Below are 55,161 nucleotides of genomic sequence, written 5' to 3'. Positions count from 1 at the left end.
ATCAATTCTCCGGCGGCCAGCGCCAGCGCATCTGCATCGCGCGCGCGCTCGCACTCGAGCCGCGCCTGATCGTCTGCGACGAGCCGGTGTCCGCGCTCGACGTCTCGATCCAGGCGCAGGTGATCAATCTGCTGATCGACCTTCAGCGTCAGCACGGCTTCTCCTATCTCTTCATCGCGCACGATCTCGCCGTGGTCGCTCATATCAGCCATCGCGTCGCCGTGATGTATCTCGGCCGCATCGTCGAGATAGCAGGCAAGGACGAGCTGTTTCGCAATCCCAGGCATCCCTACACGCAAGCGCTGCTCGCCTCGGTGCCGGTTGCCAACCCGCTGGCGAAGAAGCTCGCGCCGCTGGTCGACGGGGATGTGCCGAGCCCGGTCAATCCGCCGCCCGGATGCGCGTTTCACACCCGCTGCCGATATGCGATGGAGCGATGCGGGGTTGAGCGGCCCGCACTGCTGGATGCGGGCAACGGGCATCAGGTGGCGTGTCTGCTCAATGAGGGCACGGGGCGGAGCAACATAGTCCCGTAGGGTGGGTTACGTCAGCGGACCGCGCTTCGCACGGCCGCGGGCTCGCTACGATTGCGGAGCGTGCTGATCACCGGCCAGGCCGCCAAGGCAGCGGCCAGATGCTTGAGCGTGTGGCCCGAGACGACGTGCCCTGTGGCTTCGAAAATGAGCGCGTCACCGAGTTCGAAAAGCTTCGCCAGCACATAAAAGAAGATCACGCCACCGAGCGGCACGCCGAGCGCGCCAGGCCGCGGCCGCGTCAACGCCAGTCCCACGGCAAGTGCCATGCCGCCGAACTGCACGACCACCCATGGCGTGAGATTCTCGCGCGCCACCCAGGCAGCTAACAGGCCGGCCATCATCATCAGGACCAGCACCGCCTCGCCGGCACGCACGCTGATGCGTTCACTGGCTGCGATGCCCAGAAAGCCCGCGAACGCCACCGCCATACCGAGACGATCGGCCACGAGGCGTTGCGGCATGTCGGGGTCCAGGTGATAGAAGCCAGATCCCAGGCAGGTGAGGATCAGGCCGACGAAAAGCCAACTTGCACCCACAGGCGCATCATGGCGGGCGCGCAGCCGCTCCGAACCCCAGACGCCCATCGCGAGAAAGGCGAGATTGCTCAGCACATCGCCGGCGTTGGGCACACCGAGCCAGGTGCGACTGTCGACGAAGTGCGGGACGTGCCAAGCGGCGGCGGGCAGCGCGGGAGCGAGGAGTGCCGACAGCGTCAGAACGCTGAGGGCCCCAATCAGGTATCTCTCGCGGAGTTGTGGGGCGGCGAACGAGAAGCGTCGGGATACCGACGGGAGCGTCGGATTGGTCGCTTGGGCGGGATCATTTGGGCGCAACATGCCGGCTCCAAAATTGAACAATGTTCAATATGTGTAGCCCGAAAATGAAAGACGTTCAAATTGAATTTCCCCCTTGCGCCAGTACGCAATTAAGCAACTGAAATAATAGGGAATTTTTACCGCACGCGAGGTGCCGTAGGGCGGCAAAGCGGAGCCTGCCGACGATGCCGCTCCACCACTTTTTAACATCGATGGCGGGCACGGCACTTTGCGCCTTTGCCCCGTTCGTTGCGCTAACCTGCCCCGATCTCGGCGACGATCCTGCCCGTCGTCACCTGCTCGCCTTCGGCGACGTCGATCGCCGCCACCACGCCGTCGACGCCGGCCTTGTGGACGTGCTCCATCTTCATCGCTTCCAGCGTCAGCACCGGTTGGCCGGCTTTGACACGGTCACCCGGCTTGACCAGCACGGCGACGACGCGTCCGTTCATGGCGGCGCGCACCTTGCCGTCACCGCCGTTGGCTCAGGCGCAGGTGGTGAACCTGCTTTGCGATCTCCAGGCCCAGCTCTCGCTCACCTTGCTGTTCATCAGCCACGATCTGCGCGTCGTCAGGCAGATCAGCAATGTCGTCGCCGTGATGTATCTCGGCCGCATCGTCGAGGTCGGCAGCGCCGACGATCTGTTCGCGCGACCGGAGCATCCCTACACCCAGGCGCTGGTGTCCGCCTCGCCGGCACCGGGCCGCCGCAGCGCAGGCCGCATCGTGCTCGCGGGCGATCCGCCGAACCCAGCCGCGCGACCGCAAGGCTGCACCTTCCATCCGCGCTGCCCGCGCGCGATCGCGCGCTGTGCGCGCGAGGTGCCGGCGCTCGCGGCTGTCGGTGGCAACAGGCAGGTCGCCTGCCATCTCGTCACGGGCGCCGAGACACGGGACGCGGCGTGATGGGACGCTACTTCGCCATTCGCATTGGACGCGCGGCGCTCACGATCGTGCTCGTCGTCACCTTCGCCTTCGTCGTGCTGCGGCTGTCAGGCGACCCTGCGCTGATGATTTTGGGACCGGAGGCGCCGCCCGAGGTGCTCGCGGCGTTCCGCAAGGCCTGGGGCCTCGATGATCCCATCTGGTTTCAGTATCTCGATTATTTCGGCGCCATCGCAAAGGGCGAGCTCGGCCGCTCCATGCGCGACGGACGGCCCGCGATCGAGCTGGTGCTGGAGCGGATTCCGGCGACGCTGGCGCTGACCTTACCGGCCTTCGCCTTCAAGGTCGCGCTCGGCGTTCCCGCCGGCATCTACGCCGCGCTGCACCGGGGCTCCGCAATCGACCGCGCCGTGATGATGACGGCGGTGGCCGGCTTCACCGTGCCGAGCTTCGTGCTGGCGCTGCTGCTGGTGCTCGTGTTCGCCGTGCAGCTCGGCTGGCTGCCCTCGGGAGGGCAGGACAGCTGGCGCCACGCGATCCTTCCCATTGCGACGCTGAGCCTCGGCGGCGCGGCCGTGCTGGCGCGATTCACCCGCAGCGCGATGCTGGAGGTGCTGGGCCAGCCCTATATCCGCACCGCATCCGCAAAGGGCGTGCCGTGGCGCAGGGTGGTGACATCGCATGCGCTGCCGAATGCGGCGATCCCGACCGTCACCATTCTCGGCTTCATGGTGGGCACGCTGATCGCAGGCGCGGTCGTGGTCGAGAGCGTGTTTGCCTGGCCGGGAGTAGGGCGGCTTCTCGTCGTCGCGGTTGCCAATCGTGACCTCGCCGTCGTGCAATGCATCCTGCTGCTGGTCGCCATGACCATGGTCACGTCCAACCTCATTGTCGACTTCCTCTACGGTTTCCTCGACCCGCGGTTGCGCGCCAAAGGAGCGCACGCATGACCGACGCCACGCTGAAGGACACCAAAGCGTTTTCAAGCGAAGTGGTCTCCGGTTCGCGTAAAGAAAACGCGTTAAAACTGGAATCTAGCGTCCGCCGCCGCATCAGCCTGCCGGCGATCCCGGTCTCGGTCGCGCTCGCGGTCGCCTGGATCGTCGCGATGCTGGTCATTGCAGCCTTCGCCGACAAGATCGCGCCTTACGGCTTCACCCAGCTCGATCTGCGCAACCGGCTCGCCGCGCCCGGCAATGCCGCGCATTGGCTCGGCACAGATGAGCTCGGCCGGGACGTGCTGTCGCGGCTGCTCGTCTCCATCCGCATCTCGCTGCTGATTGCCTTCGGCGCGACCGCCATCTCGGCGGTGGTCGGCACCACGCTCGGCTTCCTCGCCGCGCATTTCCGCGGGGCCGTGGAGCAGCTCGTGCTGATGCTGACCGACTTCCAGGCCAGCATGCCGTTCCTGATCATGGCGCTCGCGGTGCTCGCCTTCTTCGGCAATTCGCTGCCGCTGCTGATTGGCCTGATGGGCATGTTCGGCTGGGAGCGCTACGCCCGCATCGCCCGCGGCCTTGCCATCTCCGCCAATGCGCAAGGCTACGCCGCGGCGGTCCGCCAGTTGGGGGCGACGCCGCCCCGGATTTACCTCCGGCACATCCTGCCCAACATCGCCTCGACCCTGATCGTCTCGACCACGCTTGTCTTCCCCGAGGTGATCCTGATGGAGTCAGGCCTGTCCTTCCTCGGCCTCGGCGTGCAGCCGCCGATGACCAGCCTCGGCAACATGGTCGGCTACGGCCGCGAATACCTGACGCGGGCCCCCTGGATCATGCTGGCGCCGGCCGCCACCATCGTCGTGACCACGCTGGCAGTTTCGGTGATCGGCGACTGGCTGCGCGACCGGCTCGATCCGACGTTGCAATAACGGATGCGCCTCGGGATCATCCGCCGTCATTCCGGGGCGCGCCGAAGGCGCGAGCCCGGAATCCATTGTCCCGCGGGTGCTGCCGCCCGATGGATTCCGGGTTCGATGCTGCGCATCGCCCCGGAATGACGGAGAGAGGTAGGCTAGGCGCCGAAAACCCCGCGCCGGGAGCAGGGGAGCCCTGTCCGCCCCAAGTTCCCGTTGCGCGCGTTCCCCGCGTGCGCTATCCGGCCACAAAGGCCTGAGGCGGCACCAGATTTTCCCGCCCGGCCGGTCAAACCGAGGACGGAAACCGCCATGCCAGCCTATCGCTCCCGCACCACCACCCACGGCCGCAACATGGCGGGTGCCCGCGGCCTCTGGCGCGCGACCGGCATGAAGGACGCCGATTTCGGCAAGCCGATCATCGCGGTCGTCAATTCCTTCACCCAGTTCGTGCCCGGTCATGTCCATCTCAAGGACCTCGGCCAGCTGGTCGCCCGCGAGATCGAGCAGGCCGGTGGCGTCGCCAAGGAATTCAACACCATCGCGGTCGACGACGGCATCGCGATGGGCCATGACGGCATGCTCTACAGCCTGCCGTCGCGTGAGCTGATCGCCGACAGCGTCGAGTACATGGCCAACGCGCACTGCGCCGACGGCCTCGTCTGCATCTCCAATTGCGACAAGATCACCCCCGGCATGCTGATGGCCGCGCTGCGGCTCAACATCCCCGTCGTGTTCGTCTCGGGCGGCCCGATGGAGGCCGGCAAGGTCAAGCTGCAGGGCAAGACCAAGGCCGTCGACCTCATCGACGCCATGGTCGCCGCAGCCGATTCCAAGGTCAGCGACGACGACGTCAAGGTGATCGAGCGCTCGGCGTGCCCGACCTGCGGCTCCTGCTCGGGCATGTTCACCGCCAACTCGATGAACTGCCTGACCGAGGCGCTGGGCCTCGCGCTGCCCGGCAATGGCACGGTGGTGGCAACCCATGCCGACCGCAAGCGCCTGTTCGTCGAGGCCGGCCACACCATCGTCGATCTCGTCCGCCGCTATTACGAGCAGGACGACGCATCCGTGCTGCCGCGCAACGTCGCAAACTTCAAGGCGTTCGAGAACGCGATGACGCTCGACATCGCCATGGGCGGCTCGACCAACACCGTGCTGCATCTGCTCGCCGCCGCCCATGAAGGGCAGGTGGAATTCACCATGAAGGACATCGACCGGCTTTCCCGCCGCGTGCCCGTGCTGTGCAAGGTCGCGCCGTCGGTCGCCGACGTGCATGTCGAGGACGTGCATCGTGCCGGCGGAATCATGGGCATTCTGGGCGAGCTCGACCGCGCCGGCCTGATCGACACCTCGGTCTCGACCGTGCACGCGCCGACCATGAACGACGCTCTGGAACGCTGGGACATCAAGCGCTCCAAGAGCGAAGCGGTCCGCACCTTCTTCCGCGCTTCGCCCGGCGGCATCCCGACCCAGGTCGCCTTCAGCCAGGAGCGCCGCTACGACGAGCTCGATGCCGACCGCGAGAAGGGCGTGGTGCGCGACCTCGAGCACGCCTTCAGCAAGGACGGGGGCCTTGCCGTGCTCTACGGCAACCTCGCGCAGGACGGCTGCATCGTGAAGACCGCCGGCGTCGATGCTTCCATCCTGAAATTCTCGGGCCCCGCGCGCGTGTTCGAAAGCCAGGATGCGGCCGTCGAAGGCATCCTGGGCGGCAAGGTCGTCGCCGGCGAGATCGTGGTCATCATCTACGAAGGTCCGCGCGGCGGCCCCGGCATGCAGGAGATGCTCTATCCCACGAGCTACCTGAAATCGATGGGCCTCGGCAAAGCCTGCGCGCTCGTCACCGACGGCCGCTTCTCCGGCGGCTCCTCCGGCCTGTCGATCGGCCATCTGTCGCCGGAAGCCGCCGAAGGCGGCAACATCGGCCTGGTGCGCACCGGCGACCGCATCGCCATCGACATCCCGAACCGCAGCATCAGCTTAGAGGTCTCCGACGAGGAGCTCGCCAAGCGCCGCGCCGCGGAAGAGGCGAAGGGCGATGCCGCTTGGCAGCCGGCTGCGCGCAAGCGCAACGTCTCGACCGCGCTGCAGGCCTACGCTGCGCTCACCACCAGCGCCGCGCGCGGCGCCGTGCGCGAGGTCAAGCGGCGATCGAAATAGCGCCTCGACACGCCTCAGGCGGGAGTCGATTTCTCCGAAGCGCTCGCGGTCCCCCCGCGAGCGCGCAGATGCGCTTTGCAGGACAGACAAATGAAGCCGGGACGGGTGGTAAAGAAACGGCCCCCGCCTCCTGGGGTGTGGGCTATTGGGGGGTGGAGGCGAGAGCCGCTTTGCGAAGTGGGCACCCGACGTGCGGGCTCGCCCGCCAGGCCCTGTGAATTTAGTGTATTTGTGCCCACTTTGCTATTTAATTTTTATTTATTTTCGTTGTTTTTTTATTTAATCGTGCAATCCTAAGAAAAATAGCCGAAATCCATTTTTCCGAATCCGGCCAGGCGGTCGCCGAATCCTCCGCAACAGTCCGGATGCCATTAGCGGAGTAAGCCATGAGTCAATCTCCATCGCTCGTGCCGCACATGACCACAGACCGGGACGTCTATCTCGTGCTCGATGATTTCGGCCGGCGGCTCGGCCGCGCCTGGTGTGAAACTGCCGAGGAGGACGCCAATCGGGCGACCCTGCTCAGACATCTCGTCGAGGGGCAATATCTCCATCCGGCACGTGTCGTGGCCTTCAATACCGCGGAAGGATGGTCACGAGATGCCACCGCAGAAATAGCGGACGAGCTGCGCCGCCGCTTTGTCGAATTCGAGGAGACAGATCCCTCGCTGCTGGAGTTTTTGGAAAGAGCGGCGAGGCGCTGAAGCGCGAGCTTGACGGAGGCGGATGAGGGCCTTTCGCGTTAATGCGCGTGGTCAATGAGTTCTTACCGGGTGGCCGCGATCGGCCATTCGCATTAAGGATGCCCCGACGAAGTTCGGCAGCCCTGGATTTTGCGGCGTATACTGCCCTGCGACCTTCGCAAATCCATTTTTGGGCAACTGGGGCACCACCGCAATGTCTCGTACTCTCGCTGTTGTTTTCTCGACCGCCGTCGCCGCGATTTCCATGACGGGCGCAGCCTCCGCCGGCTGCTACAATTGCTACGCACCGCCGCCGTGCCAGACCTGCTATCAGCAGCAATACGTGCAGCCGCAATACCGCACCGTCGACGAGACCGTGATGGTCTCCCCGGGCTCCGTCGTCGCGCACCGCTCGCCCGCGCAGTACCGCACCGTGATGGTGCCTCAGACCGTGATGGTCGCGCCGCCGAGCGTCCAGTACGAGCGCATCCCCCCGCAATACGCCACGCGCCAGCGCGTCCAGATGGTCTCGCCGGGCTATTCCTATTACGCCCCGGTGCAGATGGGATGCGCGTCCTGCGGGTACTGAGCTAGAGGCAGTCACGAAGAACATTTGCGCGGCGCTCCTCACGGGGCGCCGCTTTCTTTTGCGCGGTGTAAAGGGAGCGGATCTTTGAACCGGTGAGCCCTTGTTGCCGAGCTACATGTATCAGAAGGCGGCAGTGTTTTGCGCGAGCTTGAGGCGTCGTCCGAGAGCTTCTATCAGGTCAGCGTCAGTACCATATGGACCGTATCAGATTCGCGGCGTTCTGCGCGTTCGAACTCAAATCTGCCAAGAAGACTGAGCATCGCAGCGTTGTCCGGCAGCACCTCCGCGGTCAGTTTCTTCAGCCTGGCTTCGCGGGCAAGGCTGATCAGGTGACGCAGCAGCAGTCCGCCGATGCCGCGTCCTTGCCAGGCGTCGATCACCATGAAGGCCGTCTCGGCGCAGCCCGGCCCGGCTGCGACATATCGCGCACCGCCCACGATGGTGCTCCGACCTGCATTCGCCACGCACGCGACCAGCGCCACATGGTCCTTGAAATCGACCTCGACGAAAAAGGCGCGTTCCTTCTCGGAGAAATGACGCTTTAGCATGAAGAAGCGGCGCTGGAGGGACTGTGTGCCCACCTCGCCAAGCGCGGCCAGCATGGCGGCCTGGTCATCTGGCCGGAGAGCACGGATCTCCACGGCCGTACCGTCGCGGAGCTGTTCGTTTCGCGCGTAATTTGCTGCATCCGACATGCGTTCGCGTCGCAATTGTTGAGCCGCTACGTGACAACGGCACCCGTCCGATCAGGCCGCTTTCAGTCCTTTGCCGGTTGATTTGGATCAAGCCTGCAGTCCCAGTCCGGCCGCTAGGCTTTCCGCATGGAGCCAATCAGCCGGGCGCAGGCCGCAGACCTTGAAGACACTTCGCCAACTTTTTTCCACCAGCGACGTCGTTCAGCTCGTGATCCGGCTCGGCTTGCTTGCGCTGCTGATCCTGTGGACGCTCCTGATCATCCGTCCCTTCGTGCCGATCCTGACCTGGAGCGCGGTACTTGCCGTGGCATTCTATCCGGTCTTCAGCTGGCTCGCGAAATGTCTGGGCGGCCGCCCGCGGACAGCGGCGGTGCTCCTTACCTTCACCATGCTCGGCATCGTCATCGGTCCGGCGGCCTGGCTCGGCCTCAGTGCGGTTGAAGGGGTCAGGGAGCTTGCAGGGCAACTCGGTAGTGGCGATCTCGCGCTGCAGGCGGCGCCGGAGCGGATCAGGGACTGGCCGCTGGTCGGGCCGCAGCTCTACGATCTCTGGAATCAGGCCTACACCAACATCCGCGCGGCCGTGCGCGAGGTTGCGCCATATCTGAAGCCGATTGCCGGCATGATGCTGTCATTCGCAGGCAGCGCCGGCCTTGGCACCCTGCAGTTCCTGATGTCGGTGCTGGTCGCCGGATTTCTCTTTCCATATGGTCCGCAGCTCGTCAGCGCGATCCGCGGTTTCCTGTTCCGAATCGTGCCGGAACAGAGCGAACATTTCCTCGAGCTGGCGGCTGGGACCATCCGGGCGGTGTCGCAAGGCGTCATCGGCGTCGCCATTATCCAGGCGCTGCTCGCCGGCATCGGATTCAAGCTGGCGGTCATCCCAAGCGCGGGGCTGCTCGCCGTCATTGTTCTGCTGCTGTCGATCGTGCAGCTCGGTGCAGGGATCGTCCTCATTCCGGTCGTCATCTGGATCTGGATGGACAAGGACGTCACCACGGCGCTGCTCCTGACTGTGTTTCTCGTCATCGTCGGTCTTCTCGACAACATCCTGAAGCCGCTGGTCATGGGACGGGGCCTCTCCACGCCGGCGCTCGTCATCCTGATCGGAGTGATCGGTGGCACGCTCGCGCATGGGATCATCGGTCTGTTCATCGGACCGATCATTCTTTCGGTCGCCTGGGAACTCACAGCGGCCTGGATCAGCATCGACCGGGCCGTGCGGCCTGCGCAGCTTGTCGCTGACCGTTGACTTAAATCAACGCCTCAGCGATGGCGGCGCCTCTTGAATGCCTTGCACGACGACGCAGCGTCCTCTTTTTGGACATCAAGCGCCAGCGCGGCGATCATTGGCAACTGAACCTGCCCGCAGGGTAATTCCTACTATCGCTATTGATGAACGCAGAAGCGCAAGTGAGGTCGGTTATGGCCGGAACGAACAAGCTCTCGGTCGAGAAAGCTCTCGAAAAATTGCGCCAAGATGATCGGATCAAATCGAGCGGAGAGCAGCGTGACGAAAAGAGTGAAGACCTGCGTCGAGAGATCAAGCGCATGAGGGCGCAGCGATCGCGGCTTGATCGCGCGCCCTCCAAGTAAAGCGTAGCTGTGTCCAGGCGTGACCATCTAAGTGCGCACGGATCGAGCCGGCCAAGGCTGGAGTAAAGCGATGTGGGTGCTGATGTATGTCTTTTCCTACTCGATCAGTCCTGCCGCGACGAACGACAAGGCGGAATGGCGACTCCTTCCGACTGTCGTCTTCCAGGAGTTTTCCAACGAAGAGCGGTGCCGGAAGGCCAAAGCCACGCTTGAAGGAAGCTTGAGCGGGGCGGGCGCCAAGCTTCGAAGCGGCTTGGAGGATCTCAAGAGCCTGGGTAAAGCAGATCCAGCTCAGATCATCATCGCCTACAACGTCGAATGCCTGCCGAAGTAGGCCCTAGCCCGGGTGCCCGCATCTGTGGACGCGAATCGGCAATCGGCATGAGACCGCCGGCATCGTACCGATCGGTCCAAATTGGGTCCAAGTTCGCGTTGCGCTCAGTCCAAAGCTAAGCTAACTCCCTGGGATTGTTACGAGGGAAGGGTGGCCGAGTGGTTTAAGGCACCGGTCTTGAAATTCTGGAATCGGGGTGCCGGCCTGTACCGGCTTGCCCCGTTTCCTGCCGAAATAACCGGAAATTTGTCGAGTCCGGCAGCTTGTCGTCCCTGTCATTCCCGCGTCGTCCCGACCAGTTGGGTAGCAAAACCGGTAGCAGAGCGCAGGCCGCGCGTGACGTCTCGTGTAGACCGCGCGCGCGAAGCGGGACTGCCTGTGAATAGCGGGAAGAGCCAGCACAATCCTGAGCTACCGTCGTGTCCGCCATGTCAGCGTGGGTGTCTTGTTGCAGTCATGGTTTTGAGATGGCCTACTTGAGCGCCCAACAAAGGGCAGAGCGCGAAAAGCATTGGTATTCGGAGCTTGGCGGACTGCTGGCAACTGCACCCGACCTATCCGTTGCCCAGTTGGCTCCGGCGGCGCTGACGTGGGTCGGCCGGGTGAATGCCCTTCTTCTCGAAATGGGAGAAACCTTGCTCGCAGCTGAGTTCAAATTTGCGTTCGACCGACGCTTGGGCACTCAGTTGGATTCTCCTGTTTCGATGGCTGAAAAGATGCGCACTCCCATGTATCTTGCCCTAGGCATCGCGGAAAGAACCGCGCCAGTGACATCTCGGGGCGCCTACATTCCCGTAGGCTCTGCCCACGACGCGCTGATAGCTATTTCGGCGGTACTTGGAAACGCAGCAAAGGACGTCTTCATTATCGACCCGTACATGTCACAGGTGGTTCTTAACGATTTTGCATTGTCCCTCGGTGAAGGCGTCAGTTTGCGCCTGATGTCTGGCCATAAGAAGACCTTTCCCGATCTCGAGCCGGCACTACGAGCTTGGCGACAGCAACGCACGACGCGTCCTGTCGAAGTGCGCATCGCTCAGCAAGCCACGCTGCATGACCGGGTTATCATTATCGACGGAAACGCTTGGTCATTGTCACAGTCATTTAATGCCTTGGCGAAGCGGTCTCCAGCAACGCTGCAGCCGTTCGATCCTGAAATTGGATTTTTAAAGTGCGCGTATTATGAGGATGTTTATACGGCGGCGAAGGTGATGTAGAAGGCAGACTGGCCGGCGTGATCGGGCGAACGCCATCCACACCCACTACGCGCAGTCGCTCGCGCGGGTTCCGACCCACCAGTAATCGACAATTTGACTCTGGAGCGCGGCTTGTCTCGATAGAGGCATGCCCGAACCATATACACACGTTCGCCTGATCTGCTGCGATGACGGCGGCCTAAACCACCGCTACGAGATCCGCGTCTCTACTTTCGTGCAGTTCGATGAGAACCCAGGCCGGCGCTCGATCACCGGTCACCCGAGCAAGAAGGAAGCGGAAGAGATCGCGAAGGAAATCGCGCGCAGCGAGCGTAAACGGACAGGCGCTCCCGTTTGGAAGTGATCGCCAATGTAAAATGAAAGGCCGCCTCAGGGGGCGGCCTACACTCAAGTTTCTTGGTACTCTCGTATTCCGTGGATCAGATAGAAGCGGCCCGCCATCGCAGATACAACGACTAGGCGGTCATGCGCACGTGCAGCGCAAACGCCTCTTCGTTCTGCTTGCGGTCTTGCTCAGACCGCCTCTTGAGCTCGGCAAGCCGCTTAGCATGACGCGACTGGATCGGAGTCGCGGCAAAACCCTTGGCTGTCGCACGCTTTGCGCCAAGTTTGGTAATTGCTATGATCTGCTCACGAGTCATGGTCGACTCCTACCTGCTCCCAGTAAACGTCATGTTTACACACCTACCGTCCAGTTCAAAGCGGGATTTAGGTCCTGCTGTACAGCCAGTAACTAATTCCCTCTAGATCTTGAAATTTTGTTTCGATAGAAAAACCGTTATCTGTCAATATGTTAGTTATCAACTCGTACTTTTCAAGGGCCGGGGCAGGCAAGTTCCGATAGTAAGTTTCCATGGTAATTTTATCGTCAGGACAAGCTTGGGCCAGCCTGGAAACACATTCCAAAAGCAAAATTCGAATGTTTTCGCGTTCGTAGGGCGGGATACATTCAAGCACCACTTCACGGGAGAAATCGAGCCCCGTGACCTTCCATTCTTTCTCAATATGGCGGCGACGAATCCCGAATCGCAGATCTGAAGCGCCGTCGATCGAAGGGCCTAACGTGACTGAGAAGAGGATTACTTCCTCCAGCTCAAGGTCGTATCCCAACGCGAACTCAACTACATGTGTTCCAAAGTTGTCGACGAAAACGTCGGATAATTCGAAATCCAAATCATAGACATAGGCCATGCGAGCGTTTCCCCGCCAACCCTAATAGTTGGATTGAATGGCTCGCGCTAGGCTCTCCGCATCCCGCATCGCCCGGCGCTATGGCCCGCCCGCGTGAACCGGTGGCCCCCGGAATGGTTCGCCCCTCCAGAGCAAAAGACGGCCCCAGCCAACTGGCGGCGGGCTGGGGCCGTTGGAAACACTCCGACACGACGGGGGGCTGTCGCCGGAGAATAGGGAAACCTGCCCACTTGCCGGATGTTCCCAACTCGCAAAACACCCCCGAAACGCCTATCTTTTCTCACATGCGTATGGCGTACGAGCTCTGCTTGGCCACCGCCGGCAAGCAGGTCCCATCTGGGCCGGACTGGATCCATGAAGTGAAACATGACGGCTACCGGATGCTGGTCATCCGAAAGAACGAGCGCGTGCGATTGCTCTCGCGGAACGGGACCGACTGGACAAAGCGATACCCCTGGATCGCAGAGGCAGCGCTGAAGAACCGACAGAAGCAGTTTGTGATCGATGGGGAGGCCGTTATCCTCGGCGTGGACGGCATCTCCGATTTTAACGCACTGCACTCCCGCAAGCACGACCACGAGGTGCAGCTTTACGCCTTTGACGTGCTCGCCATGGGCGGGGATGACCTCCGGCAGCTCCCGCTGCACCTACGCAAGGCCAATTTGGAGCGGCTGTTGGCGCGCCGACCTGACGGCATCACCGTGGCACCATTTGAGCGCGGCGAGATCGGACCTGATCTCTACCGTGCTGCCTGCCGCATGGGGCTAGAGGGGCTAGTCTCGAAGCACCGCGAGCGGCCATACCGGGGCGGGCGTCAAAAGCACTGGATCAAAGTCAAGAACCGGAGCCATCCCGCGATGAGACGGGAGCTATAACGCCGACTAAACCCAAGATCATCGACGCAGTCTCCGTTCAATTTCACCGGCTGCCCAGGTCGCAACGATGATCGCGAACCGGAAGCGAGCACGACCAGCGTAGTACCGAACTAAATCCACCATTTTCCACCTGCTTGATTGGGTCACCTGGCCGTTATCTACACGTCCAGAAATCCAAAATTTGGAGAAGTCGTCCGATACGCCGGCGGCCGCGCAAGAGCCGCCCGAGTCGCAGAAGGGTCAAAGATAAATCCGTGTCAATCCACCGGTAATGCGGCTTGCTCTCGCGCTACGGTTGCGATTGGATCGCTTTGGAGGAGTACATGACCAAAGCACCATACGAGGGCGCGATTGAGGAAACCGCGAAGGCGGCCGGGCAAGCCCTGGACATCGTCAAGGGCGGCTCTCAGGCCATTGCCGACATCTACGGGTTAATCATTGGAGATCAGCTCCACGCGGCGCGGCATCGGCGCCTGGATGCGATTACCCGGCGAACCCGAGAAATACTGAAAGAGAGAGACGCGAAGTCGACCGAAGTACCTGAGCAAATCGCAATCCCGCTACTCGAGGCGGCTCAAGCAGAGTCTCGCTCGGAGATGCAGGAGCTGTGGTCGCGGCTTTTAGCCAATGCAATTGATTCCGATCGTGCCGCTGACGTGCGCCCCGAGTTTATTGTCGCGCTGAAAAAATTCCAGCCACTTGATGCGCTGGTTTTGCAGAAGATCAAGGGCATGGTCCAAGATCCAGGTGTTGCGGCGGTTGATCCGGGTAATCTCGCTAACGCAATGCAGGTGCGACAATCTCTGATCCGGGTTTCGCTCGATAGTCTCGCTTCTACGGGTTGCTTAGCTGCCGCCGGCACCAATGTGCCCGGTTATGCCTCCGCTTACAGGATTACGAGTTTCGGAATTGAGTTTCTGCAAGCGTGCCGCGAATAGACCGCGCCGTGACTGAAGACCTCGAGATAGAGAAATTGATCGCGGAGCTGCACGCGCTTGCCGCTACCGCACAGGTCTACCCTTTCCAGCCCCTACTGGCGAAGGCCAAAGAGCATGATTGCCACCGGAACGTTGATCTGTTCGTGTCACAAAATGCAGGACATCGAACGGTCCGCGGCTGGCTCATCTTCGACTTCAGAAACCTGTTCCTGCTGGGGTTGCAGCCCATCGTCCGCTTCACCGCGCACTCGCTGATTGAAAACGAGCAGGGCCAAAAGATTGACATCACTCCGTCTAGAGCCTCGCAGCCATACCCCTTCATCGAACACCCCTTCGGCGAGACGGATTTCATGAGCCTGGTAGATGGGAGGCAGATCTCTCACATTGATGTTGAGTGTTGACGAAACTCCTCCGCTCCACGGCCTCAGAACACCGTGTGCTGCACTCTGGAAGACGACGATTGCTCGTTTGAACCCGTACCAGGAGCGTTGCCCCCAGCCCCTTACGGTCGACTGCCAGCACCCCGAACAGGTCGCAGGGCAACGTCCAGCCGTTCAGGGCAACAACGCCGCTGCTTCGGGCGCGACCAGCTTTGCAAACGAATGCCAGGGCGCTCATAGCTTCGTCACCTCAACGCACTTCGCCTCGCCGCTGCGTACGACATTCGTAACCGCAACCGTTGCAAACTCCGGCTTCCCGTCCGCATTGGCGAAGACCTCGATGCGGTCGCCCTTGCGGATCAGCGATTCTATCGCTTCCATGAAATAGGCCGGCTTCAAGAGATCCTTGACGGAGTGAGTCGTTCTGTAGTGGAAGACGTTGAACGGCTTGGAATTGACCGCCAAAGCGAAGGTTTCCAGATCCAGCTGCACGGGCAAATCTCGGACATCGCTCATATCGTGCGCCCCCCGTGGCCGACCGCAGAGCCGGGGCCGGCGAGCGTCTCCGTCAGGCGCCGAATACGGTCCTGGACCGACTTCTCTCGATAGCCCGGGCTGCCAGGCGGCGTCCTCTTGTAGATCGCGTCCAATTCTACCTGGGCAGCACTCTTGCCGCGCGGCACCACCATTCGCGGCTCGTCGTACGAAGGCGCGCTTTTGCGAGCGACGTGGAAGTCTCCCATCATGCCGCTCTTCAGCCGGCCATGCTGCGCCAGGAACTCGAGCACGGCGGGGTCATTGCCAAGGCCGTTTGCATCCACCTTGGCGATCAAGTCCGGCCGGTTCGTAACGATGTCCTTGAAAGCTTCTTTCGCGTACGCGAGGTTTTCGCTGGCATCCGAGCCCCACTTTTGGACGAGGGCCGCGTGCTCGCCGCCGAGCTCGGTCAGCGTCGAGATTGCGTTGTCAACCTCGCTCGATTCGACATTCGGCGCTTCCCGCATGGGCGCAACAGGCGCGCTCACCGTGAACTGGCCGTCATCCGCCGTGGGGGGTGGCGTATCCACAATTGGTTGGGCAATGGCTTGCGCCTTCTGGCCGTCACCAGCCATCCAAGCTTCAGCAGCGCTCAAATCAACTTCGCTCAATGTCTCGCTCCATAGGTTCCTGTGTGCACGTTGTAACGCCCGGCTGACTCGTGATGCACGGGGGCGGACTTCCTTCGCTTCGCGGTCGTTGCCAGCACCAACGCGCCAGCAACTGCGTTCGCAACGTCGTCATGCGCGCCGGGGGCATGATCGATTGCATCCTTGCCGCCGCGAGTGGCGCGCCGCTCAAGCAAGGCAAGTTGAGTGATTAGCCGGTCGTGGTCGAGGAGATCGACCCCGCGCGAATTGATCAAAGGCAGGAGCGCAACATAGAGATCAGACCGAGAGCGATCGGCCGTCTCATAGTGCACGCCAAACCTTCGAAAACTCTCGCGGGGCCAGTCCCCCCCGAAGCGGTCTCCGACCACGCGACTAACGCGGTAGGACCGCAGTAAATCGCAAAATTCCTGCACAATGGCTTCGGGCGAGAACGGCGGCCGCACCTCGCGGATAGCATCCAGAATGACCGTCGCGCTCTCGTCCGCGCCTTCCTTGTGCGCAATCGCGAGCGTCATGGAGTCCTTGCCAGACCCGCCCGCAACGTCGGTAAAGGCAACGTAGTGTTTCGTCCGCTCTGGCCTTCGCTCAGTCACGCCATTGGCGACGCAAGCGCGCACCGCTTCAATCGGGATGTAGCTCGAAATGTCATTCCGGAACTCACCGAGCCATTCGGCGGCAGCAACAGCTGGATCATCGCGCAGGGCGTCTTGAATGATCTGGGGATCAAGCGTTGGATTTAGCGCCAGCGAGGGCGCCTTGATCACCAGGACTTTGCTGTCTTTGCCGAAATGCTCCTGGTACTTGTTGTAGAGGAGACCGCTCTTGCGGTACGGCGACGAGATGCCGATGATGATGGAATTCGGCAGCGTCGCGGTGCCAGGCTTGATAGCCGCGTAGGTCTCTTCATCCGGCGACGCAGAGCTATCGTCGCGGTAGAAGGCGCACTCATCCAGCACTGCGGCGAGCACCGGACGACCACGCAAGCTACGAAAGCTGTTGGTGGCAATGGCCACGTCAACCCGATTGTTGAGCTCCAGGCCGCTCGCCGTCTCTCGCTGCACGAGGCCGGCAAGCAGTGGGATGTCTTGGAAGTAAGACTGGGTATATTGGAAAATGATCTTGGCCTGGTCACGGTCGGTTGCGAGGCACAGGACCACGGGGCGCTCACCAGGGCGAAGCTTGGAAGCACCGTCAAACATCGCGGCCATATGGGCCACTAGGACGGATGCAACGCTGTCCTTGCCGGCGCGGCGGCCAGCAATAATCCAGACCTCCTTCACGGGCTCAGCCGGTGGCTCGCGCTCAGCAATGCAGTGAAAGAAGACTTTCTCCGCATCAGTCATCGGGATGGCGAAGATGCCCTTGAGCACCGTCCTCCACGCATCCCAACTCGCCCCGGGAAACCAGGGCGCGTAGAGATTCTGATCCGAGATGGCTTCTACGATGTTCAAGCAGCCAGCCCGTCCGACACCTTGCCCTCGATCGAGGGACGACCATCAACGAAGTGGACCGTCAGCTTGGTCTTGGGGTCGTGTCCCTCTTCAGCCAGCCGCTTGGCGGTGGCTTTGAATGCGTCATGACCGATCGCGATCAGCCGGCCACACTCGGCAAGCTTCACGATGAAGCTCTGAGGCCATGCGGGATCGGCGTGCGCCAGTGCTGCAATGGGTTGAAGGCTGCTCACTTGGTTTTCACCTGCGTTGACTTCGCCTCGCGGTGAGTGCGTGCCGGCGGTGCATTGGTCGTGCCGGGTCCGCCAGGACGGGCGGGCTGCAGATAATCGTTGCCCTGCGGCGGGCGCGGCGGCTTGGGATTGCTCATAGTGCTTCCTCTCGGTTGGGGTGGGTGGGATGGGAATGACCCTCAGCGGGCTTTAGGGGCTCGCTGGTGAGTCCGGTGTTTGCGGGCTGCCGAGTGGCGGCTGACGGTTTGAACGAATCCGAGGTCGCGGCTGAGGCTCTGGAGGCCACATAGCTGGCGAGGCTTGGGGTGACGTCGCGCGGCACGCGCTCAATGCCCAGATCGGCCAGCAAGCGCCGCATGGCGTTGCTCGCAGTCGTGTACTCGGCGATGTTCACGCCGCCGCCAGCGAGATACGTCGCCTCGCTCTGCTCGAGCACAACGCACAACTGAGCCGCGCGGCGCGCGATAGCATCTTGCGCGGCGCTGGGATCGCCGCCGATGTCCTGGACGAACTGCTGATACAGATCGCGATAGCGCCGCACGGGCGCCGTGCGGCCGTCGAGATCGGCAAGCAGCGCGCTTCCGTTCGTCACGCGCGATCGCGCTTGCGGCTTAGTAGGAGCTTTGTGGGAGCTATCTGGCATCATGTTTGGCATATGAATGTTTCGCCCGCGCGCCTCAACCTCGTTCGATGACGGGGCGGGACGAAGCAGCACACGCTAAGAAATTCTCTGCGCAACTACGCGTTACCGAATTGCAGAACCGGTGCTCACCGCTATCAATTCTGAGTCAAATCAATGAGTTGGTGAAAGAGAGCAGGGCGCTTGCTACCCGTTTGCTACCGAACTCGCTATTTGTACTAATCGGTACAAAAAGAAATAGCTTACTGCAGCAGCCAGTTTGGAGCGACGCGGCCCAAATCATGCGAGAAAAAGTTCGCGTGCGCTTGCAGAAGCGCAGCAAGCCTGCGCTATGATCGAGGCATGACCAAAAAGCGCCATTCTGTTTGGAACGGCATTCGGGACGCCTATAACGTCCACGAAGCCATGCAGCTTCTAGATAGCCTGCAGCGATCTGGGGGCCACTACCTGACCGAGCTACGGGAGATGGCGCTGATGGTGATTGTTCTCGCCATCGTCTGTCTGACGTTCTGGCTGATGAGCTAACCTGTACGGACGGATCAGAGGATCGCCGACCGGCTTGCGCACCAACTCCCATCGAACGGAAGAGAGAACCGGCCGGCGTCCAACTCTGTGAACGAAGCGAACGCTCCGAACGTTCGTTCGCTCTGTTCAACGCCCCAATCCGAACGAACAGAACAGAACACCTATAGGGTGTTCTGTTTGTTCGGTGAGGTGTTCGGTTCGGTGATCCAAACATGATCAACCCCGCTGATCTCTCGTGAGCAAATGAGACCATCCTCGGCAGCCCGTTGAAGGGCGCGATTGAAGCGCATCCGCTTCCCGTCCGCAGTCTCAGCGGGGCACGCGGCCGTGAACTCGGCGCGCAACGTCTCCAATGCGCTCGCGGTGACGGTCGGCCCCTCGTCCCCGTACGGCTTCAGAGCCTTCCCACTGTCCAGCAGAACGGTTGTCAGTGCCGCTTTGAATGGCCGCAGCGACTTCGCCCAGCCATCCGTTGGACGCGCCATGGCCTCGCGCTGCTCGTCATGCGAGGCGCAGGGGGTGATCGAGCCGACAACGGCACCCGTGATCGGCTTCCCGCTCGAGGTGCGATCGACCTCCACAAAGTTGAGGGTATAGTCGAAGATGGCCCGGTCGCACGCACCGCCACGGTCCTTGTCTTTGATCAGGCGATAGCCGGATTTTGTTTTGACGGTCTTAAGGACGAAATCCGAGTTGCCTCGGAGCCGATAGGAGCCCGCTATTCCCTTCGTTTCATCTTTGCCAGGATGCGCGATGAAAATGACCGAGCACCCAAACTCATCGATCAATGCGCGCGCTAGGGCAAAACAGTGCCCGGCCACGTCGTCGTCGTTGAGGCTTTTGCCACCCACCGCAGCCGGTAAGGTATCGATCGTGATCAGCAAAGGCGGCTTGCCGTCGTTGCGAGTGGTGTCTTTGCGCACGCGCTCCACGAATAACTTTCGATCGCGCTCCAGGGTGATATCAAGATCCGCCTTGATGATACCCCAGTCCAGATGACTGAGCTCAATCCCGCTTTCCTTGGCTATGCCGCGAATGCGGCGCCGAAAGTCAGCCTGAGCCTCATACACCGCCACAAGAACGCGGCCCGCCTTGCACGCGTAGTGCGGCTGGCCGGTAAGATGAGCCTTGCCGAGACCTGAACCGCTGGCGATAGCCAGGTTGATGGCATTGGCCACGGCGGTTTTCCCGGTGCCGGTGGGGCCGAAGATAAATCCCGCCTCAGCTCGGCCGATAATCGCGCCACTTTCAATATCCGCGACAAGCGGATCTGGGTCTTCTTCGCCGAACTCAACCCAATGCGCGACATCTTCGATGCCAGGGTCGATTTCAACGGCCTCACCCGCCTTCAATGCATCGCCGATGGTTTCTCCGACGTGGGCGATGCCATAGTGGTCGATCAGGCCAAGAAGGTTTGCTTGCGCGAACAAGACAGATTCAACATCGATGTCCCCGCCGTCAATGACCTCGCCCAGCAGACCGAGTCGATCCATCTCGGCAAGCCGGCGCCCGAGGACTCGCAACCGTGCATCTGTCTCTTCGGGGCTGCGACCTCTCAATAAATAATGCAGCCGCCTATACTCGGACCTCGCTTCAAACGGGGTGAGCTCCTTCACCGCCTTGAGGTTGACCACGTTAGCCTTCATCGCGCACCCCCGTACACGAACGGAGCGAGCGCATCGGCCAGCGAGGCGGCAATGGCACAGCGGCGGGAGAGGTGCACCGCTTGAAGAAAGCGAAGGTGTTTGTTATCTTCCGAATTGACCTTGCCAGCCGCGAGATCATCTACCGGAGCCCCGCACGCCGCCAGCGTTGCGGGGTTTTGCTTTGCGACCATCGTTAGGACTTGATCCCGACCAGCGCCTTAAGGCTCGCCGTGGGCACCCGGATAGACTTGCCAATCCGGATCGAAGGGATCTCTCCACGCTTGATGGCGTCGTACGTCGCGTTTTTGCCCAGGCCCAAGAAATTAGCCGTCTCGGTCGGCGTCAGTGTCGGCCTGGTCAAAAGGGCCTCATATTGCTGCGTCATTTGCTTTCCCGCTGGAGGGCGACAACCGCCGACTGCTGCGCCCAGAGATGCTTTCTTGTCGGCTGAACCTTATTTAGCTTGATTTGCCCCGATTGCCATGCGATCATCTGCCAAATGGCGGAGAATGTTATGGCAAAAATCAAACCGGAAAGCAGGGGCGGGGCTCGCAAAAACGCCGGCCGGAAGCCCCAGGCGGTCACGAAGAGCGCGTACTTCTCGACGCGGTTGGACGACGCGACCAGAGATCGGCTTGAAAGAGAGGCGGCTAAGTCCGGCCACTCGCTATCGAGGGAAATCCAGAACCGCCTTACTGAATCCCTCAACGAGAAGAACGCGTGGGGTGCGCCGCACGTGCGAGACTTTGCGCGAATGGCTATGCACTTGGCTGCGCAGGTGGAGGCCACCACCGGCAAGCCGTGGAACGAAGATCAATTCACGTTCGAAGCGCTTAGGCGGGCATTTGAGATCAGCATGGTTTTGCTTAACCCCGGCACCGAAGTGGTTGTGCCTGCTCACCTGCGTGAGATGGAGCAGCTGGTCCCGGAACACACGACCCCTGCCGGCATCGGTAGCGCGATTGCGCTCGGATTGCGGGACCGAATGATGATGGAGCCGCCGCAAGGCAAGCGGCCCAAAAACGTGCATACGCCTAACAGTTTCTATGAACTCCCCGCACTAGGCGGGAGATTGTCAAAGAAGGAGGGGCAAAAGTGAAGGGTCACGTCCGCGAGCGCGGCAAAGGCCGCTGGTATGCTGTCATTGAAACCCGCGACGGTGCCGGCAAGCGCAAGCGCAAGTGGGTGTCTTTGCCCGACGCTAAGGGAAAGCGGGATGCGCAGACCGCTTGCGGCAAGCTCATCACTGAAATGAACGGCGGCTCTTACGTCGAGCCGACCAAAACGACATTGGCCCAGTTCTTTGACCGCTGGCTGAAGCACATCAAGCCGAACGTCTCGCCGCGCACGTATGAGCGCTACGAACAGATCGCGACTAAAAACATTGCCCCGCTGATCGGCGGCAAGATCCTATCCAAGCTCCAGCCGATCGACATCAGCGAGGCATACGGCAAGGCCCTTGAGACCGGCCGGCGGGACGGGAAGGGTGGTCTCTCGCCGCGTACCGTCCACCATATGCACCGCGTTCTCTATTCTGCCCTCGGGCAGGCGGAGAGGTGGAAGCTCATCGCTCGCAATCCGGCGGCCCTCTTGGAAAAGAAGGACCGCCCGAAGATCGAGCGCAAGGCGGTTGCCACCATTGACGCACCAACCACCGCGACCGTATTTGACGCAGCACGAGAGCGGCGCCTGTTCATCCCGTTGATCCTGGCGACCCTTTGCGGCCTGCGTCGTGGCGAGATTACAGCGCTCCGCTGGCGCTCCATCGATCTGGACAACGGACAGTTGGCGGTCGTTGCAAGCACCGAGCAAACCGACGCGGGCAGCATCCGCGAGAAGGAGGCCAAGTCCGGCCGTTCCCGCACTGTGGCGCTGCCGTCGCTGGCCGTTGAGGAGTTGCGGCGCTGGCGGCTCCAGCAAGCCGAGGAACTCCTTAAGCTGGGGGTGAGGGCGGAAGATAGCTGGCACGTCGTCACCCAGGCCGACGGCTCTCCGCTCCAGCCCCGGAGCCTTACGCACGTTATGTCCGACTTCCTGAAAGAATGGGGGATGACGCTCCATAAGATGCGGCACACCCACGCCAGCCACATGCTGGCGGCGAATGTTCATCCCAAGATCGTGCAGGAGCGGCTAGGGCACTCCAGCATAGCCATCACGCTCGACATCTACAGCCACTTGATGCCGAACATGCAGGGCGGGGCAGCAGCGGCGGTTGACGTGGCCATGCGCAGCGCTTTGGCTGGTAGAAAGCAAGAGGAGCAGTAATGCCGGAGAATTGGTATTTGTGGGTGGGCCTGATCGGCACCATTCTTTACGCTGGTCAGCAAATTGAGAAACTCTTAGAGAAGCGGCTCAACAAGATAGAGCGGCAGCTCGAGGCGTTGGAGCAAAGCATAGAGCAGCTCCGATGTTGACCTGACGAGGCAAGGGGCAATAAACAAGCGGACCGACGACGTTGGGTAGCAAAGCGGTAGCAGAGTCCACGAAACGTTCTCTGCGAAGCGACGAAAAGCTAAACAATTTCAAGGCTTGGAAGGGTGGCCGAGTGGTTTAAGGCACCGGTCTTGAAAACCGGCGTGCCCGCAAGGGTACCGTGGGTTCGAATCCCACCCCTTCCGCCAGTCTATCCGAACGGGGTCTCTCGGTCGGGCTTTCCCGAACAGGTGATCGGTGGACCAGGCGTTAAATCCGGACGGGCTCGGCAAGCTCAAGCTCCGCATTCAAGCGTTGCGCGCCAAGACCATCGCCAATGGCTGTACCGAGGACGAGGCGCTGTCTGCCGCCGCCAAGGTTGCCGAACTGCTGGATCGCCACGATTTGTCGCTCTCCGACGTCGAGCTGCGCGCCTCGCCGTGCGAACGGAGGGTGTTTGAGACCCATCGCAAGAAGCGAATTCCGCTCGACGACTGCATCGGCGCGATCGCTCATTTCTGCGATTGTCGGGTCTCGCGCGAGAAGAACGCAGTCGGCGAGAACATCTATGTGTTCTTCGGTCTCGGCGCGGATGTCGAGGTCGCGCATTATCTGGCTGAATTGATCGACGGCGCCGTGCGCGCCGAACTTGGCCGCTTCAAGACGTCGGTCGACTACGCCCGGTTCCGGCACCAGGAGCGGCATCTGGCGAATGCCTCGTTCGCGCTCGGGATGGTGGCGTCCATCGCGCAAAGGCTGGTGGCGATGAAGGCCAGTCGCGATCAGGTCAACGAAAGCACCGGTCGCGGGCTGGTCGTCCTCAAGACCTCGGTGGTCGATGCAGAATTAGACAAGCTCGACCTCAAGCTCCGGACCGCGCGCAGCACCAGCCGGATGGTGTCGATGACGGCCTATGAAGCCGGCGGCGCTGCCGGCGCGTCGCTGGCGATCAATCCCGGCCTTGGCGAGTCGCAGTCAGGGACCGCTCACAAGGGAAGCTGAGGGGCGCGGCTTCGGCCGGAGTCGAGAGCATGGCGATGTCGGTCGTCTATGCTGCCGGCGTGCTGATAAGATGCAGCGTCACCGTAATTCGGCGGAGACTGTGAGAGCGGAAGCGACGAGGGGCGGTAGCGACTTCGTCGCGCAGCCGGCACCGGACTCGAAGTGGAACAGCAGCTACCGCGAAGCGTCAGTAGCTGGTACGTTCGGCACGAAGTGAGGACCGACATCATGGCGACGGACTGCTGCGAACAGAGCGGCTCTTGCTGCCCCCCACCGTTGAACCTCGAACCTGTTCGGCGCACAGAGTGCGGGTCCGCAGAGGCGGCGTGTGGTTGTTCCGGCGGTGTTCCGGTCTTCGACGGAATGGACCCCACGTACAAGCGGGTCCTCTGGACGGTAATCGCTGTCAACGGCTCGATGTTCTTGATCGAGATGCTTGCTGGGCAACTGGCAGGTTCACAGGCGCTGAAAGCCGATGCTCTGGATTTTCTTGGTGACACGGTGACGTATGGGCTCAGCTTGGCCGTGATCGGGGCGAGCCTGCGACGCCGAGCTACAGCCGCCCTTTTCAAGGGTCTCTCTCTCAGCGTGATGGCGCTCTGGGTTGTCGGGTCGACTGTCTACCAAACGCTCATTCTCGGTACGCCAAAAGCAGAAGTCATGGGAGTGATTGGATTTCTTGCTCTTGCGGCCAATCTCGGTTCGGTCTTGATGCTCAGGCCGTACAAGGATGGGGACGCGAACGTCCGGTCTGTTTGGCTCTGCTCGCGAAACGACGCAATAGGCAACGTGATCGTGATGGTCGCCGCCTTGGGCGTTTGGGGGACCGACACAGCTTGGCCCGACCTCCTCGTCGCTGCCGTGATGGGTGGCATCTTCCTGACCTCCTCGATCCAGATACTCCGACAGGCTTGGAGCGAGTTCAACGCGGATAACTCCGCAAGCCAGCAGACCGCTGCCGCTCGTTGACAACTCGGGCGGCTAATTAAGATTGGAAGCTTGTCCGCCAACATGAACCGTGATGCCTAGAACGTGCGACTCTTGAACACCTGAGCATTGACCAAAGCGTACGAGGAAGGCGGATGATCTGCACCCTTCCTCGCGCAGCCGTGGCCACACACGCTTGAGCCCCCCGTCTGTTCTGACGGGCAGCTCGACTGGAGAGAAAGCCTCAGCTCTTCGGACCGCCGCCCTTCAGCACGTCCCAGGCGGCCTGGTTCGCCTGGTCGAACGCCTTGCGGGATTCGGCGAGCGCGGCGCTCAGGACCGACCAGGATTCGCTGCCGGCCTGCTTCAGCTTCTGCAGACGCGCTTCTGCTTCGGACGCATCGGATTTCATCTGCTTGAGCGCGGCATCGACATCGACGGTGCGGGCTGCAGCCACTTTAGCCGCGGCTTCGCGGAATTTGTCCGCCGCTTCGCGCCACGCCTTTGCCTGGGCCGCTGCAACGTCCTTGAAGGTGGCCTGCTGCTGCTCGAACTGTTTTCCGGCGCCTTCGAAGTAGGTTTTCACCTGGGCCTCGAATCCAGCCCACTGCTTCTCCAGGTCAGCCTTGGCGTCCGTCCAGGCGGCTTCACCTGCTTCCGCCTGGGTCTTGAGCATCGCCTGAAACGCGTCACGGCGCGTCGTCAGATCGGACAGAAGTTGATCCGTCTTCACCTTGGACTCTGCCTTGGCCTGACCGGCCTTGACCTCGAACGAGGCCAATGCGGCGTCCATCTCGTCGATCCGCTCCTTGGCCCAATTGAGGTAGAAGTGCATGCTGCTCTGCTGTGACATGGCCGTCTCCATCTGCTTGCCGACGGCAGGTTCCCAGAGCTTCGGCTTGCTCGTATTGACCTGTCTCAATGTCGTGATCTCACGAATTACGACGGCGGCTTCGCACAGCGCAGACCCAGCGCGCCTGACAACCTCGACCTCCTGGATTTGTGGAACCCCTTGAGCGTTCAGCGCGTTTAGACGCGAATGCGATTGCGAGGTCCACCTGCTCCAGAGCTCATCCACCCTGATCCCCGGCGACACCGTCTGGCGGCGGTGCAAGGCGCGGCACGTGGCGGTTCTGAACGATGCTGCCGCTTATTTCGCGGCCCTGCGCGAGGCGCTGCTCGCGGCGGAAGATATCGTCTACATCATCGGGTGGGACATCCACAGCGAGACCCGGCTGGTCGGAGCGTCGGGGCGGGCGGACGACGGCTTGCCGGAACTGCTCGGCCCATTTCTGCGTGCCCTCGTGCACCGCCGGCCGGACCTGCGGATCAACATTCTCGTCTGGGACTTCGTCTCGTTCTACGCCTCCGAACGGGAATGGAATTCCGCGGCCAAATTCACCGCCGACACGGACGGCCGAGTCCGATTTCATCTGGACTCCACGCTTCCGTTCGGTTCGGCCCAGCACCAGAAGATCGTCTGTATCGATGGTTCACTGGCGTTCGTCGGCGGGCTCGATCTGACGATCAGGCGCTGGGACACGAGCGACCATCGCGCCGATCACGAACTGCGCTGCGACCCCCAGGGCAAGCCATACCCGCCGTTTCATGATGTTCAATGCGTGGTAGACGGGAATGCTGCCGCCTCGCTGTTCGAGCTGGCCGAGGAGCGCTGGCGTGCGGCAGGCCAACAAATACAGGATCGGCGTGCGCAAAAGGGGATGCGCTGGCCGGCGGATGTTCCGGTCGAGGCTGAGCTCATGCCGGTTGGGATCGCCCGGACCGAGGTGGTCTGTCCTGCAGGTTCGACCATCAGGGAGGTCGAACGCTCCTTGATTGCAGCGATCCGGTCCGCGACGAGCTTTATCTACATCGAGAACCAGTTCACCAGCGCCATCAAGATCGCGCGTGAGTTGGCGGAGCAGATGCAGCGCGTGCCGTCGCTCCGGGTTCTGGTCGTCGCTCCAAAACTGCATTCCTCGTGGCTGGAATCCCAGGCCATGCAGAATGGCCGTGGTGCGTTCATCGACTGCTTCAGCGAGGCCGGCGTGGCAAATCGTATCCGCTTCGTCTACCCGGTCTCACGAGCGGGAGACACGGAAGCGGCCGTGATGGTGCACAGCAAGCTCATGATCGTCGATGACAGGATCTTGAGGATCGGCTCGGCCAATTTGAACAACCGGTCGATGGGCGCCGACAGCGAATGTGATCTGATCTTTGAAGCCGTATCCGACGAACATCGGGAGTCCGTCGCTTCAGTTCGGAATCGCCTGATAGCCCATTTTTGTGGCCTCGACGAACAGAGCGTCAGGCAAAACGACGATCGTCTTCTTGCTCTTATGGACGAAATGTCGAAAGCCGATGGCCCGAAGACGCTGCGGGCAGTGGAAGCCTCAGTCCTGACCAGCACCCTTGCCACGATGGTTCAGCCGGTGGCGGACCCTGAGCGGCCCCTTCATCTCGAGCGGGCGGCATCGCGCATGTGGAGCACGAAGACCGTCATCGGGATCGTATCGATCGCCGTGGCGCTTCTTGGCTTGGCAATAGCCTGGTCGTACACCTCCTTGGGCGATTTCGCCGACACGGGCCGCATCTCGAATTTGCTGTCGACCTATTCCCAGTCCGTCTGGGGGCCGCCACTCGCAATCGCGGTTTTTGTCGTCGGCGGGCTGGTGGTGTTTCCGGTGCTCGTGCTCATTGCAGCAACGGCTGCCGCGCTTGGGCCATGGCTGGGTTTCGCCACGGCGATCGCCGGTGTCTTGCTCAGCGCCTTCATCCTTTTCGTGATCGGGCGCGCCCTCGGACGGCAGCGGCTTCAGCAGTTGCTCGGACGACGTGCCGCGCGGATCCAGGACCGCGTTGTCGGCAAGGGCGTCCTGGCTGTCGTCGTCATCCGGATGATTCCCATCGCACCGTTCTCGGTCGTGAATGTCGTGGCTGGCGCGAGCACGCTGCCTTTACGCGACTTCCTGCTCGGAACCCTGCTTGGCATGACGCCCGGTATTCTTGCCATGGCCGTGCTGGGGGCTCAGATCGCGGATTTGGCCCGCAACGCATCCTGGAGCAGCATGTTGCTGTTGGTGCTGGCGTTCCTGGGCTGGCTCGGCGTCTGCGCGGGCGCGCAATTCCTCGCGACCTGGCTCGCCGGGAGGCGCTGATGGCGCCGGTGCGTTTCATGACGTGGAATGTGCACGGCACGTTCAATCTCAATCCGAAGTTCGATCTGGAGGGGGTCTGCTCCATCCTTCGCAAATGGGCCCCTGATGTCGTCGCGCTTCAGGAGGTGGACTCGCGATCGAGGTCCGACGATCCGTTTGCGAAGCTGGCGAGTGTCGTCGGCGATCACCGCGTTCACGCCAAGTCGATTGTCACTGCGGATGGCGACTACGGTCAGATGCTCCTGAGCCGCTTTCCGTTCTCCGGGGTGCCCGAAATCGTCGACGTGTCGTATCGGGAGCGCGAGCCGCGCAGGGCCATTGCCACTGGCCTCCTGACGCCGGTCGGTGACGTGCGCGTGGTTGCCACGCATCTCGGCCTGAGCATCCACGAGCGGTATGCCCAGGCACAAACCCTGGTGAGCCTGGTGAAACCCGGAAGGACCGTCGTCCTCGGCGATTTCAACGATTGGTTTTGGGTCAAGTCGGTGCGGCGGGTGCTCGCGCAGGCCTGCCCCAACCGTACGCGGCTGCGCACCTTCCCATCGCGCCTACCCCTTATGCGGCTTGACCGGATTTATGCGACGTCTGATAGCCGGATCGAGAAGGTCTGGACCGACGTGGAGGCGAGAGCCTTCTCGGACCATCTGCCCGTCATTGCCGATGTTGAGATCCAGGGGCCGTCGAGAACCCAAGAAAATCTTTATTGTCCAATAGCATAGCTACTGTGCATGGGGTTGTTTTTCGATATTTGCTGGAGCGGCCTTCGGGCACGGCGAACAGCTCGAGTTCCAATTTGCGGGTCCGCGGGGTACACCTTATGGAACCCTTTCGCCGCGTCTGCGTTGTCTCCGCATGACTGAAGACCTTTCCTTCCGACGCAAACCCCTGACCCCCGAGCAGCGCCAGGCGCGCGATGCGGCACGCCGGATCGAGGCCGAAAAGGCCATGCGCGACCATGAAGAGGCGCAGAAGGCGTTTTACGCCAACAAGGAGCGGCTGAGGGCCGAACGGCTGGCGCGCGAGGCGGCGGCGGCGAAGGCCTGATCCTGCGCGGGTCCCTCCGGCAATATTCTGACGCGATCTGTCCGTGCGATGCCGCCGGCTAGTGCCGGTTCGGCGTCCTCGTCGCGCTCCAGGCCAGCCTCAGCGCCTGGACGGCACCTGTGAACGCGCCACGGGGCGATTGCGCTTCGATGGCTTCGGCTGCGATGCGGCAATCGTCGGCGACTTTGAGCAGCCCGCTTCGCGCGAGGTCCATGGTGGAGAGGGCGGCCTGCTCCAGGCAGACCCGTTCAAGCCGTCGAAACTCCCGCAGCTCTTTGTTCATGCGTCAGCTCTCGGTATGCCCCAAGCCATGCGGCGCTGAGTCTGCTTAACGATCGGTAAGCGGTCTCTGCCTAGCCAAGTCGGCTGGCGCCGGGCTTGTGCGGGCCATGCACGCGCCCGGCGCGGGGGCGCATCGGCAGGCTTGACGGCGTTTGGCTTCCGCCGGAAGCTTCAACTGATCCGAACTGACGTGAAGCACGGAGACGTTCGCCCCCAGCCAGTCCGACACCCATCAGCGCAAGTGCAAATGGAGCTGACCATGACCACGTTCGACAAGCGCGAGCAGGGCTTTGAGGCCAAATTCGTCCACGACGAGGAGTTCATGTTCAAGGCCACCGCCCGGTCCAACAAGCTGCTCGGGCTCTGGGCTGCAGGCCAGCTCGGGCTCAGCGGCGATGCCGCGGCAAGCTACGCAACCACGCTGGTGACGGACCATCTGGAGAGCCGGGCGATCGCCGATGTCGTGGACAAGGTGTCAGGCGATCTCGCCGCCAAGGGCATCGCGCGTGAGCAGGTCGCGCTGAAGCTTCAGGAGTGCCTGCACCAGGCGCTGGCGCAGCTCGAAGTGGACAAGCAATAAGGCCGACGTTGGTAACCTCACTCGGCCTGCTTGCGCGTGCCGGAGTCACCGAGCTTGTCGACATAGGCAATGCCGATCGCCGAAACGACGAAGGTGAGGTGAATCAGCACCTGCCACATCACGCCGGTCTCGGTGAAGCCGGCGCGGTTCGAGCCGAGATTGCCGGCCTCGATGAAGGTGCGCAGCAGCGCGATCGAGGAGATGCCGATGATGGCCATGGCGAGCTTGATCTTGAGGACGCTTGCATTGACGTGGCCGAGCCATTCCGGCTCGTCGGGATGGCCCTGCAGGTCGAGCCGCGAGACGAACGTCTCGTAGCCGCCGACGATCACCATCACCAGCAGATTGGAGATCATCACGACGTCGATCAGCGCCAGCACGCTCATCATGATCTGCTGCTCGGTGAGATCGAGGGCGTGCCAGGAGAGGTGCCAGAGCTCTTTCAGGAACAGCGCGATATAGACGCACTGCGCCACGATCAGTCCCAGATAGAGCGGCAGCTGCAGCCAGCGCGAGCCGAAGATGATCATCGGCAGCAGGCCCAGGCGCGGCGGGGGCGAACGGGGTTCGGCACGAGGTTCGGATTGGGGTGAAGGCTCAACCGACATTCAGGCTGCATCCTCGCAATCGAAACGATCGCTTTTATCTAGCCCGACAACATGGCCGGCGGAAGACGCCCCGCGTGTCTCGCCTTCGGCGGACCTGGCCATTTCGTGCTAGCGTGCCGAACGGCCATCGCGCGACGATGTGGATCGGGAGGCGGGGAGTGACGAGGAGCGGCTTTCGCAGATGGTCCGGCGGCATCGCGCTCGCCGGCGCGATCATGATCGGCGCGGGCACCGCGGAGGTCTCGGCGACACCGCTGACGCCGTTTCGCTACGAGGCGCAGGCGCAGCGTCATTGCCCGCACGACAAGGTGGTCTGGCTCGACTTCAGGAAGGGCATCTACTACCGCAAGGGTCAGAAGCGGTACGGCCAGGGGTTCGACGGCAGCTTCGTCTGCCTGAACGAGGCCCGTGACGGCTTCTATCGTCGCTCCGTGCTGGGCCTGCGCTGAGAGCGGCGCCTGACGCCGGCTATTTCTGCGCCGGCAGCCTGACCGGCACGTGCGGGGAGGTGCTGATGACCCGGGGGCTGCCGTCGGGATAGGAGCGGTCGCCGCGGATCAGGGATTCCAGGACCAGGAAGAATTTCTCGGCAAGCATTCGCGTCACCCTCGTTGGTGATGGCCTCTGGAAATGAGTCGAGGCAGCGAACGCGGGAATTCAATCAACAGATTGGGAGCGGGACATCGGCGCCTGATGCGCCTGATGGAGCTGTGCTGGAGGGTAACGAAGCGGAGCGGGGCTCAGGCGAACGCCAGTGCCACGAGGCTCGAGCAGAGCAGGACCAAGCCGCCGGCGGTCAATGCCAGGAAGCCGTCAGATACCAGGTCATGGTTGCGCATGTGACACCTGCCGCTCTCGTTTTCGATGCTCGGTCGGATCGATCAAAATTGTCCGAACGCGCCGCTTGAAAGAGGTGATGCTTGCCGATCGCGCGAGTGCCCTCAGGCCCTCGTGCGGTAACCTTCAAACGCATGGGCCAGGAAGATCCCCGCGCTTACCAGACCCATCAGTGCCGAAACCGTCTCGATCATCGTTAAATTCCAAATCCCGCCCTTGCATCCGAGAGAACGCGTGCGGCCTTGCACAGTCAAAAGAATTCCAGTGAAGGCAGCGACAATGGGGGTGGAGTGAGGATTTGGCGCAACAGAATGTCCAGCCGTGGCACAGAGTCGGTGCCATCGCTCCGTAGAACAACGGAAAAATGCGAACGTCTCGTTTACCATCCCGGCGGGATCGCTGTGGGCTCCCCATTTCCGCCGTGTTCGGGTTGCGTTATCGTTACCGCTTCCGACGCGGTGGTGGGCCGCCTCGGATTAGAGGACCGGACAGCGCTCCCCGTGGCCAAAGCGGGTTGGGTACGCCTCCGGCAAAGTGGTATTTGGGGCGCATGGGGATCCGTCGGTCAGATTCGGTTTTGCGGGCCGCGCGTGGTGCTGCGGCGGTCGCGGCCTGCGTTGCGCTTGCCAATTGCGCCTCCTCCAACAAATTCGCCAGCCGCGTCGATCCGAAATACGGCGTGTCCTCGAGCCCCCGGGTCGTGGCGTTGGGGGATCCGGTCCCGAAGGGCGGCGGCACCTACCGCGTCGGCAAGCCCTATGTCGTGGCGGGCCGGACCTACGTGCCGGAGGAAGACGTCAACTATCGCGCCGAGGGCATGGCGTCCTGGTACGGCGACGACTTCCACGGCCGCCTGACCGCCAATGGCGAAGTGTTCGACATGACCTCGCTGACCGCGGCGCATCCGACCCTGCCGATGCCGTCCTATGCGCGGGTGACCAATGTCTCGAACGGCAAGTCGCTGATCGTGCGCGTCAATGACCGCGGGCCCTATCACGGCAACCGCCTCATCGACGTCTCGAACAAGGCGGCCGAACTGCTTGAATTCAAAGGCAATGGCGTCGCCAAGGTCCGCGTCGAATATGTCGGCCGGGCGCCGCTCGAAGGCTCCGACGACCGCCAGCTTCTGGCGACCCTGCGCACCGGCGTTCCGGCGCCGTCGCCCTCGATGGTCCGGGTCGCCTCGGCCAAGCCCTTCGTGCCGGAATTGCCGGGATCGAGCCGCGGTGCCATTCGCGGCGACGTGCCGATGCCGGAGGGGCGGCCCTATAATCTCGGCACCACCTCCGCCGACATGGCCTCGCTCAACGCGACCTCGGAAATGTCGGCCTCGAGCCGCAGCCGGGGCCGGGCGGTCCACAACGCCCGCGCCGTGTCCTATGAAGAGGACGGCCGCTACGCCGCCGAGAATGCGCCGTCGTCGGCCCACGGGGCCGCCGAGGCCCGCAGCATCCTGAGCGGCCGCGGGCTCTACTAGACTGCGCTTTCGTTCAGGAATTGCACCAGCGCCGCGTTCACCTCGTCGGGCCGTTCCTGCTGCACCCAATGGCCGGCGCCCTCGATGATCAGCTTTCGCTTCAGATTGGGCAGCACGCGCTCGAGCTCGTTGACGCGCTTGGCGCCGATCAGGCCGGTGATGACGGCGTCCCTGGAGCCGGCGATGAACAACGAGGGCTGATGGATCTGCGCGTCCTGCCAGGGTGCCGTCAGCTCCCAATTGCGGTCGATGTTGCGGTACCAGTTCAGCCCGCCGCGAAAGCCGGACTTGCGGAAGCTCTCGGTGAAATAGGCCAGATCAGCCTCGCCGAGCCAGGCGGGCAGCGTCTCCTCGGCGGTCGCGTGGCTGAGAAAGCCCTTGCCCTCCTGCACGAACATGGCGGCGGTGGGATCGGCAAAGCCGCGTCCGCCGAGCACAATGCGCATGGTGCGGGCGACGTCGCGTTCCAGCTCGGCCTCGGCGACGCCGGGCGCCTGGAAGTACTGCCAGTAGAAATTGGTGACGCCGCCCTGGCGCAAGAGGTCGAGCGGCTTGCCGCGGCCGCGGAACGGCGGCGGCACGCTAAGGCCGGCGACCGCCGTGAAGATGTCCGGCCGGAACAGCGCCGCGTGCCAGGCGACCGGCGCGCCCCAATCGTGGCCGACCACCATCGCCTTGGTTTCGCCGAGCGCCTGCACCAGGCCGACCACGTCGCCGACCGTGTCGAAGATCGAGTAGGCGGCAACCTCAGGCGGCGCGGCGCTTTGGCCGTAGCCGCGCATGTCGGGGGCGACGACGTGAAACCCGGCCGCGGCGAGCGCGGGGATCTGGTGGCGCCAGGAATAGGACAGCTCCGGCCAGCCATGGCACAGAACGACCAGCGGACCCTGGCCGGCTTCGCGGATGAAGAGATCGATGCCGTTGGCCTTGATCACGCGGGTGGAAGACATCGCTTTTCCGCCTTGTTTCAGGGGTTTGGTCGAGAAACATAAGGCGCCACGATAGGGGCGCGGCGAGAATCGTGCAATCTCGCGGCAGGCGTCCAACGTCGTGTTGTTCGCACCGGTTCCAGCTGTTAGAACGCCGCTCTCAGGGCTTGGCCATGGCATTTCGTCCTTCTTCGCTTCGTCGCAGCCGCTTCACCGCGAGGGCGCTGGTGCGCGCCCTGATCGCGACGGCTGTGATCGTGGGCGTCGTCTGGAGCGGGGCACTTCTGGCCGCCAACCAGAGCATCCAGGGGGCCAAGAAGCCGGACGATGCCGGCTTCGACGGCGATGCCCCGACTGCGATCCTGATCGAGGCCTCCTCAGGCAGCGTGCTGTTCGAGAAGAACGCCGACGAGCTGCGCGCGCCCTCCAGCATGATGAAGCTGATGACGGCGGAAGTCGTCTTCAATGCCATCAAGAAGGGCGACATCAAGCTCACCGACGAGTACCGGATCAGCGAGAATGCCTGGCGCCGGGGCGGCGCGCCCTCGGGCGGCTCGACCATGTTTGCCGCCATCAACAGCAAGGTCTCGGTCGACGATCTCCTGCACGGCGCGATCATCCAGAGCGGCAACGATGCCTGCATCGCGCTTGCCGAGGCCATGGCTGGCAACGAGAAGATCTTCGCGGCCGACTTCATGACCAAGCGCGCGCGTGAGCTCGGCATGACCAAGTCGACCTTCGGCAACTCCAACGGCTTGCCCGACCCCGCCAACAAGATGACGGTGCGCGAGCTCGGCGTGCTCGCCCGGCACATCATCCTGGACTTCCCCGAATTCTACAAACTGTTCGGCGAGAAGGAGTACACCTGGAACAAGATCCGCCAGCCCAACCGCAATCCGCTGCTCAACTCGATGGAAGGCGCCGACGGCCTGAAGACCGGTTATACGAAGGAGGGCGGCTACGGTATGGTCGGCTCGGCGGTGCAGAACGGCACGCGGCTGATCGTCGTCGTCAACGGATTGGAAGATCCCGAGGATCGCGCCACGGAAGCCAAGAAAATGCTGGAGTGGGGTTTCCGCAATTTCGAGACCCGCACGCTGATCGCGGCCGAGCAGCCGGTCGGCTACGCCAAGGTGTTCGGCGGCGAGAGCCGTTCGGTCAAGCTCGTCGCCAAGACTCCGGTGAAGGTGATGGTGCACAAGAACGGCAGCGACAAGCTGATTGCGCGCGTCGTCTATAGCGGTCCGGTGCGGGCGCCGGTCGAGGCCGGCCAACGGGTCGGCGTGGTCAAGGTCTGGCGCAGCGGCAACATCGCGGTGGAGACGCCGGTCTATGCGGCCGAAGCGATCGGCACCGGCTCGACCGTGCGACGCGCGATCGACGGCGCCAGCGAGCTCGTGATCGGCATGTTCCGCGCAGGCGCCGAGAAGCTCTGATCATGAGTGAGAGCGCGCCACAGCGGCCGTCCGGACGCGGACGCTTCATCACCTTTGAAGGCGGCGAGGGCACCGGCAAGTCGACCCAGATCAAGAAGCTCGCCGACCGTCTCAAGGCGGCAAAGCTCCGCATCCGCGTCACCCGGGAGCCGGGCGGCTCGCCGGGCGCCGAGATCATGCGTCATCTGGTGCTGTCGGGCATGGGCAGGCTGCTCGGCCCCGAGGCGGAGACGCTGCTGTTTGCCGCCGCGCGCGATGACCATGTCCGCACCGTGATCCTGCCTGCGCTCAACCAGGGGACCTGGGTGCTGTGCGACCGCTTCGCCGACTCGACGCGGGCCTATCAGGGTAGCCTCGGCCAAGTGCCTGAGGGCCTGATCAACGCGATGCAGCGGGTCACGATCGGCGATCTCAAGCCGGACCTCACCATCATCCTCGACCTGCCGGTCGAGATCGGCCTGCAACGCGCCGCCGCGCGCCGGGGCGGTGGCACGCCGGACCGGTTCGAGGGCGAGAAGCTGAGCTTCCACCAGGGCCTGCGCGAGGCCTATCGCAAGATTGCCGAGGACGATCCCGCACGCTGCGTGCTGATCGACGCCAATTCCGACCCTGACACGGTTGCGGGCCGTGTCTGGACGGCGCTGCGCGATCGTCTTCTTCCCACGCCAGCCTCGGCGGTTTCCGTATGAGCCCGCGTCAGACCGAGCGCGAAACCGGCATTCCGCATCCGCGCGAGACATCGAAACTGTTCGGTCATCGCGAGGCGGAGACCGCGCTGTTGACGGCCTATCGCAGCGGCCGCATCCCTCACGCCTGGCTGATCGGCGGGCCGCAGGGCATCGGCAAGGCGACCCTGGCCTATCGCATGGCGCGCTTCGTGCTAGCCCATGGCCAGCCGCTTGCGCCTTCCGTGCAGCGCGCCGAAGACCTCGCGATCGATCCCGATGACGCCGTGGCGCGGCAGGTGGCGGCCGGCTCGCATGGCGGCCTGCTGACGCTGGAGCGTACCGCCAACGATCGCGGCGTGATGCGCACCGTGATCACCGTGGACGAGACGCGCGAGACGATCGGCTTCTTCGGCTCGACTGCCGCGGCCGAAGGCTGGCGCGTCTGCATCGTCGATACCGTCGACGAGCTCAATCCGAACGCGGCCAACGCGCTGTTGAAAATCCTCGAGGAACCGCCGCAGCAATCGCTGTTCCTCTTGGTGAGCCACGCGCCCGCGCGCGTGCTCGCCACCATCCAGTCGCGCTGTCGCAAGCTTCGCCTGCGATCGCTCGCCACGAATGATGTGATCGGGGCGGCGGCGTCGGCGGCCGAGCTCGATCCGAACGATCCAGCGCTGCGCGAGGCGGCGGAGGCCTCAGAGGGCAGCGTTGCACGGGCTCTGACTCTCCTCGGCGGCGACGCGCTCAAGCTCCAGCAGCGCACGGCGGCGCTGCTCGCGCGCCTGCCGCAGGTCGATCCGCGCGAATTGCACACGCTCGGCGATTCGCTCGGCACCAGTGACCGCGTCGCGCTCGCGGCCTTCATCGACGGCATCGATCGCTGGATCGCGGAACGCCTGCATGCGGACGAGGCCAATGCCAACCAGAACCTGCCGCGCCTTGCGCGCCTAGCCGAGGTATGGGAAAAGATCGTCCGCGCCGCGCGCGACACCGAAACCTACAATCTGGAACGAAAGCCCTTGGTTTTCTCGGTGTTCGGCTGGCTGGCGGACGCAACGCGCTAAAGCATGATCCGGAACAGTGCGCAGCGGTTTTCCGAAAGATCATGCGCAAATCAATAATCGAACCCAGGTTCGTCTCCAGATTTCGAGAAGCCGGTAAAGGAATTCGTCGTGGCAACGCGAGCTAAGAAAACTGCTAAAGGCAAGGGCCGCAACAAGGCTGCGAAGAAAGCCGCAAAGAAGGCCGTGAAGGCGCGCGCGTCCAAGGCCAACGCCAAGGCGGCCAAGAAAGTCAGGAAGACCAAGAAGGCCACGGCCAAGAAGGGCGCGAAGAAGAGCGCCGTGAAGACGGCAAAGAAGGCGGTCAAGAAGGCTGCGAAGAAGCCGGCTGTCGCCAAGAAGGCTGTGAAGAAAGCCGCCAAGAAGCCAGCCAACAAATCAGCCAAGACCCCCGCCAAGTCGCCTGCGAAGACGGTGGCCAAGAAGGCGAGGGTGGTCGCGCCTGTGATCGCAGCGCCGGCCCCCGCCGCCACGCCGCCGAAGGCTGCCAAGCCGAAGGCCCCGCGCGCGCCGAAGCCCGCTGCAGCTCCGCAAGCCGCAGCGCCCGCAGCCGCACCAAAGGCTGCCGCGCCCGTTGCCGCCCCCGCACGCGACAACGTCTTCTACATCACGACCGCCATCGCCTATCCCAACGGCAGTCCGCATATTGGCCACGCCTATGAGGCGATCGCGACCGACGTGCTGGCGCGTTTTGCGCGGCTCGACGGCAAGGACGTGTTCTTCCTGACCGGTACCGACGAGCACGGCCAGAAGATGGTGCAGACGGCGGCCGGCGAGAACATGGCCGTCTCCGCGCTCGCTGCCCGCAATGCCGGTCGCTTTAAGGAGATGGACGAGCGTCTGAACGTGTCGTTCGATCGCTTCATCCGCACCACCGAGGAGCAGCATCATCGCTCCAGCCAGGAGATCTGGCGGCGCATGGAAGCGAACGGCGATATCTATGCCGACATCTATGCAGGCTGGTATTCCGTGCGGGACGAGGCGTATTACGCCGAGGATGAGACGCGCCTGACCGATGACGGCGTCCGGCTCGGCCCGCAGGGCACGCCGGTCGAATGGGTCGAGGAGAAGAGCTATTTCTTCCGCCTGTCGGCCTATCAGGACAAGCTGTTGAAGCTTTACGCGGATCAGCCTGACTTCGTTGGGCCGGATTCCCGCAAGAACGAGGTGGTGAGCTTCGTCAGAGGCGGCCTGCGTGATCTCTCGATCTCGCGCACCACCTTCGATTGGGGCGTCAAGGTGCCTGGCGACGAAGAGCACGTGATGTATGTCTGGGTCGACGCGCTGACCAACTACATCACCGGCGTCGGCTTCCCCGATGAGAACGACGGAAACTGGCGCTATTGGCCGGCCGACGTGCACATCATCGGCAAGGACATCATCCGTTTCCACGCGGTGTATTGGCCGGCGTTCCTGCTGTCGGCCGGGATTCCGCTGCCGAAGCGGGTCTATGCCCACGGCTTCCTGTTCAGCAGGGGCGAGAAGATGTCGAAGTCGGTCGGCAACGTCGTTGATCCCTTCAATCTTGCCGACCAGTACGGCGTCGACCAGGTGCGCTATTTCTTCCTGCGCGAGGTGCCGTTCGGACAGGACGGCAACTACAACCACGAGGCCATCGTGGCCCGCATCAACGCCGACCTCGCCAACGATCTCGGCAACCTCGCGCAGCGTTCGCTGTCGATGATCGCCAAGCAACTCGGCGGCGTGCTGCCCGAGCCCGGCGAATTCAGCGACAACGACAAGGCAATCCTGGCGATGGCCGACGGCATGGTCGCCGCATCGCGCGAGGCCATGGCAACGCAGCAGATCCATCACTGGCTCAACGCCGTCTGGGCCGTGGTTGCGGAGGCCAACCGCTATTTCGCGGGCGAGGCGCCGTGGGCGCTCGCCAAGACCGACCCGGCCAGGCAGAAGACGGTGCTCTACGTCACGGCCGAAGTCGTGCGCCAGATCGCGATCCTGGCGCAGCCCGCGATGCCGACCGCTTCAGGATTGCTGCTCGACAGCCTCGGCATCCCGGACGGGGAGCGCAACTTCGTCATGCTCGGCGGTGCCAAGCGCATCGCGCCCGGCTCGACCCTGCCGGCGCCGACGCCGGCGTTCCCGCGCTACATCGAGCCGGCAGCCTAGGACGTTTGCGCGATGCTGGTCGACAGCCACTGCCATCTGGATTTTCCGGATTTTGCGGAAGATCTCGACGGGATCGTATCGCGGGCACGCGCGGCCGGCATCGGCCGCATGGTCACGATCTCGACCCGGGTCCGGAAGCTCGACCAGCTTCTGGCCATCACTGAACGCTATGACGATGTCTACTGCTCGGTCGGCACTCATCCACATAACGCGGATGAGGAGGACGGTATCGCGCCGGACGAGCTGGTTGCGTTGACGGAGCATCCCAAAGTCGTCGCGCTCGGCGAGGCCGGGCTCGATTATTTCTACGACAACGGCTCGCCAGAGGCGCAGGCGAGGGGCTTTCGCGCCCACATCGCCGCCGCCCGCACCACCGGCCTGCCGCTGGTGATCCACACCCGCGAGGCCGACGCGGACTGCGCGCGCATCCTGGAAGAGGAGGCGGCCAAGGGGGCGTTTCGCGCCGTGCTGCATTGTTACACCGGCGGGCGCGAGCTGGCGCTGAAAGCGGTGTCACTCGGGCTCTATATCGGTTTCACGGGCATCCTGACCTTCAAGAAATCGGAGACCTTGCGGGCGCTGGCGGCCGAACTGCCGGCCGATCGCATTCTGGTCGAAACGGACTCGCCCTATCTTGCGCCCGGCAAGTTCCGGGGCAAACGCAACGAGCCCGCTCATGTAGTCGAGGTCGCAAAAGTGCTGGCCGCGACGCGCGGCGTGTCGCTTGACGAGATCTCGCGCCAGACCAGCGAAAACTTCTTCCGCCTGTTCTCGAAGGTGAAAGCTTGAAACCGGGAGCCGCATGACGCTGACGCTGACGATCCTGGGCTGCGGCTCCTCCGCCGGCGTGCCGCGCCCGGCGCTCGGCTGGGGTGCCTGCGATCCCAACAATCCCAAGAACCGCCGCCGCCGCTGCTCGCTGCTGGTGGAACGGACCTCCGAGCACGGCACCACGCGCATCCTGATCGACACCTCGCCGGATCTGCGCGAGCAATTGCTCTCGACCAATGTCGATCACATCGACGCGGTGTTCCTGACGCATGAGCACGCCGATCAGACCCACGGCATGGACGATTTGCGTTCGGTCGTGATGCACATGCGCCGTCGTATCCCGACCTATTTCAACCAGTCGACGGCCAAGGACATCCTGTCGCGGTTCTCCTATTGCTTCATCTCGCCGGAGGGCAGCGACTATCCGCCGATCCTGACGCGGCATTCGATCGAAGCTGGCGAAAGCCAGACTGTTCTGGGGAAGGGCGGCGCCGTGACGATGACGGCCTTCCTGGTGCAGCACGGCAACATTCCCGCGCTCGGCTACCGCATCGGGGATGCGGCCTACACACCCGACCTCAACGACATCCCGCGCGAGAGCTGGGGCGCGCTGGAGAATCTGGACCTCTGGATCGTCGACGGCCTGCGCTACACCAACCATGTCAGCCATTTCAGCATCAACGACGCGCTGTCCTGGATCGAACGGTTCAAGCCGAAGCGCGCGGTCATCACCAACATGACGGCCGACGTCGATTACGAAGTGATCCGGCAATCGCTGCCCGCGGGCGTCGTGCCCGCTTTTGACGGGCTGCGGCTCGAGACGCACTGAGCGCACCGGCCTGGCGCGATACGGCCTCGCCGGCAATGGAGCGGGAGCCTCAACGCTGCCGAGACTTCCCGGCGCCGCCGGCGTCGATCCGCATTTGAAATGGGAAATCAGCTCAGGCCGAGATCGCCTTCACTGATCCCACTTCGTTGCGCAGCAGGAACTTCTGGATCTTGCCCGTGGACGTTTTCGGGATCGGCCCGAACACGACGGCCTTCGGTGTCTTGAAGCCCGACATGTGTTTGCGGCAGAACGCGATGATGTCGGCTTCGCTCGCGCTGGCGCCGTCCTTCAACTCGACGAAGGCGCAGGGCACTTCGCCCCATTTCGGATCGGGCTTTGCCACCACGGCGGCAAACAGCACGGCCGGATGCTTGTAGAGGATGTCCTCGACCTCGACGGAGGAGATGTTCTCGCCGCCGGAGATGATGATGTCCTTGGAGCGGTCCTTGATGATGACGTAGCCGTGCTCGTCGAGCACGCCGAGATCGCCGGTGTGAAACCAGCCGCCCTCGAAGGCTTCCCTGGTCGCCTTCTCGTTCTTGAGATAGCCCTTCATCACGATGTTGCCGCGGAACATGACCTCGCCGATGGTTTCGCCGTCGCGCGGCACCTCTTGCATCGTCTGCGGATCGATGACGGTGACGCCTTCCTCGAGCGGGTAGGGCACGCCCTGCCGGCGCTTCATGCGCGCGCGCTCGGCCGGCGGAAGCTCGTCCCAGCCGGGCTGCTCGGCGCAGACGGAGGCGGGGCCGTAGACCTCGGTCAGGCCGTAGACATGGGTCAGCTTGATGCCGATGCTCTCTGCACCTTCGAGCACCGCGACCGGCGGCGCGGCGCCGGCGATCAGGCCGACGACGCGGCGGGCCGCACCGCCCTTGGGCGCATCGGGTGCGTTGATCAGTGTGTTGTAGACGATCGGCGCGCCGCACATGTGGGTGACGCCGCGGCTCTTGATCAGCTCGAAGATCCTGGTCGGCTCGACCTTGCGCAGGCAGACATTGATGCCGGCGGCCGCCGCGATAGTCCAGGGGAAGCACCAGCCGTTGCAGTGGAACATCGGCAGCGTCCAGAGATAGACCGGATGCTGGCCGAGATTGCCGGCAAGGATGTTGCTGACGGCGTTGAGATAGGCGCCGCGATGATGGGTGACGACGCCCTTGGGATTTCCGGTCGTGCCAGAGGTGTAGCTCAGCGCGATCGCATCCCACTCGTCCTTTGGCGGAATCGCCGTGAACGCGGGATCACCTTCCGCGACTGCCGCTTCATATTCGATCTCGCCGATGCGACTGCCGCCTTTGAACGATGCGTCGTCGACGTCGACGACGAATGGCTTTGGCCCGCTCATCTGCGCCAGCGCGTCACTTATGACGCCCGAGAACTCGGGATCGACCAGGATGATCTTCGCGCCGCCATGGTCGAGCTGGAATGCGATCGAAGGCGCATCGAGGCGGATGTTGAGCGCGTTGAGCACGGCGCCGGTCATGGGCACGGCGAAATGCGCCTCGTTCATCGCCGGGATGTTCGGCAGCATCGCCGCCACGGTATCGCCGACGCCGATGCCCTTGCGCGCGAGCCAGGACGCGAAGCGCCTGCAGCGCTCATAGGTCTGCGCCCAGGTGAAGCTGCGGCCCTCATAGACCGTGCTGACATGATCGGGATAGACGGCGGCGCTGCGCGCGAGGAAGCTGAGCGGACTCAGCGGCACGTAGTTGGCGGGTGTCCTGTCGAGCCCGATATTGTATTGGTTCTGCCGCTCACTCATCGACACCCTCCGTCAAACGCCTCAAAGGAATCCGATCGAGATCCACGGGAAGATCGCGACGATGATCAATCCCACCAGCAGCGCCAGCAGATAGCCCCAGATCGGGCGGATGCCTTCGGCCGGATCGACGCGTCCGATGGCGCAGGCGGCATAATAGCCGACACCGAAGGGCGGGGCGAATAGTCCGATGCCCATGGCGAGAATGATCACCATGGCGTAGTGCACCTCGTGCACGCCGACGGCCCGGGCGATCGGAAACAGCAGCGGACCGAACAGCACGATCGCCGGGATGCCCTCCAGCACGCTGCCGAGGATGGTGAAGGCCAGGATCGACACGGCGATGAAGGTCGCCGCTCCCCCGGGCAATCCGGTCATGGCCGCCGCCAGCGAGCGCGAGAAGCCTGATTGGGTCAGGCCCCAGGCCATACCTGTCGCCGTGCCGATGATCAGCAGGATGGCGCCCGACAGCGCCGCAGTCTCGACCAGCATCGGAAACAGCCGCGACCAGTCGAACCGGCGGTAGACGAGGAGGCCGACCAGGGCGCCATAGACGATGCCGATGGTGGAGACTTCGGTCGCGGTCGCGATGCCCTCGACCACGGCGTAGCGGATCACGAAGGGCAGCGCCAGCGCGGGCAGGGCGACGAAGAACGTCTTGCCGATCTCGCCACCGCTGGCGCGTCGGACATGGCTCATGTCCTCGTGGCGGTAGCGCCACCACACCAGCATGCAGAGCGTGATCGCGAGCACGACGCCGGGCAGCAGGCCGCCGGTGAACAGGGCGGCGATCGAGACGCCCGTCACCGAGCCGATCGTGATCAGCACGAGGCTCGGTGGAATGGTTTCGGTTTGCGCTCCGGTCGCCGCCAGAAGCGCGACGAGATCGCCGGGCTTGGCGCCGCGTTGTTTCATCTCCGGAAACAGCACGGGCGCAACGGCCGCCATGTCCGCGGCCTTGGCGCCTGATATGCCCGAGACCAGGTACATGGCGCCGACCAGCACGTAATGCAGGCCGCCGCGGACATGGCCGAGCAGGCTCGCCAGGAACGCCACCATGGCCCGCGCCATGCCGGTCATCTCGATCAGGAGCCCCAGGAACACGAATAGCGGCACCGAGAGCAGGATGAGGTGGCTCATGCCCTCGTCCATCCGCCCGACCAGCACCATGACTGGCGTGCGCGTGGTCAGCGCGAGATAGCCGAAGATCGCAAGGCCGAAGCCGAACGCAATGGGAACGCCGGCAAAGACGCAGAAGCCGGCGACGCCGACGAAGAAGATGATGAGGTTGAGATTGCCGAGCGGCCGCAGCAACGGCTCCGCCAGCCAGAACAGGCCGGTAATGACGGCAACGCTGACGACGGCAGCTGCGACCATCCGGTAATCGGTCGCGCGCAGCAGTCGCAACAAGGCAAAGGCCGCCATCAGCCCGATGCCGGCCGGCAGCGCGGCGGCGCGCCACATATTGGAGATCTGCAGCGCCGGCGTCGTGATGTAGCTCTCTTCGTAGGCGTAGTCGCAGGCTGGCCAGACGATCAAGACCAGGAACGCCAGCGCCGCCGAGGTCGCGACCAGATCCAGATAGGCCCGCATGGCAGGCTTGGCGCTGGCGACGATCGCGGTCATACGCATGTGCTCGGAGCGGCGGAACGCCACCGCTGCGCCCAGCATGGCGAGCCACAGGAACAGGATCGAGGCGAGCTCGTCAGACCAGATCAGCGGCCGGTGCAGGCCGTAGCGCGCGACTACGCCTGCAAACAGGATCACGATCTCGGCGACGACCAGGATCGCCGCCGGGATTTCGACGACGAGACCGAGCATGCGCTCGACCGAAGCCAGCACGGAAGGTCGGCGAGGGGACTGAAACGCCGCCTCGCCCACCACTGCGGTCACCTCGACCTCGACATGAGCCATGATGGCCCCAACGCGTTACGACAGCTTGCCGACGGCCTTTTCCAGGAGGTCCCAGGCCTGATCGCCATACTTGCCCTTCCACTCGGCATAGAAGCCGGCGGTCCGCAGCTTGTCGCGGAACGGCGCCACCGTGGGCTGATTGAAGGTCAGGCCCTTGGCCGCGAGCTCCTGCTGCAGATTGGCATTGAGCTTGGCGGTATCGGCCCGTTCGTTGACCGCGGCGGCGTTGATGTTCTTGGCGACGACGGTGCGCACGTCCTGCGGCAGTTTCTCCCAGGCGCGGCGGTTGGCCAGGAACCAGAAGCCGTCCCACATGTGGTTGGTCAGCGAGCAGTACTTCTGCACCTCGTAGAGCTTGGCAGTCGAGATGATCGCCAGCGGGTTCTCCTGGCCTTCGACGATCTTGGTCTGGAGCGCCGAATAGACCTCACTGAAATTGATCGAGGCGGGCGCCGCGTCGAACGCCTTGAACATCGAGGTCCACAGCGGCGACACCGGCACGCGGATCTTGAAGCTCTTGAGGTCATCAGGGCCGGTGATCGGCTTGCTCGACGAGGTGGTCTGGCGGAAGCCGTTGTCCCAGATCTTGTCCATGACCTCGAGGCCGGCCTTCTTGATCTCGCCGCGGACATGGGCGCCGAGGTCGCCGTCCATAGCCTTCCAGACCGTGTCGTAGTCCGGGAACGCGAAGCCGATGCCGTTGATGGAGGCCGCCGGCACCAGGGTCGACAGGATCAGGCCCGATAGCGTGAAGAACTCGACGCCGCCGGAGCGGATCTGGCTCAGCATGTCGGTGTCCGACCCGAGCTGGTTGTTCGGGAAGATCTGGAGGTCGAACTTGCCGTTGGTCTCGGTCTTGATCGCCGCCGCCATCTCCTTGGCGCGTACGTTCAGCGGATGGGTGTCCGGCAGGTTATTGGCGTATTTGTAGGTGAACTCGGCGCTCTGGGCGCGGGCCACATGGGGCGCACCGATGCCGCCCAGGACCGCGGTCGCGGCGGAGGCCTTGAGAAGCGTGCGTCGGGAAAAACTCATGGGTCTGCTTCCTCGGAAGTTTGTTGTTGTTCTGAGACGCAAACCTATACGGACGGAAGGCCTGAAGGTCATCTGCGATCTCGCGAGGCCTCGCTTATTGCAGCCGGACAAGGTCCCGGCAATATCGGCTTTCGCAGAGATGGGCCGGATTCAAAATCTGAAAAACGACCCCATGCACAGGAGCCGTCGAGAACCGGGGCAGCGTCGAGGCCCGGACCGAAAATCGCGTGAGGGCGAAGGTGCGATGACAGGAATTCCGCCTAAATAATTGATCTAATTGCATATAAGAATATTCCATAATATACCTTATGCGAATTACGGATTGGGCTATGGCCGTACGCGGCCTGCCAGTCAGATCTCGCCTGAGCTGAGCGCCTATCGCTACACTTGGTGTCTGTTCCGCAGCCGAAGGACCTGCGGCCACTGCCCCGGCCGAGCGGCCATGCGGCTCTGAAGTGCGGCAGCTCTGATTGTTGCCGTAAGCGCGTCACTCCGCCGCAAGCGATCGCAGCCAGGCCAGTCTCGAGATCGCGCGCTCGGCCAGGTGCTGCAGGCTTTCGAGGTGGGCTGCGTCGCTCGACCGCTCGGCGCCGTCGAGGTAGCCGTCGACCAGGGCTTCGGCGATCTCCAGTGGATCCTTTCGTTCCATGGAGGCCGGAAAGCTGCCGAGGCCCGCGGCGGCGTCGGCCATCGCGATCGTCTGTTGGCGCATGTCCCGTGTCCGGACCGCGGCCGGCCCGCTCAGGCGCCGTTCGATATCGCCAAGTTGAGCAATCAGGCGAAGCTCGAGCCGCCGCGCATCGATTTGTGGCGGCCGAGGTGTCGATGCGTCGGCGCTGCTCCGTTCGTGTTCGAGATGATAGGCGCGGCGCCTCTCCTTCCGCAGCGTCGCGACATGGCCGAGCTCTTCCCTGGCCATCGCCTCGGATGCTCTCTTGATGTCAGGGTCCTTGGAATAGGCGGCGAGATAGGACCAGAATGCGAAGGCTCGCTCTTCGTTGCGGACCGCCATGGCGAGCGCGCGGTACGGTGTCATCAGCCGCGATGTCTTGACTTCGGCGGCAGCTTCCGGGGCAAGCGCTTCCGGCGCTTCCCAACGCACCAAAGCGGGATCCGGGCTCTTGCCGCGGCGCGATTGCGACCACTGCGTGACGCTGTCCACGTGCTCGCGCTCGGCGGCCGCGAGCTTAGTGAATACCTCGGCGAGATCAGCCTTGCCCTGCCCGCGCATGTCTTGCGCGAGAGATTCGTACCTGTTGGCGGCTTCCTGCTCCATTGCATGCGCTAGCGCAAAGAGCTCGTCGAGAGACTCCAATACACCTGCGGGCTCAGCACTGAGCAATGATGTGCGTAGGAATGGCATACCAAGGACTCCACATGCAGATTTCTGAACCGGTTCCGCGCACGCACAAATCTCAAGAGCGGGGTTGACAGAGTCAGTCGCGCGCGATGAGTGTTGCATGTCAGCGGCGACAAATCATCGAAGAAGATATCAAGGCACGCGCGCCTCTGTCCGTCGCGCAAATCGCATTTGTATCGATATGTTGATGCGACCGGATGACGATACCGCCTTCGCAAGGCGTGCAGCGCTAGCGCTCGCAGGCTTGCTGCTGATGTGTCTGACTTATATTTCGCCCGCGTGCGCCGCCGGTGACTTACCAACATACCTGCCGAAGATTACGCCTGCGGAATTTTTCCCGAATGCGGACCGTTTCGGCCCGCCGCAAGGCGATCCGCCCATCGTACCAGTGTACCGCGGCGACCAGCTCCAGGGATTCATCTTCCTCAACTCCGATTTCGCGAACTCCGTCGGGTACTCGGGCAAGCCGATTCACTTGCTGGCCGGGATCGATCCGAAAGGCGTCATCACCGGAATCAAGCTCGTCGATCACAAGGAGCCGATCGTGCTGGTCGGCATTCCCGAGGCCCGCATCGTCGCCGCCATGAACGCCCTGATCGGCAAGGACATGAAGCCGGTCGCAAGTGGTGCCGAGAAGCCGCCGCAGGTCGACATCGTGAGCGGCGCGACCGTTACCGTACTGGTAATGGGCGACAGTGTCGTCCGTGCGGCATCCAAGCTCATTCGCAGCGGTCGCGTCGGTGGCGGCGACGGCGCGGCGGCTTCGGCAGCCCTTCCCCCCGTCGTCAAGACGCTCGATCTCGCGCGCAGTGACGTGCGCGACTGGGAGAGCCTCGTCGGCGATGGCTCGGTACGCCGGCTTCATCTCGGCATCGGCGACATCAACGACGCCTTTGCGAAGTCCGGCAGCGCCGCGGCGGGCCAGTATCCCGAACCGGGTGAAGCGAGCGATACCTTCATCGAGCTCTACGTGGCGCTCGTGACCGCGCCCACGATCGGCCGCAGCCTGCTCGGCGAGGACGGCTATCAGCGGCTGAAGGACAGCCTGAAGCCGGGGCAGCAGGCCATCGTCGTCGCCGGCAACGGCCCCTACTCCTTCAAGGGGTCGGCCTATGTCCGCGGCGGCATCTTCGACCGCATCGAAATCCTGCAGGACGGCAACAGCACCCGCTTCCGCGACCGCAACCACACCCGTCTTGGCGCATTGGACGCGGTCGGCGCGCCCGAGTTCAGGGAAATCGGCCTGTTCGTCACCCCGCCTGAGTTCACCCTGGATCCGACGCAGCCGTGGCAGCTTCAACTGCTGGTGCAACGCAGCCTCGGCGGCCGCGACAAGGCGTTCCTGACTTTCGATCTCGGCTACACCCTGCCCGACGGTTATATACGCCGTGAGCAGCGTGCGGTGACGGTACCGGAGAGCGCGGCGCCTCCGGCCTCGCAGCAGGCCACCGCTGCGGCCGCCCCGCCCCCGGATGCAGACGAGCCGTTGTGGATGCGGATCTGGCGGTCGAGCACCGTCTCGATCGGCATCACCGCGTTCATGCTGGCCACCCTCACCGGTATCTTCTTCTTCCAGAATCTGCTCGTGCGCCGCCCGGTGTTCTACACCTGGGTGCGGCGGGGGTATCTCGCCCTCGTTCTGGTCTGGCTCGGCTGGTACGCAAACGCGCAGCTCTCCGTCGTCAACGTCGTCACCTTTACCAATGCGCTGGTGACGGGCTTCCGCTGGGAGTTCTTCCTCGCCGCTCCGCTGATCTTCATTCTGTGGGCTGCAACGGCCGGCGGGCTTCTGTTCTGGGGGCGCGGCCCGTTCTGCGGCTGGCTGTGCCCCTTCGGCGCACTGCAGGAGCTCACCAACACGGCCGCGAAATGGCTGAAGGTGCCGCAGATAACGGTGCCGTGGGGGCTGCACGAACGGCTATGGCCGATCAAGTACATCATCTTCCTCGGTCTGTTCGGCTTGTCGCTCTATTCGGTCGACATGGCCGAGCGGTTCGCCGAGGTCGAACCGTTCAAGACCGCGATCATCCTGAAGTTTTCGCGAAGCTGGCCGTTCGTGGCCTACGCAGTCGCCCTGCTCGTCATCGGACTCTTCATCGAACGCTTCTTCTGCCGCTACCTCTGCCCGCTCGGCGCCGCGCTCGCGATCCCCGGCCGCATCCGAACCTTCGAATGGCTCCGCCGCTGGGAAGAATGCGGGTCACCCTGCCAACGCTGCGCCAAGGAATGCCCGGTGCAGTCGATCCATCCCGAGGGTCACATCAACGTCAATGAGTGCATCTACTGCATGCATTGTCAGGAACTCTATTACGACGATCACCGCTGCCCGCACATGATCCAGGTGCGGCTCAAGCGCGAGAAATTCGCGGCGATGTCCTCGCCCGCGATGCGCTCAGGCGGCAAGGGTCCCGCGACCGTCATCACCGCCGGCGGCAAGCCTGTCGTGGCGTCACCCGTCGCAACTCCACCACCAAACTGAACCGAAAGCCGAGGAGGCAATCATGAGCGAGAACGAACAGGCAAAGGGCGTTAGCCGGCGAGCAGTGCTCGGAACGACGGCGGCTGCGGCGGGCGTAGGCCTTGCGGGCGGAGTGGCGCTGAAGGACGGCGGCTTCGTCTCGTCTGCCGACGCGCAGACCAAGAACGCAGCTCCGAAAGCGCCGGCGGCAAGGCCGGCGGTGCAGAAGACCGAGGTCGCGCCGGGAGAGCTCGACGAATACTACGTGTTCTTCTCGAGCGGCCAGTCCGGCGAGATGCGCATCATCGGCCTTCCTTCGATGCGCGAATTGATGCGTGTTCCGGTGTTCAACCGCTGCAGTGCGACCGGCTGGGGCCAGACCAATGAAAGCCTCAAGGTTCTAACCGAAGGCATGCAGCCCGCCACCCGCGAATTCCTCAAGAACCGCGGCGGCACGTTCATGAACGGCGACCTCCACCACCCCCATATTTCGTTCACGGACGGCACCTATGACGGTCGCTATGCCTACATGAACGACAAGGCCAACAGCCGCGTCGCGCGGGTGCGGCTCGACATCATGAAATGCGACAAGATCGTCGAACTGCCGAACCAGCACACGGTCCACGGCCTGCGTCTGCAGAAATATCCGCGCACGGGCTATGTGTTCGCCAACGGCGAGGATGGCGTGCCGTTGCCCAATGACGGCAAGGTCCTCGACGATCCCAAGCAGTATCACTCCATCTTCAGCGCGATCGACGGCGAAACGATGAAGGTGGCCTGGCAGGTGATCGTCAGCGGAAATCTCGACAATGTCGACGCCGACTACCAGGGCAAGTACTGCTTCGCGACCTGTTACAACGGCGAGGAAGGCGTCACGCTCGCCGAAATGACCGCCAGCGAGCAGGACTGGGTCGTCATCTTCAACATCAAGCGGATCGAAGAGGCCGTAAAGAAGGGCGACTTCAAGGAAATGAACGGCGTGCCCGTCATCGACGGCCGCAAGGGCTCGGCTTACACCCGCTACATTCCGGTCTCGAATAATCCGCACGGCATGAACACGGCGCCCGACGGAATCCACATCGTGGCGGCCGGAAAGCTCTCGCCGACCGTGACCGTGATGGACGTGCGCAAATTCGACGATCTGTTCGACGACAAGATCAAGCCGCGCGACGTCGTCGTCGCGGAGCCCGAGCTGGGACTCGGACCGTTGCATACTGCCTATGACGGCAAGGGTAACGCCTACAGGACGCTGTTCCTCGACAGCCAGGTCTGCAAGTGGAGCATCGACCTCGCCAAGCGGGCTTTCAAGGGTGAGAAGGTCAATCCCATCATCCAGAAGCTCGACGTGCACTACCAGCCGGGTCACAACCATTCCTCGATGGGCCAGACCAAGGAGGCCGATGGAAAGTGGCTGATCTCGCTGAACAAGTTCTCGAAGGATCGCTTCCTGAACGTCGGACCGCTCAAGCCCGAGAATGATCAGCTGATCGACATTTCGGGCGATCAGATGAAGCTGGTGCACGACGGCCCGAGCTTCGCCGAGCCGCATGACGCGACCATCGTCCACCGCTCGAAGATCAACCCGATCTCGATCTACGATCGCGCGGATCCGATGTTCGCCGATGCGGTCAAGCAGGCCAAGGCGGACGGCATCAATCTGGAGGCGGATTCGAAGATCATTCGCGACGGCAACAAGGTGCGCGTCTACATGACGTCCACCGCGCCCGCCTATGGCCTCGATCAGTTCCAGGTCAAGCAAGGCGATGAGGTCACCGTCTTCATCACCAATATCGACGCGGTCGAGGACCTGACGCACGGCTTCTGCATCGTCAACTACGGCATCAACATGGAGATCGGCCCGATGGCCACCTCGTCGGTGACTTTCACGGCCGACAAGCCGGGAGTCTACTGGTACTACTGCTCCTGGTTCTGCCACGCCATGCATATGGAGATGAAGGGCCGGATGTTCGTCGAACCCAAGTCGGTTTGACGTCGGTCTGATTGGAGCGACCTCGTGGGTCTTCTCTTACGCATGTTTCCGGCGGCGCTGGTCGCCGCCGGATTGTCCGGCTTCGCCGATGCGGAGACGTTGACGGCTGCGCCGGGGCAGCCGCTTCAGGCGCTGCTGGATGGCGCGCGCGCCGGCGACGTCGTCGAACTTTCCCCCGGGGAATATCACGGTTCGATCCGGATCGACCGTCCCCTGGAGCTGGTTGGGAGCCGTGGCGCGGTGCTCGACGGCGACGGCTCCGGCAACGTCATCACCGTCACCGCTCCCGACGTCACGATCCGCGGTGTGACCATCCGGGCATCCGGCCGCGACCTGCAGGAGATGAATTCCGGGATATTCCTGCAGAAGACGGCAGAGCGCGCCAAGATCGAGGACAACCGGCTGGTGGGAAACCTGTTCGGTGTCTATGTGCATGGCGCCCAGGGTTCGCGCGTCGTCCGCAACGAGATCGAGGGACTGCGTGGCGGGCGTCTCAGCGAGGCTGGCAACGGTGTCTCGCTGTGGAATGCGCCCGACGTCACCATCGCCGGCAACACGTTCCGCTACGGCCGCGACGGCATCTTCACGATTTCGAGCCGAAAGGACCGCTTCATCGACAACCGCTTCGAGCAGGTCCGCTTCGCCGTCCATTACATGTACACCAACGACAGCGAAGTCAGCGGCAACGTCTCGATCGGCAACCACGTCGGCTACGCCATCATGTATTCGAACCGTCTGGTGATCCGCGGCAACTCCTCCGATCACGACCGCGACCATGGGATGCTCTTCAACTACGCGAACTATGCCCAGATCGAGGACAACCGGGTCACGGGCGGCCCGCTCGGCTCGATGACACAGAGTGCGGAGGAAGGTCCCGCCGACGAGAGAGGCATGCTTCCGCAGCAGGCACGGGAGACCACTCTCAAGAGCGGCCCGGAGAAATGCGTGTTCATCTACAACACCAATCACAACAAATTCCGCAACAACTGGTTCGAACGCTGTGCCATCGGCGTGCACTTCACGGCCGGCTCCGAAGGCAACGAAATCACGGGCAACGCCTTCGTCGGCAACGCCAACCAGGTGAAATATGTCGGCACCCGGCACCTCGACTGGTCGACCGGGGGGCGCGGCAATTACTGGAGCGATAATCCGGCATTCGACCTCAACGGCGACGGTATCGCCGACACGGCGTACCGGCCGAACGACCTCATCGATCGCGTGCTGTGGACGGCGCCGGCTGCGAAGGTTCTGATCAACAGCCCTGCCGTCCAGGTGATCCGCTGGGCGCAGGCACAGTTTCCAGCGCTGCTGCCGGGCGGCGTGGTCGACAGCCATCCGCTGGTGTCGCCGCCGCGGACCTCGGCGAAGGAAACACGATGACCAGCACGGTACGCGTCAGCGATGTCACCAAGGCGTATGGCCGGGTCGAGGCCGTGCGCGGTGCGTCGTTCACGCTTGGCCAGGGCGAGCTGGTCGCCTTGATCGGGCACAACGGCGCCGGCAAGACCACGCTCATGAAGCTCATGCTCGGGTTGATCCGGCCGACCAGCGGCGCCATTGAGGTTCTCGGAGACAATCCCGCCGCAGGCGAATTCGCCGGCCGACGACAGCTCGGCTACCTGCCGGAAAACGTCTCCTTCGACCCCGCCCTCACCGGCCGCGAGACGCAGGCCTTCTATGCCAGGCTGAAACGAGAGCCGGTCGCAAAGTCGCTGGAGCTGCTCGACGCCGTGGGTCTCGGAGCCGCCAGCCGCCGCCGGGTCGGCACCTACTCCAAGGGCATGCGACAGCGGCTGGGGCTCGCGCAGGCGCTGCTTGGCGAGCCGCGCGTGCTGCTGCTGGACGAGCCGACCACCGGTCTCGATCCGGAGCTGCGCCAGACCTTCTACGACATCATCGCCCGGCTCTCCGCTGCGGGCGCGACCGTGCTGCTGTCGTCGCATGCGCTGACCGAGCTCGAGGAGCGCGCCGGCCGGGTCATCATCATGAACCGCGGCATCAAGGTCGCGGACGGATCGATCGACGAGCTGCGTCGCCTCGCCCGCCTGCCCACCAGGATCCGCCTCAAGGTGGCCGGCCTTGCCCCGAGCGAGATGCCGCCCTGGGCGCCCAAGGACGTGGCCTGCCGTCGTTTGAACGGCCACATCGTCGAGATCGACGCTGCGCCGGAGCGGAAGATCGAGCTTCTGCATCGTGCGACGGCCGCCGGCAATTCCGTCGAGGACGTCGACGTGGTCCCGCCCACCCTCGACGAGCTCTATGCTCATTTCCTCCGGCAATCGGAGCAGGCGCCATGAATGTCCTGATCATCGCCGCCAAGGAAGTCCACCAGGCCATCCGCAATCGCTGGGTGCTTGCCGCAACGCTCCTGCTCGCCGGGCTTGCGCTGTCACTGACCTTTCTCGGTAGCGCACCGACCGGGAACGTCGGCGTTCGCACCCTGGACGTGGTCGTCGTCAGCCTGTCGAGCCTGACGATCTTTCTCGTTCCGCTCATCGCGCTTCTGATCTCCCATGACGCCATCGTCGGCGAGATGGAACGGGGGACGATGCTGTTGCTGCTGAGCTATCCGGTCGCACGATGGCAGGTGCTGCTCGGCAAGTTCTTGGGCCACCTCGCCGTTCTCGCGTTTGCGACCTGCCTCGGCTACGGCGCGGCGGTCGGAGCGCTGGCGGCGACGGGCAGCCAGATCGATAGCGATAGCTTTCTCGCGTTCGCGGCGATGGTGGGCTCCTCGGTGCTGCTTGGCGCCGCTTTCGTCGCCATCGGATATCTGGTCAGCGCGCTCGTGCGCGACCGTGGAACGGCGGCCGGCATCTGCATCGGATTGTGGCTGCTGCTGGTGCTGATCTACGACATGGCGCTGCTGGGCGTGCTTGCGCTCGATCAGGGACGCAGCATCTCGGCGAGTGTGCTCAACGCCCTGCTGCTGTCGAATCCGACCGACGCCTACCGGCTCATCAACCTGACCGGATTCGCCAATGTCAGCACCTTCGCCGGCATGGCTGGCCTTGCCCAAACCACGTCCCTGACGATACCGGTTCTTCTGACCGCCCTGCTCTGCTGGACGCTGCTGCCGCTGGGGCTGGCCGCGCTCGCTTTCTCGCGGAGGGAGCTATGAGGCGCCGAACGATCCTCTTCGCCTTGCTCGTGCCGCTCGCACTCGCGGGCTGCAACGAGAAGCAGGCCGCGAAGATTCCGCCGCCGCATCGGATGACCGCGGAAGACATCGGCCATTACTGCGGCATGAACGTGCTCGAGCACCCGGGACCGAAGGGCCATATCTTCGCCGCGAGCCTGATGGAGCCCGTGTGGTTCTCGTCGGTGCGGGACACAATCGCCTTCACCATGCTGCCGGACGAGCCCAAGGACATTCAGGCGATCTACGTGTCCGACATGGGCAAGGCGCCGGACTGGGACAAGCCCGGCGCCGACAACTGGATTGAGGCGCGCAAGGCGCTGTACGTGATCGAGAGCCGGGTCAAAAGTGGCATGGGCGGAGACGAGGCCGTTCCGTTCTCGGACCGCGCGGCGGCGGAGAAGTTCATCGGAGAGAACGGCGGCAGGATTGTCGGCTTCGACGACGTGCCCCGGGACTATGTCTTGACGTCGGTGAATGTCACCGGCGCCGCTGCGGCCGGCGAAGCGGCCGAAGCCCCGCCGGCCGAACGATCGAGGAGGACGCCATGACGCGAGCACTGACGCGCCGACGCTTCATCCGGATCAGCGCGGCGGCAGCGGGCCTCGGCGCGCTGTCCACGGGACATCCTGCTCGTGCGGAGGTCGCGCCGGTGACGTGGCGTGGCACGATGCTGGGCGCGGTTGCCACGATGGAGATCCATGACGAAGACCGCAGCCGGGCGGAACGGCTGATCTCGCTGGCCTGTGCCGAGGCGCGGCGGCTCGAGCGGCTGTTCAGCCTTTACCTGAACGATTCGACCCTGGTCGCGCTGAACCGGACCGGTGTCCTGATCGATCCCGCCGCCGAAATGGTCGATCTGCTGGCGACCTCGCAGCACTATTCCACGCTGACGGGCGGTCTGTTCGATGTCACGGTGCAGCCGCTGTGGGATCTCTACGCCAGCCATTTCGCGCGAGA

59 protein-coding genes, 1 tRNA gene and 2 pseudogenes (1 of these 62 only partly in view) are annotated in these 55,161 nt (G+C 63.2%); 40 read left to right on the top strand and 22 right to left on the bottom strand.

The window, feature by feature from the left end; translation table 11 throughout:
* A protein-coding gene (locus IC66_RS0104730; protein WP_038946823.1) for an ABC transporter ATP-binding protein crosses the window boundary here: on the top strand, window positions 1-536 show its 3' portion. 460 nt of this gene lie to the left of the window's left edge; 536 of the gene's 996 nt are visible here — the last part of the coding sequence; its start codon lies off the left edge, out of view; its stop codon occupies window positions 534-536.
* An 11-nt stretch (window positions 537-547) separates the two neighbouring features.
* Here the strand turns inward: IC66_RS0104730 and IC66_RS0104725 are convergent, their stop codons facing one another.
* Window positions 548-1,372, bottom strand: coding sequence for a hypothetical protein (locus tag IC66_RS0104725; RefSeq protein ID WP_038946822.1), 825 nt, complete (start codon window positions 1,370-1,372; stop codon window positions 548-550).
* Window positions 1,373-1,605: 233 nt separating this feature from the next.
* Window positions 1,606-1,836, bottom strand: a pseudogene (locus tag IC66_RS0104720) (acetyl-CoA carboxylase biotin carboxyl carrier protein subunit); the annotation flags it as partial.
* On the opposite strand from IC66_RS0104720, the pseudogene IC66_RS0104715 reads away from it, so the two are divergent.
* From IC66_RS0104715 to IC66_RS0104690, 6 genes and pseudogenes are all read left to right on the top strand, one after another.
* Window positions 1,760-2,257, top strand: a pseudogene (locus IC66_RS0104715) (oligopeptide/dipeptide ABC transporter ATP-binding protein); the annotation flags it as partial. The pseudogenes IC66_RS0104720 and IC66_RS0104715 sit on opposite strands and share 77 nt — an antisense overlap.
* Window positions 2,257-3,186 carry an ABC transporter permease gene (locus IC66_RS0104710; RefSeq protein ID WP_028144604.1) on the top strand — a complete coding sequence of 310 codons (930 nt, stop codon included), beginning with the start codon at window positions 2,257-2,259 and terminating at the stop codon, window positions 3,184-3,186. The pseudogene IC66_RS0104715 and the gene IC66_RS0104710, both read left to right, overlap by 1 nt.
* Window positions 3,183-4,106, top strand: a complete 924-nt coding sequence (locus IC66_RS0104705) for an ABC transporter permease (RefSeq protein ID WP_085971626.1) — start codon at window positions 3,183-3,185, stop codon at window positions 4,104-4,106. Before IC66_RS0104710 ends, IC66_RS0104705 begins: the two co-directional genes overlap by 4 nt.
* Window positions 4,107-4,403: 297 nt before the next feature.
* Window positions 4,404-6,254, top strand: a complete 1,851-nt coding sequence (gene ilvD, locus IC66_RS0104700; RefSeq protein WP_038946817.1) for a dihydroxy-acid dehydratase — start codon at window positions 4,404-4,406, stop codon at window positions 6,252-6,254.
* 386 nt (window positions 6,255-6,640) lie between these two features.
* Window positions 6,641-6,958 carry a hypothetical protein gene (locus IC66_RS0104695; RefSeq protein WP_028144607.1) on the top strand — a complete coding sequence of 106 codons (318 nt, stop codon included), beginning with the start codon at window positions 6,641-6,643 and terminating at the stop codon, window positions 6,956-6,958.
* Between the two features lie 244 nt (window positions 6,959-7,202).
* On the top strand, window positions 7,203-7,526 hold the full coding sequence (locus IC66_RS0104690; protein ID WP_038970325.1) for a hypothetical protein: 324 nt from the start codon (window positions 7,203-7,205) through the stop codon (window positions 7,524-7,526).
* Window positions 7,527-7,699: 173 nt separating this feature from the next.
* Here IC66_RS0104690 and IC66_RS0104685 read toward each other — a convergent pair whose 3' ends face one another.
* Complete coding sequence (locus IC66_RS0104685; protein ID WP_038946816.1) at window positions 7,700-8,221, bottom strand: GNAT family N-acetyltransferase; 522 nt, start codon at window positions 8,219-8,221, stop codon at window positions 7,700-7,702.
* 160 nt (window positions 8,222-8,381) lie between these two features.
* On the opposite strand from IC66_RS0104685, the gene IC66_RS0104680 reads away from it, so the two are divergent.
* From IC66_RS0104680 to IC66_RS0104660, 5 genes are all read left to right on the top strand, one after another.
* Window positions 8,382-9,473, top strand: a complete 1,092-nt coding sequence (locus IC66_RS0104680) for an AI-2E family transporter (RefSeq protein WP_049806458.1) — start codon at window positions 8,382-8,384, stop codon at window positions 9,471-9,473.
* A 173-nt stretch (window positions 9,474-9,646) separates the two neighbouring features.
* Complete coding sequence (locus IC66_RS47580) at window positions 9,647-9,817, top strand: hypothetical protein (RefSeq protein ID WP_162832270.1); 171 nt, start codon at window positions 9,647-9,649, stop codon at window positions 9,815-9,817.
* Between the two features lie 70 nt (window positions 9,818-9,887).
* Window positions 9,888-10,151, top strand: a complete 264-nt coding sequence (locus IC66_RS0104670; protein WP_038946813.1) for a hypothetical protein — start codon at window positions 9,888-9,890, stop codon at window positions 10,149-10,151.
* Window positions 10,152-10,618: 467 nt separating this feature from the next.
* Entirely contained in the window at window positions 10,619-11,368 is a 750-nt protein-coding gene (locus IC66_RS0104665) for a hypothetical protein (RefSeq protein ID WP_049806457.1), read from the top strand.
* A gap of 127 nt (window positions 11,369-11,495) precedes the next feature.
* Complete coding sequence (locus tag IC66_RS0104660) at window positions 11,496-11,711, top strand: hypothetical protein (protein ID WP_038946811.1); 216 nt, start codon at window positions 11,496-11,498, stop codon at window positions 11,709-11,711.
* A gap of 112 nt (window positions 11,712-11,823) precedes the next feature.
* On the opposite strand, the gene IC66_RS0104655 is transcribed toward IC66_RS0104660, so the two are convergent.
* Window positions 11,824-12,009, bottom strand: coding sequence for a hypothetical protein (locus IC66_RS0104655; protein ID WP_038946810.1), 186 nt, complete (start codon window positions 12,007-12,009; stop codon window positions 11,824-11,826).
* 67 nt (window positions 12,010-12,076) lie between these two features.
* Window positions 12,077-12,559 carry a hypothetical protein gene (locus IC66_RS0104650; RefSeq protein ID WP_038946809.1) on the bottom strand — a complete coding sequence of 161 codons (483 nt, stop codon included), beginning with the start codon at window positions 12,557-12,559 and terminating at the stop codon, window positions 12,077-12,079.
* Window positions 12,560-12,849: 290 nt separating this feature from the next.
* Here IC66_RS0104650 and IC66_RS0104645 point away from each other — a divergent pair, with 290 nt between their 5' ends.
* The 3 genes from IC66_RS0104645 to IC66_RS0104635 all read left to right on the top strand — a co-directional run bounded on the left by IC66_RS0104645 (window position 12,850) and on the right by IC66_RS0104635 (window position 14,773).
* Window positions 12,850-13,434, top strand: coding sequence for an ATP-dependent DNA ligase (locus IC66_RS0104645; protein WP_162131322.1), 585 nt, complete (start codon window positions 12,850-12,852; stop codon window positions 13,432-13,434).
* A 323-nt stretch (window positions 13,435-13,757) separates the two neighbouring features.
* Complete coding sequence (locus tag IC66_RS0104640) at window positions 13,758-14,372, top strand: Abi-alpha family protein (protein WP_157158016.1); 615 nt, start codon at window positions 13,758-13,760, stop codon at window positions 14,370-14,372.
* A gap of 8 nt (window positions 14,373-14,380) precedes the next feature.
* Window positions 14,381-14,773 carry a hypothetical protein gene (locus IC66_RS0104635; RefSeq protein WP_157158015.1) on the top strand — a complete coding sequence of 131 codons (393 nt, stop codon included), beginning with the start codon at window positions 14,381-14,383 and terminating at the stop codon, window positions 14,771-14,773.
* A 213-nt stretch (window positions 14,774-14,986) separates the two neighbouring features.
* Here IC66_RS0104635 and IC66_RS0104630 read toward each other — a convergent pair whose 3' ends face one another.
* Genes IC66_RS0104630 through IC66_RS0104605 form a run of 6 tightly spaced genes read right to left on the bottom strand, consistent with a single transcriptional unit; the run spans window position 14,987 to window position 18,176 of the window.
* Window positions 14,987-15,244, bottom strand: a complete 258-nt coding sequence (locus IC66_RS0104630) for a hypothetical protein (protein ID WP_038946804.1) — start codon at window positions 15,242-15,244, stop codon at window positions 14,987-14,989.
* Between the two features lie 20 nt (window positions 15,245-15,264).
* On the bottom strand, window positions 15,265-15,900 hold the full coding sequence (locus IC66_RS0104625) for a hypothetical protein (RefSeq protein ID WP_157158014.1): 636 nt from the start codon (window positions 15,898-15,900) through the stop codon (window positions 15,265-15,267).
* Window positions 15,897-17,351 carry a hypothetical protein gene (locus IC66_RS0104620; protein WP_049806456.1) on the bottom strand — a complete coding sequence of 485 codons (1,455 nt, stop codon included), beginning with the start codon at window positions 17,349-17,351 and terminating at the stop codon, window positions 15,897-15,899. Before IC66_RS0104620 ends, IC66_RS0104625 begins: the two co-directional genes overlap by 4 nt.
* Window positions 17,348-17,584 (bottom strand): hypothetical protein, encoded by a 237-nt coding sequence (locus tag IC66_RS0104615; protein WP_038946801.1) that lies wholly within the window; start codon window positions 17,582-17,584, stop codon window positions 17,348-17,350. Before IC66_RS0104615 ends, IC66_RS0104620 begins: the two co-directional genes overlap by 4 nt.
* Window positions 17,581-17,721, bottom strand: coding sequence for a hypothetical protein (locus tag IC66_RS46085; protein WP_157158013.1), 141 nt, complete (start codon window positions 17,719-17,721; stop codon window positions 17,581-17,583). Before IC66_RS46085 ends, IC66_RS0104615 begins: the two co-directional genes overlap by 4 nt.
* Window positions 17,718-18,176: a hypothetical protein gene (locus IC66_RS0104605; protein WP_063712055.1), complete on the bottom strand. Its 459-nt coding sequence runs from the start codon at window positions 18,174-18,176 to the stop codon at window positions 17,718-17,720. Before IC66_RS0104605 ends, IC66_RS46085 begins: the two co-directional genes overlap by 4 nt.
* A gap of 390 nt (window positions 18,177-18,566) precedes the next feature.
* Here IC66_RS0104605 and IC66_RS0104600 point away from each other — a divergent pair, with 390 nt between their 5' ends.
* On the top strand, window positions 18,567-18,749 hold the full coding sequence (locus tag IC66_RS0104600) for a hypothetical protein (RefSeq protein WP_038946799.1): 183 nt from the start codon (window positions 18,567-18,569) through the stop codon (window positions 18,747-18,749).
* Between the two features lie 161 nt (window positions 18,750-18,910).
* Here IC66_RS0104600 and IC66_RS0104595 read toward each other — a convergent pair whose 3' ends face one another.
* Window positions 18,911-20,395, bottom strand: a complete 1,485-nt coding sequence (locus IC66_RS0104595) for an AAA family ATPase (RefSeq protein WP_038946798.1) — start codon at window positions 20,393-20,395, stop codon at window positions 18,911-18,913.
* A 193-nt stretch (window positions 20,396-20,588) separates the two neighbouring features.
* Window positions 20,589-20,780 (bottom strand): helix-turn-helix domain-containing protein, encoded by a 192-nt coding sequence (locus tag IC66_RS42465; RefSeq protein WP_049806455.1) that lies wholly within the window; start codon window positions 20,778-20,780, stop codon window positions 20,589-20,591.
* 129 nt (window positions 20,781-20,909) lie between these two features.
* Here IC66_RS42465 and IC66_RS0104585 point away from each other — a divergent pair, with 129 nt between their 5' ends.
* The 5 genes from IC66_RS0104585 to IC66_RS0104560 all read left to right on the top strand — a co-directional run bounded on the left by IC66_RS0104585 (window position 20,910) and on the right by IC66_RS0104560 (window position 24,778).
* The gene (locus IC66_RS0104585; RefSeq protein ID WP_157158012.1) at window positions 20,910-21,494 is read left to right on the top strand and encodes a hypothetical protein; all 585 of its coding nucleotides are present in this window, start codon (window positions 20,910-20,912) and stop codon (window positions 21,492-21,494) included.
* The gene (locus tag IC66_RS0104580; protein WP_038946795.1) at window positions 21,491-22,660 is read left to right on the top strand and encodes a site-specific integrase; all 1,170 of its coding nucleotides are present in this window, start codon (window positions 21,491-21,493) and stop codon (window positions 22,658-22,660) included. Before IC66_RS0104585 ends, IC66_RS0104580 begins: the two co-directional genes overlap by 4 nt.
* Window positions 22,661-22,926: 266 nt before the next feature.
* Window positions 22,927-23,016, top strand: a tRNA-Ser gene (locus IC66_RS0104570).
* Window positions 23,017-23,065: 49 nt separating this feature from the next.
* On the top strand, window positions 23,066-23,809 hold the full coding sequence (locus tag IC66_RS0104565; protein WP_038946794.1) for a DUF7168 domain-containing protein: 744 nt from the start codon (window positions 23,066-23,068) through the stop codon (window positions 23,807-23,809).
* Between the two features lie 228 nt (window positions 23,810-24,037).
* Window positions 24,038-24,778 (top strand): cation transporter, encoded by a 741-nt coding sequence (locus tag IC66_RS0104560; protein ID WP_049806460.1) that lies wholly within the window; start codon window positions 24,038-24,040, stop codon window positions 24,776-24,778.
* A 202-nt stretch (window positions 24,779-24,980) separates the two neighbouring features.
* Here the strand turns inward: IC66_RS0104560 and IC66_RS0104555 are convergent, their stop codons facing one another.
* Window positions 24,981-25,589, bottom strand: coding sequence for a hypothetical protein (locus IC66_RS0104555; protein WP_038946792.1), 609 nt, complete (start codon window positions 25,587-25,589; stop codon window positions 24,981-24,983).
* 271 nt (window positions 25,590-25,860) lie between these two features.
* Between IC66_RS0104555 and IC66_RS0104550 the strand changes: the two genes are divergently transcribed.
* The 3 genes from IC66_RS0104550 (at window position 25,861) to IC66_RS0104540 (ending at window position 28,938) form a co-directional block, all read left to right on the top strand.
* A complete protein-coding gene (locus tag IC66_RS0104550; protein WP_038946791.1) occupies window positions 25,861-27,894 on the top strand; it encodes a VTT domain-containing protein in 2,034 nt (677 codons plus the stop codon).
* Window positions 27,894-28,613 carry an endonuclease/exonuclease/phosphatase family protein gene (locus tag IC66_RS0104545; protein ID WP_038946790.1) on the top strand — a complete coding sequence of 240 codons (720 nt, stop codon included), beginning with the start codon at window positions 27,894-27,896 and terminating at the stop codon, window positions 28,611-28,613. The genes IC66_RS0104550 and IC66_RS0104545 overlap by 1 nt, the downstream gene beginning before the upstream one ends.
* A gap of 133 nt (window positions 28,614-28,746) precedes the next feature.
* The gene (locus IC66_RS0104540) at window positions 28,747-28,938 is read left to right on the top strand and encodes a hypothetical protein (protein ID WP_028144630.1); all 192 of its coding nucleotides are present in this window, start codon (window positions 28,747-28,749) and stop codon (window positions 28,936-28,938) included.
* A gap of 58 nt (window positions 28,939-28,996) precedes the next feature.
* On the opposite strand, the gene IC66_RS0104535 is transcribed toward IC66_RS0104540, so the two are convergent.
* The gene (locus tag IC66_RS0104535) at window positions 28,997-29,221 is read right to left on the bottom strand and encodes a hypothetical protein (RefSeq protein WP_028144631.1); all 225 of its coding nucleotides are present in this window, start codon (window positions 29,219-29,221) and stop codon (window positions 28,997-28,999) included.
* Window positions 29,222-29,479: 258 nt separating this feature from the next.
* On the opposite strand from IC66_RS0104535, the gene IC66_RS0104530 reads away from it, so the two are divergent.
* Complete coding sequence (locus tag IC66_RS0104530; protein WP_038970337.1) at window positions 29,480-29,800, top strand: DUF1476 domain-containing protein; 321 nt, start codon at window positions 29,480-29,482, stop codon at window positions 29,798-29,800.
* 17 nt (window positions 29,801-29,817) lie between these two features.
* On the opposite strand, the gene IC66_RS0104525 is transcribed toward IC66_RS0104530, so the two are convergent.
* A complete protein-coding gene (locus tag IC66_RS0104525) occupies window positions 29,818-30,408 on the bottom strand; it encodes a TIGR00645 family protein (RefSeq protein WP_028144632.1) in 591 nt (196 codons plus the stop codon).
* Window positions 30,409-30,566: 158 nt separating this feature from the next.
* On the opposite strand from IC66_RS0104525, the gene IC66_RS0104520 reads away from it, so the two are divergent.
* A complete protein-coding gene (locus IC66_RS0104520; protein ID WP_028144633.1) occupies window positions 30,567-30,857 on the top strand; it encodes a hypothetical protein in 291 nt (96 codons plus the stop codon).
* Between the two features lie 19 nt (window positions 30,858-30,876).
* On the opposite strand, the gene IC66_RS48950 is transcribed toward IC66_RS0104520, so the two are convergent.
* Window positions 30,877-31,005, bottom strand: coding sequence for a hypothetical protein (locus tag IC66_RS48950; protein ID WP_256379428.1), 129 nt, complete (start codon window positions 31,003-31,005; stop codon window positions 30,877-30,879).
* A gap of 790 nt (window positions 31,006-31,795) precedes the next feature.
* Between IC66_RS48950 and IC66_RS0104500 the strand changes: the two genes are divergently transcribed.
* The gene (locus IC66_RS0104500; RefSeq protein WP_049806454.1) at window positions 31,796-32,722 is read left to right on the top strand and encodes a septal ring lytic transglycosylase RlpA family protein; all 927 of its coding nucleotides are present in this window, start codon (window positions 31,796-31,798) and stop codon (window positions 32,720-32,722) included.
* Here IC66_RS0104500 and IC66_RS0104495 read toward each other — a convergent pair.
* Window positions 32,719-33,672: an alpha/beta fold hydrolase gene (locus IC66_RS0104495; protein ID WP_038946788.1), complete on the bottom strand. Its 954-nt coding sequence runs from the start codon at window positions 33,670-33,672 to the stop codon at window positions 32,719-32,721. The two genes, IC66_RS0104500 and IC66_RS0104495, sit on opposite strands and share 4 nt — an antisense overlap.
* 152 nt (window positions 33,673-33,824) lie before the next feature.
* Between IC66_RS0104495 and IC66_RS0104490 the strand changes: the two genes are divergently transcribed.
* From IC66_RS0104490 to IC66_RS0104460, 6 genes are all read left to right on the top strand, one after another.
* Entirely contained in the window at window positions 33,825-35,087 is a 1,263-nt protein-coding gene (locus tag IC66_RS0104490; protein WP_038946787.1) for a D-alanyl-D-alanine carboxypeptidase family protein, read from the top strand.
* A gap of 2 nt (window positions 35,088-35,089) precedes the next feature.
* Complete coding sequence (gene tmk / locus IC66_RS0104485) at window positions 35,090-35,776, top strand: dTMP kinase (protein ID WP_038946786.1); 687 nt, start codon at window positions 35,090-35,092, stop codon at window positions 35,774-35,776.
* Complete coding sequence (locus IC66_RS0104480) at window positions 35,773-36,819, top strand: DNA polymerase III subunit delta' (protein ID WP_028144638.1); 1,047 nt, start codon at window positions 35,773-35,775, stop codon at window positions 36,817-36,819. Before tmk ends, IC66_RS0104480 begins: the two co-directional genes overlap by 4 nt.
* 108 nt (window positions 36,820-36,927) lie before the next feature.
* Window positions 36,928-38,946 carry a methionine--tRNA ligase gene (gene metG / locus IC66_RS0104470; protein ID WP_080670297.1) on the top strand — a complete coding sequence of 673 codons (2,019 nt, stop codon included), beginning with the start codon at window positions 36,928-36,930 and terminating at the stop codon, window positions 38,944-38,946.
* Window positions 38,947-38,958: 12 nt separating this feature from the next.
* A complete protein-coding gene (locus tag IC66_RS0104465) occupies window positions 38,959-39,735 on the top strand; it encodes a TatD family hydrolase (protein ID WP_038946785.1) in 777 nt (258 codons plus the stop codon).
* A gap of 13 nt (window positions 39,736-39,748) precedes the next feature.
* Complete coding sequence (locus IC66_RS0104460; protein WP_028144641.1) at window positions 39,749-40,546, top strand: MBL fold metallo-hydrolase; 798 nt, start codon at window positions 39,749-39,751, stop codon at window positions 40,544-40,546.
* Window positions 40,547-40,658: 112 nt separating this feature from the next.
* Here IC66_RS0104460 and IC66_RS0104455 read toward each other — a convergent pair whose 3' ends face one another.
* From IC66_RS0104455 to IC66_RS0104440, 4 genes are all read right to left on the bottom strand, one after another.
* Window positions 40,659-42,308 carry an acyl-CoA synthetase gene (locus tag IC66_RS0104455; protein ID WP_038946784.1) on the bottom strand — a complete coding sequence of 550 codons (1,650 nt, stop codon included), beginning with the start codon at window positions 42,306-42,308 and terminating at the stop codon, window positions 40,659-40,661.
* A 21-nt stretch (window positions 42,309-42,329) separates the two neighbouring features.
* Complete coding sequence (locus tag IC66_RS0104450) at window positions 42,330-44,219, bottom strand: TRAP transporter large permease (protein WP_038946782.1); 1,890 nt, start codon at window positions 44,217-44,219, stop codon at window positions 42,330-42,332.
* 15 nt (window positions 44,220-44,234) lie between these two features.
* Complete coding sequence (locus tag IC66_RS0104445) at window positions 44,235-45,254, bottom strand: TRAP transporter substrate-binding protein (protein ID WP_038946781.1); 1,020 nt, start codon at window positions 45,252-45,254, stop codon at window positions 44,235-44,237.
* A gap of 487 nt (window positions 45,255-45,741) precedes the next feature.
* The gene (locus IC66_RS0104440; RefSeq protein WP_028144645.1) at window positions 45,742-46,617 is read right to left on the bottom strand and encodes a ferritin-like domain-containing protein; all 876 of its coding nucleotides are present in this window, start codon (window positions 46,615-46,617) and stop codon (window positions 45,742-45,744) included.
* Between the two features lie 250 nt (window positions 46,618-46,867).
* Between IC66_RS0104440 and IC66_RS0104435 the strand changes: the two genes are divergently transcribed.
* The 7 genes from IC66_RS0104435 to IC66_RS0104405 form a co-directional block, all read left to right on the top strand.
* Complete coding sequence (locus tag IC66_RS0104435) at window positions 46,868-49,093, top strand: NosR/NirI family protein (protein ID WP_244429080.1); 2,226 nt, start codon at window positions 46,868-46,870, stop codon at window positions 49,091-49,093.
* A 22-nt stretch (window positions 49,094-49,115) separates the two neighbouring features.
* Entirely contained in the window at window positions 49,116-51,062 is a 1,947-nt protein-coding gene (gene nosZ / locus IC66_RS0104430; RefSeq protein WP_038946778.1) for a TAT-dependent nitrous-oxide reductase, read from the top strand.
* A 24-nt stretch (window positions 51,063-51,086) separates the two neighbouring features.
* A complete protein-coding gene (locus IC66_RS0104425) occupies window positions 51,087-52,442 on the top strand; it encodes a nitrous oxide reductase family maturation protein NosD (protein WP_028144648.1) in 1,356 nt (451 codons plus the stop codon).
* On the top strand, window positions 52,439-53,359 hold the full coding sequence (locus IC66_RS0104420; RefSeq protein WP_028144649.1) for an ABC transporter ATP-binding protein: 921 nt from the start codon (window positions 52,439-52,441) through the stop codon (window positions 53,357-53,359). The genes IC66_RS0104425 and IC66_RS0104420 overlap by 4 nt, the downstream gene beginning before the upstream one ends.
* A complete protein-coding gene (locus tag IC66_RS0104415; RefSeq protein WP_028144650.1) occupies window positions 53,356-54,183 on the top strand; it encodes an ABC transporter permease in 828 nt (275 codons plus the stop codon). Before IC66_RS0104420 ends, IC66_RS0104415 begins: the two co-directional genes overlap by 4 nt.
* Window positions 54,180-54,752 carry a nitrous oxide reductase accessory protein NosL gene (locus IC66_RS0104410; RefSeq protein WP_028144651.1) on the top strand — a complete coding sequence of 191 codons (573 nt, stop codon included), beginning with the start codon at window positions 54,180-54,182 and terminating at the stop codon, window positions 54,750-54,752. Before IC66_RS0104415 ends, IC66_RS0104410 begins: the two co-directional genes overlap by 4 nt.
* The coding region (locus IC66_RS0104405) for an FAD:protein FMN transferase (protein ID WP_038946776.1) at window positions 54,749-55,161 on the top strand (413 nt) is incomplete at its 3' end. The genes IC66_RS0104410 and IC66_RS0104405, both read left to right, overlap by 4 nt.

The sequence above is a fragment of the Bradyrhizobium genomosp. III genome, from assembly GCF_000261705.1.
Lineage (GTDB): Bacteria > Pseudomonadota > Alphaproteobacteria > Rhizobiales > Xanthobacteraceae > Bradyrhizobium > Bradyrhizobium ottawaense.
The sequence above is the reverse complement of the archived record's forward strand: the minus strand, read 5'-3'. Positions and strand labels throughout refer to the sequence as shown.

Excerpts from the sequence above, each read along its gene's own strand:
- IC66_RS0104725 (WP_038946822.1), bottom strand. The coding sequence starts at position 1,372 with ATGTTGCGCCCAAATGATCCCGCCCAAGCGACCAATCCGACGCTCCCG.
- IC66_RS0104710 (WP_028144604.1), top strand. The coding sequence starts at position 2,257 with ATGGGACGCTACTTCGCCATTCGCATTGGACGCGCGGCGCTCACGATC.
- IC66_RS0104705 (WP_085971626.1), top strand. The coding sequence starts at position 3,183 with ATGACCGACGCCACGCTGAAGGACACCAAAGCGTTTTCAAGCGAAGTG.
- ilvD (WP_038946817.1), top strand. The coding sequence starts at position 4,404 with ATGCCAGCCTATCGCTCCCGCACCACCACCCACGGCCGCAACATGGCG.
- IC66_RS0104695 (WP_028144607.1), top strand. The coding sequence starts at position 6,641 with ATGAGTCAATCTCCATCGCTCGTGCCGCACATGACCACAGACCGGGAC.
- IC66_RS0104690 (WP_038970325.1), top strand. The coding sequence starts at position 7,203 with ATGACGGGCGCAGCCTCCGCCGGCTGCTACAATTGCTACGCACCGCCG.
- IC66_RS0104685 (WP_038946816.1), bottom strand. The coding sequence starts at position 8,221 with ATGTCGGATGCAGCAAATTACGCGCGAAACGAACAGCTCCGCGACGGT.
- IC66_RS47580 (WP_162832270.1), top strand. The coding sequence starts at position 9,647 with ATGGCCGGAACGAACAAGCTCTCGGTCGAGAAAGCTCTCGAAAAATTG.
- IC66_RS0104670 (WP_038946813.1), top strand. The coding sequence starts at position 9,888 with ATGTGGGTGCTGATGTATGTCTTTTCCTACTCGATCAGTCCTGCCGCG.
- IC66_RS0104665 (WP_049806457.1), top strand. The coding sequence starts at position 10,619 with ATGGCCTACTTGAGCGCCCAACAAAGGGCAGAGCGCGAAAAGCATTGG.
- IC66_RS0104660 (WP_038946811.1), top strand. The coding sequence starts at position 11,496 with ATGCCCGAACCATATACACACGTTCGCCTGATCTGCTGCGATGACGGC.
- IC66_RS0104655 (WP_038946810.1), bottom strand. The coding sequence starts at position 12,009 with ATGACTCGTGAGCAGATCATAGCAATTACCAAACTTGGCGCAAAGCGT.
- IC66_RS0104650 (WP_038946809.1), bottom strand. The coding sequence starts at position 12,559 with ATGGCCTATGTCTATGATTTGGATTTCGAATTATCCGACGTTTTCGTC.
- IC66_RS0104645 (WP_162131322.1), top strand. The coding sequence starts at position 12,850 with ATGGCGTACGAGCTCTGCTTGGCCACCGCCGGCAAGCAGGTCCCATCT.
- IC66_RS0104640 (WP_157158016.1), top strand. The coding sequence starts at position 13,758 with ATGACCAAAGCACCATACGAGGGCGCGATTGAGGAAACCGCGAAGGCG.
- IC66_RS46085 (WP_157158013.1), bottom strand. The coding sequence starts at position 17,721 with ATGAGCAATCCCAAGCCGCCGCGCCCGCCGCAGGGCAACGATTATCTG.
- IC66_RS0104600 (WP_038946799.1), top strand. The coding sequence starts at position 18,567 with ATGACCAAAAAGCGCCATTCTGTTTGGAACGGCATTCGGGACGCCTAT.
- IC66_RS0104595 (WP_038946798.1), bottom strand. The coding sequence starts at position 20,395 with ATGAAGGCTAACGTGGTCAACCTCAAGGCGGTGAAGGAGCTCACCCCG.
- IC66_RS42465 (WP_049806455.1), bottom strand. The coding sequence starts at position 20,780 with ATGACGCAGCAATATGAGGCCCTTTTGACCAGGCCGACACTGACGCCG.
- IC66_RS0104585 (WP_157158012.1), top strand. The coding sequence starts at position 20,910 with ATGGCAAAAATCAAACCGGAAAGCAGGGGCGGGGCTCGCAAAAACGCC.
- IC66_RS0104560 (WP_049806460.1), top strand. The coding sequence starts at position 24,038 with ATGGCGACGGACTGCTGCGAACAGAGCGGCTCTTGCTGCCCCCCACCG.
- IC66_RS0104555 (WP_038946792.1), bottom strand. The coding sequence starts at position 25,589 with ATGTCACAGCAGAGCAGCATGCACTTCTACCTCAATTGGGCCAAGGAG.
- IC66_RS0104545 (WP_038946790.1), top strand. The coding sequence starts at position 27,894 with ATGGCGCCGGTGCGTTTCATGACGTGGAATGTGCACGGCACGTTCAAT.
- IC66_RS0104540 (WP_028144630.1), top strand. The coding sequence starts at position 28,747 with ATGACTGAAGACCTTTCCTTCCGACGCAAACCCCTGACCCCCGAGCAG.
- IC66_RS0104535 (WP_028144631.1), bottom strand. The coding sequence starts at position 29,221 with ATGAACAAAGAGCTGCGGGAGTTTCGACGGCTTGAACGGGTCTGCCTG.
- IC66_RS0104530 (WP_038970337.1), top strand. The coding sequence starts at position 29,480 with ATGACCACGTTCGACAAGCGCGAGCAGGGCTTTGAGGCCAAATTCGTC.
- IC66_RS0104525 (WP_028144632.1), bottom strand. The coding sequence starts at position 30,408 with ATGTCGGTTGAGCCTTCACCCCAATCCGAACCTCGTGCCGAACCCCGT.
- IC66_RS48950 (WP_256379428.1), bottom strand. The coding sequence starts at position 31,005 with ATGCTTGCCGAGAAATTCTTCCTGGTCCTGGAATCCCTGATCCGCGGC.
- IC66_RS0104500 (WP_049806454.1), top strand. The coding sequence starts at position 31,796 with ATGGGGATCCGTCGGTCAGATTCGGTTTTGCGGGCCGCGCGTGGTGCT.
- IC66_RS0104495 (WP_038946788.1), bottom strand. The coding sequence starts at position 33,672 with ATGTCTTCCACCCGCGTGATCAAGGCCAACGGCATCGATCTCTTCATC.
- IC66_RS0104490 (WP_038946787.1), top strand. The coding sequence starts at position 33,825 with ATGGCATTTCGTCCTTCTTCGCTTCGTCGCAGCCGCTTCACCGCGAGG.
- tmk (WP_038946786.1), top strand. The coding sequence starts at position 35,090 with ATGAGTGAGAGCGCGCCACAGCGGCCGTCCGGACGCGGACGCTTCATC.
- IC66_RS0104480 (WP_028144638.1), top strand. The coding sequence starts at position 35,773 with ATGAGCCCGCGTCAGACCGAGCGCGAAACCGGCATTCCGCATCCGCGC.
- IC66_RS0104465 (WP_038946785.1), top strand. The coding sequence starts at position 38,959 with ATGCTGGTCGACAGCCACTGCCATCTGGATTTTCCGGATTTTGCGGAA.
- IC66_RS0104460 (WP_028144641.1), top strand. The coding sequence starts at position 39,749 with ATGACGCTGACGCTGACGATCCTGGGCTGCGGCTCCTCCGCCGGCGTG.
- IC66_RS0104455 (WP_038946784.1), bottom strand. The coding sequence starts at position 42,308 with ATGAGTGAGCGGCAGAACCAATACAATATCGGGCTCGACAGGACACCC.
- IC66_RS0104450 (WP_038946782.1), bottom strand. The coding sequence starts at position 44,219 with ATGGCTCATGTCGAGGTCGAGGTGACCGCAGTGGTGGGCGAGGCGGCG.
- IC66_RS0104445 (WP_038946781.1), bottom strand. The coding sequence starts at position 45,254 with ATGAGTTTTTCCCGACGCACGCTTCTCAAGGCCTCCGCCGCGACCGCG.
- IC66_RS0104440 (WP_028144645.1), bottom strand. The coding sequence starts at position 46,617 with ATGCCATTCCTACGCACATCATTGCTCAGTGCTGAGCCCGCAGGTGTA.
- IC66_RS0104435 (WP_244429080.1), top strand. The coding sequence starts at position 46,868 with ATGTGTCTGACTTATATTTCGCCCGCGTGCGCCGCCGGTGACTTACCA.
- nosZ (WP_038946778.1), top strand. The coding sequence starts at position 49,116 with ATGAGCGAGAACGAACAGGCAAAGGGCGTTAGCCGGCGAGCAGTGCTC.
- IC66_RS0104420 (WP_028144649.1), top strand. The coding sequence starts at position 52,439 with ATGACCAGCACGGTACGCGTCAGCGATGTCACCAAGGCGTATGGCCGG.
- IC66_RS0104415 (WP_028144650.1), top strand. The coding sequence starts at position 53,356 with ATGAATGTCCTGATCATCGCCGCCAAGGAAGTCCACCAGGCCATCCGC.
- IC66_RS0104410 (WP_028144651.1), top strand. The coding sequence starts at position 54,180 with ATGAGGCGCCGAACGATCCTCTTCGCCTTGCTCGTGCCGCTCGCACTC.